Annotated in this window: 56 protein-coding genes (2 of these 56 cut by a window edge); 52 read left to right on the forward strand and 4 right to left on the reverse strand. The window is 44.6% G+C overall.

The window, feature by feature from the left end; genetic code table 11:
- The 3 genes in view from PO771_RS01455 to PO771_RS01465 are tightly spaced (at most 57 nt apart) and all read left to right on the forward strand, a layout consistent with a single transcriptional unit that may run on beyond the window.
- Nucleotides 1-708, forward strand: the 3' portion of a protein-coding gene (locus tag PO771_RS01455) for a sensor histidine kinase (protein WP_272561544.1). It extends 468 nt beyond the left edge of the window; the window shows 708 of its 1,176 coding nt (coding positions 469-1,176); its start codon lies off the left edge, out of view; the stop codon is at nt 706-708.
- Complete coding sequence (locus tag PO771_RS01460; protein ID WP_272561545.1) at nt 705-1,436, forward strand: response regulator; 732 nt, start codon at nt 705-707, stop codon at nt 1,434-1,436. The genes PO771_RS01455 and PO771_RS01460 overlap by 4 nt, the downstream gene beginning before the upstream one ends.
- 57 nt (nt 1,437-1,493) lie before the next feature.
- On the forward strand, nt 1,494-1,814 hold the full coding sequence (locus PO771_RS01465; RefSeq protein WP_272561546.1) for a hypothetical protein: 321 nt from the start codon (nt 1,494-1,496) through the stop codon (nt 1,812-1,814).
- Nucleotides 1,815-1,882: 68 nt separating this feature from the next.
- Here the strand turns inward: PO771_RS01465 and PO771_RS01470 are convergent, their stop codons facing one another.
- Nucleotides 1,883-2,332: a tetratricopeptide repeat protein gene (locus PO771_RS01470; RefSeq protein ID WP_272561547.1), complete on the reverse strand. Its 450-nt coding sequence runs from the start codon at nt 2,330-2,332 to the stop codon at nt 1,883-1,885.
- A gap of 186 nt (nt 2,333-2,518) precedes the next feature.
- Here PO771_RS01470 and PO771_RS01475 point away from each other — a divergent pair, with 186 nt between their 5' ends.
- From PO771_RS01475 to PO771_RS01560, 18 genes are all read left to right on the forward strand, one after another.
- Entirely contained in the window at nt 2,519-2,776 is a 258-nt protein-coding gene (locus PO771_RS01475) for a hypothetical protein (protein WP_272561548.1), read from the forward strand.
- On the forward strand, nt 2,758-4,296 hold the full coding sequence (locus PO771_RS01480) for an ATP-dependent helicase ComFA (RefSeq protein ID WP_272561549.1): 1,539 nt from the start codon (nt 2,758-2,760) through the stop codon (nt 4,294-4,296). Before PO771_RS01475 ends, PO771_RS01480 begins: the two co-directional genes overlap by 19 nt.
- Nucleotides 4,296-5,027, forward strand: a complete 732-nt coding sequence (locus tag PO771_RS01485) for a ComFC family protein (protein ID WP_272563080.1) — start codon at nt 4,296-4,298, stop codon at nt 5,025-5,027. Before PO771_RS01480 ends, PO771_RS01485 begins: the two co-directional genes overlap by 1 nt.
- Before the next feature lie 130 nt (nt 5,028-5,157).
- Nucleotides 5,158-5,676 carry a thiol peroxidase gene (gene tpx / locus PO771_RS01490; RefSeq protein WP_272561550.1) on the forward strand — a complete coding sequence of 173 codons (519 nt, stop codon included), beginning with the start codon at nt 5,158-5,160 and terminating at the stop codon, nt 5,674-5,676.
- A gap of 81 nt (nt 5,677-5,757) precedes the next feature.
- Nucleotides 5,758-6,195 carry a flagellar protein gene (locus PO771_RS01495; protein ID WP_272561551.1) on the forward strand — a complete coding sequence of 146 codons (438 nt, stop codon included), beginning with the start codon at nt 5,758-5,760 and terminating at the stop codon, nt 6,193-6,195.
- Between the two features lie 90 nt (nt 6,196-6,285).
- Entirely contained in the window at nt 6,286-6,543 is a 258-nt protein-coding gene (flgM, locus tag PO771_RS01500; protein WP_272561552.1) for a flagellar biosynthesis anti-sigma factor FlgM, read from the forward strand.
- A gap of 27 nt (nt 6,544-6,570) precedes the next feature.
- A complete protein-coding gene (locus tag PO771_RS01505; protein WP_272561553.1) occupies nt 6,571-7,065 on the forward strand; it encodes a flagellar protein FlgN in 495 nt (164 codons plus the stop codon).
- Nucleotides 7,066-7,098: 33 nt separating this feature from the next.
- Nucleotides 7,099-8,511: a flagellar hook-associated protein FlgK gene (flgK, locus tag PO771_RS01510; protein ID WP_272561554.1), complete on the forward strand. Its 1,413-nt coding sequence runs from the start codon at nt 7,099-7,101 to the stop codon at nt 8,509-8,511.
- 15 nt (nt 8,512-8,526) lie between these two features.
- A complete protein-coding gene (gene flgL / locus PO771_RS01515; RefSeq protein ID WP_272561555.1) occupies nt 8,527-9,423 on the forward strand; it encodes a flagellar hook-associated protein FlgL in 897 nt (298 codons plus the stop codon).
- A gap of 13 nt (nt 9,424-9,436) precedes the next feature.
- Complete coding sequence (locus PO771_RS01520) at nt 9,437-10,012, forward strand: DUF6470 family protein (RefSeq protein ID WP_272561556.1); 576 nt, start codon at nt 9,437-9,439, stop codon at nt 10,010-10,012.
- Nucleotides 10,013-10,033: 21 nt separating this feature from the next.
- A complete protein-coding gene (gene fliW / locus PO771_RS01525) occupies nt 10,034-10,492 on the forward strand; it encodes a flagellar assembly protein FliW (protein ID WP_272561557.1) in 459 nt (152 codons plus the stop codon).
- 1 nt (nt 10,493) lies between these two features.
- Nucleotides 10,494-10,748: a carbon storage regulator CsrA gene (gene csrA / locus PO771_RS01530; protein WP_272561558.1), complete on the forward strand. Its 255-nt coding sequence runs from the start codon at nt 10,494-10,496 to the stop codon at nt 10,746-10,748.
- 125 nt (nt 10,749-10,873) lie between these two features.
- Nucleotides 10,874-11,686 (forward strand): flagellin N-terminal helical domain-containing protein, encoded by an 813-nt coding sequence (locus PO771_RS01535; protein WP_272561559.1) that lies wholly within the window; start codon nt 10,874-10,876, stop codon nt 11,684-11,686.
- A gap of 81 nt (nt 11,687-11,767) precedes the next feature.
- Nucleotides 11,768-13,588, forward strand: a complete 1,821-nt coding sequence (locus tag PO771_RS01540) for a motility associated factor glycosyltransferase family protein (RefSeq protein ID WP_272561560.1) — start codon at nt 11,768-11,770, stop codon at nt 13,586-13,588.
- A gap of 2 nt (nt 13,589-13,590) precedes the next feature.
- Nucleotides 13,591-13,944, forward strand: a complete 354-nt coding sequence (locus PO771_RS01545; RefSeq protein WP_272561561.1) for a DUF8042 domain-containing protein — start codon at nt 13,591-13,593, stop codon at nt 13,942-13,944.
- Between the two features lie 7 nt (nt 13,945-13,951).
- Nucleotides 13,952-15,295, forward strand: coding sequence for a motility associated factor glycosyltransferase family protein (locus PO771_RS01550; RefSeq protein ID WP_272561562.1), 1,344 nt, complete (start codon nt 13,952-13,954; stop codon nt 15,293-15,295).
- A gap of 36 nt (nt 15,296-15,331) precedes the next feature.
- Nucleotides 15,332-16,345 (forward strand): UDP-N-acetylglucosamine 4,6-dehydratase family protein, encoded by a 1,014-nt coding sequence (locus PO771_RS01555; protein WP_272561563.1) that lies wholly within the window; start codon nt 15,332-15,334, stop codon nt 16,343-16,345.
- A 32-nt stretch (nt 16,346-16,377) separates the two neighbouring features.
- Entirely contained in the window at nt 16,378-17,103 is a 726-nt protein-coding gene (locus tag PO771_RS01560) for a glycosyltransferase family protein (protein WP_272561564.1), read from the forward strand.
- A gap of 82 nt (nt 17,104-17,185) precedes the next feature.
- On the opposite strand, the gene PO771_RS01565 is transcribed toward PO771_RS01560, so the two are convergent.
- Genes PO771_RS01565 through PO771_RS01575 form a run of 3 tightly spaced genes read right to left on the reverse strand, consistent with a single transcriptional unit; the run spans nt 17,186 to nt 19,664 of the window.
- Entirely contained in the window at nt 17,186-17,707 is a 522-nt protein-coding gene (locus PO771_RS01565; protein WP_272561565.1) for a GNAT family N-acetyltransferase, read from the reverse strand.
- Nucleotides 17,701-18,789, reverse strand: coding sequence for an N-acetylneuraminate synthase family protein (locus PO771_RS01570; protein ID WP_272561566.1), 1,089 nt, complete (start codon nt 18,787-18,789; stop codon nt 17,701-17,703). The genes PO771_RS01565 and PO771_RS01570 overlap by 7 nt, the downstream gene beginning before the upstream one ends.
- Nucleotides 18,789-19,664 (reverse strand): SDR family oxidoreductase, encoded by an 876-nt coding sequence (locus PO771_RS01575; protein ID WP_272561567.1) that lies wholly within the window; start codon nt 19,662-19,664, stop codon nt 18,789-18,791. Before PO771_RS01575 ends, PO771_RS01570 begins: the two co-directional genes overlap by 1 nt.
- 201 nt (nt 19,665-19,865) lie before the next feature.
- Between PO771_RS01575 and fliD the strand changes: the two genes are divergently transcribed.
- The 31 genes from fliD to PO771_RS01730 form a co-directional block, all read left to right on the forward strand.
- On the forward strand, nt 19,866-22,079 hold the full coding sequence (gene fliD, locus PO771_RS01580; RefSeq protein WP_272561568.1) for a flagellar filament capping protein FliD: 2,214 nt from the start codon (nt 19,866-19,868) through the stop codon (nt 22,077-22,079).
- A gap of 29 nt (nt 22,080-22,108) precedes the next feature.
- Entirely contained in the window at nt 22,109-22,492 is a 384-nt protein-coding gene (locus PO771_RS01585) for a flagellar protein FlaG (RefSeq protein ID WP_272561569.1), read from the forward strand.
- Nucleotides 22,493-22,516: 24 nt separating this feature from the next.
- On the forward strand, nt 22,517-22,891 hold the full coding sequence (fliS, locus tag PO771_RS01590) for a flagellar export chaperone FliS (protein WP_272561570.1): 375 nt from the start codon (nt 22,517-22,519) through the stop codon (nt 22,889-22,891).
- Nucleotide 22,892: 1 nt separating this feature from the next.
- Nucleotides 22,893-23,285, forward strand: a complete 393-nt coding sequence (locus tag PO771_RS01595) for a hypothetical protein (protein ID WP_272561571.1) — start codon at nt 22,893-22,895, stop codon at nt 23,283-23,285.
- 71 nt (nt 23,286-23,356) lie between these two features.
- Entirely contained in the window at nt 23,357-24,322 is a 966-nt protein-coding gene (locus tag PO771_RS01600; RefSeq protein ID WP_272561572.1) for a dTDP-glucose 4,6-dehydratase, read from the forward strand.
- A gap of 170 nt (nt 24,323-24,492) precedes the next feature.
- Nucleotides 24,493-30,132 carry a DUF6240 domain-containing protein gene (locus PO771_RS01605; protein WP_272561573.1) on the forward strand — a complete coding sequence of 1,880 codons (5,640 nt, stop codon included), beginning with the start codon at nt 24,493-24,495 and terminating at the stop codon, nt 30,130-30,132.
- Nucleotides 30,129-30,539: an EscU/YscU/HrcU family type III secretion system export apparatus switch protein gene (locus PO771_RS01610; RefSeq protein ID WP_336297946.1), complete on the forward strand. Its 411-nt coding sequence runs from the start codon at nt 30,129-30,131 to the stop codon at nt 30,537-30,539. Before PO771_RS01605 ends, PO771_RS01610 begins: the two co-directional genes overlap by 4 nt.
- A 115-nt stretch (nt 30,540-30,654) precedes the next feature.
- Complete coding sequence (gene fliS, locus PO771_RS01615; protein ID WP_272561574.1) at nt 30,655-31,143, forward strand: flagellar export chaperone FliS; 489 nt, start codon at nt 30,655-30,657, stop codon at nt 31,141-31,143.
- A 25-nt stretch (nt 31,144-31,168) separates the two neighbouring features.
- A complete protein-coding gene (locus PO771_RS01620) occupies nt 31,169-32,020 on the forward strand; it encodes a flagellin N-terminal helical domain-containing protein (RefSeq protein ID WP_272561575.1) in 852 nt (283 codons plus the stop codon).
- 332 nt (nt 32,021-32,352) lie between these two features.
- Nucleotides 32,353-34,557, forward strand: a complete 2,205-nt coding sequence (locus PO771_RS01625; RefSeq protein WP_272561576.1) for a glycosyltransferase family 4 protein — start codon at nt 32,353-32,355, stop codon at nt 34,555-34,557.
- Nucleotides 34,558-34,647: 90 nt separating this feature from the next.
- Nucleotides 34,648-35,343, forward strand: coding sequence for an LbetaH domain-containing protein (locus PO771_RS01630; RefSeq protein WP_272561577.1), 696 nt, complete (start codon nt 34,648-34,650; stop codon nt 35,341-35,343).
- A gap of 41 nt (nt 35,344-35,384) precedes the next feature.
- A complete protein-coding gene (locus PO771_RS01635) occupies nt 35,385-36,503 on the forward strand; it encodes a DegT/DnrJ/EryC1/StrS family aminotransferase (protein ID WP_272561578.1) in 1,119 nt (372 codons plus the stop codon).
- A 255-nt stretch (nt 36,504-36,758) separates the two neighbouring features.
- On the forward strand, nt 36,759-36,890 hold the full coding sequence (locus PO771_RS01640; protein WP_336297953.1) for a flagellin: 132 nt from the start codon (nt 36,759-36,761) through the stop codon (nt 36,888-36,890).
- 82 nt (nt 36,891-36,972) lie between these two features.
- Nucleotides 36,973-38,208: a flagellin lysine-N-methylase gene (gene fliB, locus PO771_RS01645; RefSeq protein WP_272561579.1), complete on the forward strand. Its 1,236-nt coding sequence runs from the start codon at nt 36,973-36,975 to the stop codon at nt 38,206-38,208.
- A gap of 182 nt (nt 38,209-38,390) precedes the next feature.
- Complete coding sequence (locus tag PO771_RS01650; protein ID WP_272563081.1) at nt 38,391-39,062, forward strand: amino acid ABC transporter permease; 672 nt, start codon at nt 38,391-38,393, stop codon at nt 39,060-39,062.
- Nucleotides 39,063-39,196: 134 nt separating this feature from the next.
- Nucleotides 39,197-39,397 carry a cold-shock protein gene (locus tag PO771_RS01655; protein ID WP_272563082.1) on the forward strand — a complete coding sequence of 67 codons (201 nt, stop codon included), beginning with the start codon at nt 39,197-39,199 and terminating at the stop codon, nt 39,395-39,397.
- Nucleotides 39,398-39,572: 175 nt separating this feature from the next.
- Nucleotides 39,573-40,133, forward strand: coding sequence for a ribosome hibernation-promoting factor, HPF/YfiA family (gene hpf, locus PO771_RS01660; protein WP_272561580.1), 561 nt, complete (start codon nt 39,573-39,575; stop codon nt 40,131-40,133).
- A 135-nt stretch (nt 40,134-40,268) separates the two neighbouring features.
- On the forward strand, nt 40,269-42,782 hold the full coding sequence (gene secA, locus PO771_RS01665; protein ID WP_272561581.1) for a preprotein translocase subunit SecA: 2,514 nt from the start codon (nt 40,269-40,271) through the stop codon (nt 42,780-42,782).
- 5 nt (nt 42,783-42,787) lie between these two features.
- Nucleotides 42,788-43,895 (forward strand): peptide chain release factor 2 gene (gene prfB, locus PO771_RS01670; RefSeq protein ID WP_272561582.1). Its coding sequence is split into 2 segments (ribosomal slippage): nt 42,788-42,859 and nt 42,861-43,895, totalling 1,107 coding nucleotides; the frame shifts between segments, so codons are not numbered across the junction.
- A gap of 19 nt (nt 43,896-43,914) precedes the next feature.
- Nucleotides 43,915-44,793, forward strand: coding sequence for a YitT family protein (locus PO771_RS01675; protein ID WP_272561583.1), 879 nt, complete (start codon nt 43,915-43,917; stop codon nt 44,791-44,793).
- Between the two features lie 24 nt (nt 44,794-44,817).
- Nucleotides 44,818-45,663, forward strand: coding sequence for a transketolase (locus tag PO771_RS01680; protein ID WP_272561584.1), 846 nt, complete (start codon nt 44,818-44,820; stop codon nt 45,661-45,663).
- The gene (locus PO771_RS01685) at nt 45,663-46,604 is read left to right on the forward strand and encodes a transketolase family protein (RefSeq protein ID WP_272561585.1); all 942 of its coding nucleotides are present in this window, start codon (nt 45,663-45,665) and stop codon (nt 46,602-46,604) included. The genes PO771_RS01680 and PO771_RS01685 overlap by 1 nt, the downstream gene beginning before the upstream one ends.
- Before the next feature lie 678 nt (nt 46,605-47,282).
- A complete protein-coding gene (locus tag PO771_RS01690; protein WP_272561586.1) occupies nt 47,283-47,672 on the forward strand; it encodes a c-type cytochrome in 390 nt (129 codons plus the stop codon).
- 123 nt (nt 47,673-47,795) lie between these two features.
- A complete protein-coding gene (gene argC, locus PO771_RS01695) occupies nt 47,796-48,830 on the forward strand; it encodes an N-acetyl-gamma-glutamyl-phosphate reductase (RefSeq protein ID WP_272561587.1) in 1,035 nt (344 codons plus the stop codon).
- Nucleotides 48,831-48,862: 32 nt separating this feature from the next.
- A complete protein-coding gene (argB, locus tag PO771_RS01700; protein ID WP_272561588.1) occupies nt 48,863-49,663 on the forward strand; it encodes an acetylglutamate kinase in 801 nt (266 codons plus the stop codon).
- Nucleotides 49,660-50,835, forward strand: a complete 1,176-nt coding sequence (locus PO771_RS01705; protein ID WP_272561589.1) for an acetylornithine transaminase — start codon at nt 49,660-49,662, stop codon at nt 50,833-50,835. Before argB ends, PO771_RS01705 begins: the two co-directional genes overlap by 4 nt.
- Nucleotides 50,836-50,867: 32 nt before the next feature.
- Nucleotides 50,868-51,944 carry a carbamoyl phosphate synthase small subunit gene (locus PO771_RS01710; RefSeq protein ID WP_272561590.1) on the forward strand — a complete coding sequence of 359 codons (1,077 nt, stop codon included), beginning with the start codon at nt 50,868-50,870 and terminating at the stop codon, nt 51,942-51,944.
- Nucleotides 51,937-55,179, forward strand: a complete 3,243-nt coding sequence (carB, locus tag PO771_RS01715) for a carbamoyl-phosphate synthase (glutamine-hydrolyzing) large subunit (RefSeq protein WP_272561591.1) — start codon at nt 51,937-51,939, stop codon at nt 55,177-55,179. Before PO771_RS01710 ends, carB begins: the two co-directional genes overlap by 8 nt.
- A gap of 1 nt (nt 55,180) precedes the next feature.
- Complete coding sequence (gene argF / locus PO771_RS01720) at nt 55,181-56,122, forward strand: ornithine carbamoyltransferase (RefSeq protein ID WP_272561592.1); 942 nt, start codon at nt 55,181-55,183, stop codon at nt 56,120-56,122.
- 111 nt (nt 56,123-56,233) lie between these two features.
- Nucleotides 56,234-56,590: a hypothetical protein gene (locus PO771_RS01725; protein ID WP_272561593.1), complete on the forward strand. Its 357-nt coding sequence runs from the start codon at nt 56,234-56,236 to the stop codon at nt 56,588-56,590.
- A gap of 505 nt (nt 56,591-57,095) precedes the next feature.
- Nucleotides 57,096-57,671, forward strand: the 5' end (the start) of a protein-coding gene (locus PO771_RS01730; protein ID WP_272561594.1) for a Lon protease family protein. Its footprint extends 1,899 nt past the window's final position; 576 of the gene's 2,475 nt are visible here — the first part of the coding sequence; the start codon lies at nt 57,096-57,098; the stop codon falls past the right edge of the window.

The following is a 57,671-nucleotide window of genomic DNA, read 5'->3' on the forward strand; positions in this document are numbered from 1 at the left end:
GGAGTTGCTCTCGAATCTGCCCATCACCATCAATTGCTGGGGATCCAGATTATTCAGGCGCAGGAAGAAGAACGCAAGCGTGTAGCGAGGGATATTCATGATGGTCCTGCCCAGTCGATGGCGAATGTGGCACTTCGTAGTGAAATCGTAGAAAAAATGTTAAATCAGAACCGGATTGATGAGGCAAAAGGAGAACTCCGGTTATTAAAAGAGCTTACAAGGGCAAGTCTGGTAGATGTACGCAAGATTATTTTTGATCTGCGACCAATGGCCTTAGATGACCTTGGTCTCACTCCTACCCTGAGAAAATACCTCGAAGAATATGAGAAGCGGCATCATATTGAAACTAAACTCACGCTCTTGAGTCCTGAGCGCCGTTTGCAAAGTTCCATTGAAGTGGCAGTGTTCCGGTTGATTCAGGAGTCGCTTAACAATACAGCCAAGCATGCAGATGCGAAGCGGGTAGAAGTAAAACTTGAGTTCAAGCCGAAAAAGGTGCTCTTTATGGTAGCGGATGATGGTATTGGATTTGAGAAGCAGGCCAAAGGAGAGCGTCCGCAATTTGGCATTATGGGTATGCAGGAGCGTGTGAAGTTACTGCAGGGAACGATGAAGATCGACTCGAAGCCAGGGGAAGGAACGGTGCTGTTTTTTGGGATCCCCCTTCGTATCGAAGAAAACATGACAGATGGAGGTAATGAACAATGACAGAGCAAAACATGACAGAGCAAAACATTTCAATTTTACTTGTAGATGACCATAAACTGTTTCGAGAAGGGGTAAAACGTATTCTCGAAATGGAAGAGCGCTTTGTGATTGTAGGAGAAGCATCTGATGGGGAAGAGGCGTGCCAGATGGCAGCCGACCTTCAGCCAGATGTTATTTTGATGGACATTAACATGCCGAAGATGACAGGAGTGCAGGCTACCCAGCGCATTAAGGAGCATGCGCCTGAATCTCGCATTATTATTTTATCGATTCATGACGATGAGAACTACGTGTACAAATCTCTTCGCTCCGGTGCTGCGGGCTATCTGTTGAAAGAGATGGATTCGGATGCGCTGATTGAAGCGATTAATGCGGTAGCGAATGGTGAATCATACGTGCACCCGAAAGTTACAGGTAAACTCATTACTGAATTCCGTCGCCTGAGCACGATTGAGCACAGCCACGAAGAAAATGTGCTGTTAAGCGATATTAGTGATCTTGGAAGCGGTGAGAAGGAAAGCAATATTCTTGCATTGACGCCTCGCGAGCGTGAAGTGCTGCAGCTTATGGCAGAAGGTAAGAGCAATCGCATGATTGGGGAAGAATTGTTTATTAGTGAGAAGACCGTTAAGAACCACGTAAGCAGCATCCTGCAGAAGCTGGACGTACAGGATCGTACGCAGGCGGTTGTCATGTCAATCAAAAACGGCTGGGTGAAGCTTTCCTAATATCTTTGCACGCCTCCCCTTGATTCCGCATACATATGGAATAAAGGGGGGAGTGCAATGGGGCCTGGAATGATACTGGTCGTTACGGCTGCTGTGTACCTCATTGTCACTTGGTTGCTGCGCTGGAGTGTGAACGGGCTTCTTAGCGGAGCGCCGGTGGAAGCTGTATATATGGCTGGGCCATACGCGGCATTCAAAATGTGTGCGCATATGGATCAGGTGGAATATGCGGCGCATTGTACAACATGGTACTCTCTGATAGAAGGGATTCCGGCTGTATTGTATGTGGCGCGGGGCCTTGCAGAAGAAGAAGCGGATCAACAGTTGCTTGAACATGCTCTTTACCGCTGGCCTCATTTACTCGTTATTCAGGAATAAGTTGATATACATGACAAAAAGCGAGGGGATGTATTCCCCTCGCTTTTTGTATGGAGGCGTATGTGTGCTTAGCGCAGCAGGGCACATACAACGAGTGTGAGCAGCGTATAGCCGAGCAGAACCGCACCTGTCATCTGTAGGAGAGATGGTTTTTTGCGTATGGGAGCAGGTGGATGCGTGCGTGTGAGAGCTTCTATACGCTCTTTTTGCTGCCTGCGTCGTGCAAGCAGAATCTTCGCGCCAACAGCAGGCTCGAAGCAGGGATCAGCCTGGGTAGCCCGCTCGTAGTAATCAGCTGCTTTACGAAAGAACCCTTGCTTTTCGCACTGGCGTCCGAGCTCATACAAGGCTCGTACATGGGTGCGGTTTGCTCGCAGTAGCTTCTCATAATAAGATGGATCACTTGTGTTAATGTATGTCGCATTCGCATGTCCGGGAAACAATCGCTTAGTTCGCTCGTGGAAGGTTTTCCGTGCGGGAGAAGGAAAAGAGCGCCTGCGAATCGTTTGTATAGTCATTGGAGTCACCTCTTTGCCCTCATTTTTACCAGAAACACCATCCGACAAACCTTTTCATGAAAAATAAGAAAAATGTAAAAAAAAACCAAAAATAAAAAGGAATACAGAAAATTCTGTCGAAATTAGTAAGGACAGAGTCGGGAGACAGCATCGGAAATATTTAGATGAGTATAAGGAGGGCTATGTATGTTAAAAAATTCACATGTTGAACAGGTACAGGAAGATGGAGGGGTTCAGCTGCCGATGGAAGTGATGGCAAGAACCGGGATTGGCCCTAACGATTCCATTGTCATGCTAGTAACGCAGGATGGGGAGATTGTGCTGCAGAAATATGTGAAGCAGGAGACTGACCAGGACGGGCTGGAGCAGGAGACAGAAGCAAGACCGATGATCGCAGAAGAAGACGAATCATACGGGATCGAAAAATGCCGAAAAGCCAAATAGAAGATTCTATGAAAGAAGCTTGTGTCTGGTTGGAGGGGAGAGCACTTCTGGAGGAGGAAGTAAGCTGGTTATTTCAAAGTAAGCTGCCGGGGTGGAACTGGGAGAGTGTCCTTGCTTTCATGGAGCAGCGAGGACTTCTACAAAAAGATAAAGGGATTGAGCAGATGGGGGCGGGAGAAGAGAAGATCTTCTCCTTTTTTTCTTCTCTTCGCCGCTGGATCGGATATAACTCTCCTGTTTCGTACCGCTGTCGTCGTTGTGGAGCAACAGGCACAGATATCGTGCTTGTATCGTGTGCACGGTGTGAGAAGGATGACTGTCCATACTGTCGCCGCTGTCTCGGGATGGGCCGCAGCCTGGGATGTACATCGTATTACATCATTCCCTCCTTTTTGTCGACCTCGGCATCAGAACAGCCTATTTCTGCGATTCAGCACATTCTCGATGGGTATCCGACGTTAACAACCGCACAGAGGACGGCGGCAGAGGCGATGCTGCGCTTTCGTAGAGAAGAGAAGGAGCCGGATGAGTTCCTTGTCTGGGCGGTGTGTGGAGCAGGTAAGACAGAGGTGATGTTTCCGCTTGTGTATGATGCAATCACTACCGGTTGTCATGTATTGTGGGCGACCCCGCGTCGGGATGTTGTGCTAGAGCTTGCGCCGCGGCTTGCAGCAGCTTTCCCGGATTTTCCGTTATCCGTTTTGCATGGAGCATCTTCGGAAAAGTGGAGCCTTGCACCACTTGTGCTGGCGACAACCCATCAGGCGCTTCGTTTCTATCGGCGATTTGACCTGGTCATCATCGACGAAGTAGATGCGTTCCCCTATCATGGTGATCCTATGCTTCCATTTGCTGTGCAGCGTGCCCGGCAATTGCCGGGCAAAACCGTATACTTAACTGCAACGCCCAGGGAAGAACATCGCAAAAGGCTTGTGAAACCGCACTATGACTCGGACTTTTTGCCACATGTGAAAATCCCCGTTCGTTATCATGGCCACCCGCTTCCGGTACCAGGCAATTGCCGGGTAAGCCAATTAAACGATCGTTTAAGACAAGAAAAGCCAATTCCTGAACTGCTTTCTTTTTTTAACCAGGTCGCAGAACGGGATGGACAAGCTTTTATCTTCGTCGCGTCTATTGCCCGACTGGCAGTGCTCCATCGTTACATCGAACAGCTTGCACCGGAATGGCAGGGAAAGGTGGAAACAGTACACGCAGCTGACCCGGAGCGGGAGACGAAAGTAAGAGCGATGCGAGCAGGAACCATTCGACTCCTGCTTACGACAACGATTATGGAGCGTGGCGTAACCATTGGCGGGGTGGATGTGCTCGTTGTACAGGCAGACGCCTCTCTGTTTGATGAAGCGGCTCTTGTTCAGATCGCCGGGCGTGCAGGGCGTTCGGCTGCTTGCCCAGATGGGACAGTTCTTTTTCTCGCAGAAGAAATTACGCCACATATGAAAGCAGCAGTTCGCCACATTCAGGAGATGAATAGACTTGCGGCAGGAGGTGGAGTGTGATGGTGTTATGGCAGATGGCCAGACGTTTATTACTGGATGCTCTATTTCCGCCATTTCCTCCTTGTTTGTATTGTGGACAGGAAGCAAACGAGAAATCGTTTGCGGCAGGTACATCATTTGTGTGTCAGGACTGCATGAATGGTTTGATTCGGATAAAGGGGTCGATCTGTGCGGTGTGCGGACGGCCCTGGGCACAGAATGAAATCTGCATGGACTGTGCGCGCCGGACGAATCGGGCGTTTTGTCAATCGCGCAGTGCGGTGGCGTATAACGAGACGGCCAAGGAATGGTTGGCCCGGTATAAATATCGTGGAGATCGGGTGCTTGCGCCAGTACTAGCAGCGCTCTTGTATGAGGTGTGGCAGCGAGAGTATGCCAAGCTATGTATAGATGTGATTACATATATGCCACTTCATGAAGAAAGGCTCGTTGAACGGACGTTTAATCAAGCGGAGGAGCTTGCGGGTCTGCTCGGAATGCGCACTGGGGTTCCGGTTTGTCGTTTGCTTACTCGGACACAGGCGACGGAGAAGCAAAGCATGAAAGGGCGGGCTGACCGATTGGCTGCGCTCCAAAATGTTTTTGCTCCGATACCCGCTGATCGTTCGTTCCAGCGTGTCCTGCTTGTAGATGACGTGTATACAACCGGAAGTACGATGGAGGCGGCAGCTTGTGCGATCCGACAGAAGTGGCGGCAGGCGGAGGTATATGGAATAACATGGGCGAGGTAAGCAGAGAATAAAAACGACAGTCTGCATACATCAATTTTTATATAAAAACTATCAATATATTGTAAAAAGAAAGACTGTCCGCTACAATAAAATAAGAAATCACAGTCTAACTATTATGGAGGGAAGTACAATGGCAGCAGAACGTCAAGGAGCAATCACATTTAAAGGAAACCCGGTTACCCTGCTCGGTCAAGAAATTAAAGCAGGAGATAAAGCACCTGATTTCACAGTGCTGGCTGCGGGTCTTAAACCATATTCACTGAATGATGGCACAGGCAAAGTTCGCCTGATCAGTGTTGTACCATCGATCGACACAGGCGTATGTGATGCACAGACGCGTCGCTTCAACGAAGAAGCAGCGAACCTAGCAAACGTAGAAGTACTTACTGTAAGTGTAGACCTTCCGTTTGCACAGGCACGCTGGTGCGGTGCGGCAGGCATTGAGAATGTAAAAATGCTGTCTGATCACCGCGACCTGTCTTTTGGTCAGGCATTCGGCGTAGCCATTAAAGAATTGCGCCTGCTTGCTCGTGCGATTTTTGTACTGGATGCTGAAAACAACGTTACATACGTAGAGTATGTGTCGGAAGCAACGAATCATCCAGACTATGAGAAAGCTATTGCAGCGGCAAAAGCAGCTACAAACTAAAAAATTAGGACTCACTTCCTCTGATTTTTGCAGTACAATAGATACAGTTATTTGTGCGCATATTAGGGGGAGGAAAGTCTTATGTCATTAAATGTTGAGAATTGTATTCGTTGTGGCAGTCTATTCCGAAAGGTTCGTCAGCCGGTTTGTCCGAACTGCCTGAAGAAAATCGATGAGGAATACGAGAAGTGCTACAAATTTATGCGTAAGAAAGAAAACCGGAATTGTAATGTTCATGAGTTAAGTAAAGAAACTGGTGTCTCGCTTCAGCAGATCACGATGTTTATTCTCGAAGGCAGGCTTTCGATTGAGAATAATCCTAACATCGAATATGCCTGCAAAAGCTGCGGCGGTCCGACACGTTCGGGTACTCTTTGTCCGAAGTGTATAGGTAACATCAAAAAAATGGCCGGATACATGCAGGAAGACAAGCAGAGGAACGAGGAGCTTGCTGAGGAAGAACGCCGCAGTAGATCCGGTTTTTATCAAGTTGGACGGGATGAACCAAGAAAAAGTTAAAACTTTGTGATAGAATTGCCGATTACTTTAGTAATAAGTAGTCGGTTTTCTTTTTTGGGAAAACTACGTATAAAGCAGAGGTGAAGAAACATGAGAATTGAACGCCCGAATTCCGTACAGCCGGTAAATCCATACCGCCAGCAGGAGCAGCGTCAGGAAGGAACACGTGCGTACGGAAAGCGTGATCAGCTTGAGATTTCAAGTGAAGCACTTGAAATGCAGCGTGATCAGGAGACAGAAGCGGAGCGTGCTGCACGCATTGAGGAGTTACGAGAACAAGTTCAGGCAGGTACGTATCAGGTGGATGCGAAGCGAGTAGCCGAAAAAATACTTCGTGACGGACTGTAAGAACAAGAAGATGGATGGTGAATCGATATGAGCGACATCTTGGATATTATTGAGATTTTGGAACGGTTGATTGTCGAGCATGACCGCATGATGAAGCTTGCTAATCATAAGAAAGAAGTACTGATTACGGGCAAGATTGATGAGCTAGCTCGCATTGTACAGTTTGAAAGCCGCTGTATCAGCACCATCCAATCTCTTGAACTGGAGCGGGAGAAACAAATCTCGCTCTATTTAATGCAGCGCGGGATTCGCAAGGAAACGTGTTATTTAAGCGATCTCATCGAGCTGGAGTCAAACCCGGATGTCAAGCTAGAGCTGGCGCGTTGTCAGATGCAGCTTGGCAATCTTGTAAAAGAGTTACAGGAGTTGAATCACCTGAATCAGCGGCTCATTGAGCAGTCGCTTGAGTTTGTCAACATGTCGCTGGAGGAGATGACAGCTCCTGCTGAAGAGCCTGTATATAAACCAACGCAGCAGCCGCAGGGCAGAGGCGTGACCCGTTTTTTTGATTCAAAAGCCTAGAAAGAAAACTTTAGGAAAGAGAGGAGAAATAGAATGGTTTCAACATTTTTCGGATTAGAGATCGCAAAAAGTGGGCTTTCTGCTCAGCAGACCGCTTTGAATACAACCGGACATAATATTGCAAATGCGAACACGCCAGGATACAGCAGGCAGCGTGTAAATATGGAGGCATCTCCTGCTTATACAGCGGCAAGTATCGTAACCTACATGGGACCGGCACAAATGGGTACAGGTGTAATGGCAAGTTCGATTGAACGCTTGCGTGAGGCTTTCCTGGATCTCCAGTATCAGGGAGAGAATAAAAATCTGGGTGAATATACGGCGACTACGGATACACTTGAAAAAATTGAAACGATTATGGGCGAACCTTCGGACACAGGGTTCCGTAGTGTTATGGATCAATTTTGGAATTCCTGGCAGAAAGTTTCGCAGCCTTCGTCGGGATATTCTACTCGCGAATTTGTTATTCAACAAGGTCATTCTTTGGCGGAAAACTTTAATTTTATCGATCGAGAACTGAAATCCCTGCAGCAGGATGTGGATTCACAGATTCAAACCAGGGCAGAGCAAATGAATACGATTGTTACACAGGTAGCTGACTTAAATCGCCAGATTATGGATGTTGTACCGCATGGATATGTGCCAAATGATTTGTATGACAAGCGCGATGTACTAATCGATCAATTATCTAACATGCTGGACATTGAAGTGACTCGTAATGATTATGTTGCCTCCGATGGGAAGAAGACGCCAGGTACAGTGGATATTAAGTTGAAGAATCCAAGTACGGATCTGGTTGTAGGGAATGACGCGGCAGATATTAAAGCTGGAGATTCGGGTACACTTGCGAACGGTGGAACAAGACATGGAATATTCGTTAATGGAACTGAAATAGAACCTGATGCAGGAGAAATCTATGGTCTACTGAAGTCGCGCGATACGACAATTACTAGTTATATGAACAAAATGAATGACCTAGCAAATGCGATCATAACACAGGTAAATAGTGCGCATGGGACCGACTTTTTTACAGGTGACTCGGCTGGAAATATGGGAGTGGCCATCACTGATCCGAATGATGTAGCTAAGTCTAGTACACCCGGAGATAATAGTATAGCACTCGCTGTTTATAATCTTAAAACAACGGCTCAGACGATTGGAACTGGGGCTGGAGCTGTTAGTGCTTCATTTGATGATTTTACACGTGGGATGATTACCACGCTTGGTATTGAAACAGAAAAAGCACAGCGGATGAAAGAAAATACGACCAATCTCTTGAAGGAAGTAGATAATCGTCGTCAATCTGTCTCAGGTGTTTCACTTGATGAAGAGATGAGTAACATGATTAAATTCCAGCATGGCTATAACGCAGCCGCCCGTACGATGACTGCAATGGATGAGATGCTAGATAAAATAATTAACAGCATGGGACTTGTAGGGAGATAAGGGGGATAAGTAACGATGCGTATTACACAAAACATGCTAAATAGCGACATGTTGTATAACCTGGATAGTAGTCTGCAGAGAATGGACCGCCTTCAGGAGATGCTTTCTACGGGTAAGAAGGTTTCCAAACCATCGCATGATCCGATTGTAGCGTCACGCAGCATGCTGTTCCGTACTAACATTTCTGAGAACGACCAATTTCGCTCCAATACAGATGAAGCGACGAACTGGCTTGATCAGGCTGAGTCTACTATTTCTCAGGGGAATACCATTCTTACACGTGTAAAAGAATTGGTAACCCAGGCTGCAAATGAAACAAATGGACCGGAAGAACGTCAAAAAATCGGAGCAGAAATTACACAGCTTCGTGATCAACTTGGCGTGTTGGCTAATACAACATTTGCAGGTAAATATATTTTTAGTGGAACCGAGATCGAAACCAAAGCTTTTGATGAAAGTGCTGTACCACCGGATTTAAGTGCAGCTATTAATAGTGATGCAATAAACATTGAGGTTTCAACAGGGATAAAAATCCCGATTAATGTACCGGCAGATGAGTTGTTTAAAGGTACTAATTCCGAGACAACTTTTGATATGTTGGATAAATTGATTACAGACTTGAACTCTCCTACTCTGCAAGATATGCAGGGGCATCTTGGTAAAATTCAGAATCATATTGAGAATTTCCTTAAGGTTCAAGCTTCTGTAGGTGCCCGGACAAACCGGATAGAGTTAACGCAAAATCGCCTTGACACGCAACGTGATGGGACAGAGAAAATGCTGTCAGATGGAGAAGATGCGGATCTGGCTAAAGTTATCATGGATTTGCAAAACAACGAGAATGTTCATCGCGCTGCACTATCAGCGGGCTCGCGCATCATTCAGCCCACCCTTCTAGACTTCTTACGCTAAGAGGTGGTAGAGAATGAATTTACCTCAAATTCAAATTGATCAGACGTTTTATAAGCTTGGCTGGGATGTTCAACGGCCAAGCTATTCGTTTGAGCCGGGAAAAACGGAACTGTCTATCGAACAAAAACCAGCGGAGATGATTTTGCATCGAACGCCTCCAAGTGTACAGATCGACCAGTCAGAATGCTGGGCCGATATGGACTTAAAACATATATTTCGCCGGACTAGAGAGTTTGCCCAGGATGGAAAAGACCAATGGTTGAAATATATCGAAAAAGTAACGCGTGATGGCGAGGCTATGGGGGCGATTGAAAATAGCGGAAATGTAATCCGTAGCCTGGCTAAAGAGAAAAAATTATTGCCTGTTCATGATTTTACATTTCGGAATATTCCAGGTAATCTATCGCTTCATATGCAAGGGATACCGGGAGAGTTGGGCATGGATTGGCAAGTTAACGGAACCACGATTGCTGTTAATCAAACACCTTTTCGACATTACTATGACAAAGGGAGTATTTCCTATTATACGCAGCAGAAGAACCAATTACATTTTCAGGTGCGTGGTGGTACAATTGATACAGTCAAATAGAGATAAAGGAGTGTACACTGTATGACACGTAGCCTGCAATCAAGCTTATATGGAGAATTGGAATATAACGATCAAGACGTATACCATTTTGAAGACGGGGTTCCGGGCTTCCCGCATCTGCGTGAATTCCTGCTTATAACAGTTGAAGAGAGTCCGTTTACAGTTATGCATGCTATAAACGAAGATACGTCTTTCTTTCTCATTAATCCATTTACCCGGTATGAAGGCTATGAGGTTCAGATTCCGAATGCGGCCAAAAAACAACTAAAGATTGAAAATCTCGAAGATGTAGCGCTCTATTCTATCGTAGTGCTTCGTGAACCATTAGAGGATTCAACGGCGAATCTTGCTGCACCTGTCATTTTAAATACGAAAGGAAAGCTAGGAGCTCAAGTGTCACTTGATGCCCCGCAGTTCTCCATCCGCACCCCTCTCTTTGAGAACATCCCTCAAGTGTCAGTGGGAAAGGAAGGAAAGTAGCATGCTTGTACTGCGTCGGAAAGTCGGCGAATCGATTATGATCGGCGAGGGGATCGAGATTAAGGTTATCGCAGTACAGGGTGATCAGGTCAAAATCGGCATTGAAGCGCCGCAAACCGTAAGTGTGTACCGCAAAGAGATTTACGAAGCGATCCAGACGGAGAACTTGCAGGCGAAAGAAGGAATGGAAAAAATCAATGTAGACCAGCTTAAGAAGCTAGGGCTTTCGATTGCGGCACAAAAAAATAAAAAATAATATAGAAAACTGTAAAGTCGTATTGATTCTTTCCGATATTAATAGTGAAGGGGCTACGGCACACTTCATAATCTATCATCTGCTGACAGGGACGTCGGCGGAGAACTTTCAAGGAGGAACTTATTATGATTATCAATCACAATCTTAACGCAATGAACGCTCAACGTCAGATGAGCATCAACATCGGTAGCGCGGGTAAAGACATCGAGAAACTGTCTTCCGGCTTACGCATCAACCGTGCTGGCGACGATGCTGCTGGTCTTTCCATCTCTGAAAAAATGCGCGCGCAAATCCGTGGTCTGAACCAAGCTTCCCGTAACTCTCAGGATGCGATCTCTCTTATCCAAACAGCTGAGGGTGCACTGAACGAGACACACAACATTCTGCAACGTATGCGTGAGCTGGCTGTTCAAGGTGCGAATGACACAAACGTAACGGCTGACCGCAGTGCGATCAAATCAGAGATTGATCAGCTTAATTCAGAAATCACACGTATTTCTCAAAAAACTCAATTCAACGAACAAAATCTTTTAACAGGCTCATTCGCTTCTAAAAATTTCCAAATTGGTCAAAACAAAGGTATTTCCATTACTTTGTCAATTGGAGATATGAGCGCTACGGCTTTGGGTGTAAATGCAGTAGCGGTAGATACTCACGCAAATGCAGCGGATGCAATTTCCACAATTAACAGTGCAATCAAGACAGTATCACAAGAGCGTTCTAAACTAGGTGCGAACCAAAATCGTCTTGAGCATACAATTTCGAACCTTGATAACGCATCAGAGAACCTCCAAGCTGCAGAATCTCGCGTTCGTGATACAGACATGGCAAAACAAATGATGTCATTCACGAAAAACAACGTGCTGACACAAGCGGCACAAGCGATGCTGGCACAAGCCAACCAAGCACCGCAAAACGTTCTTCAATTGTTACGTTAATCGACAACCCGATAGAAAGAAAAAGGTCGACAATAATGTCGGCCTTTTTTTATCGGATAAATAGAGGAAAGGGTGTAGTAAATGCTTGGCAAAAATCTAGAAATGTTGCAAAAACATTACCCTGATCTGCACCAGTCTGTAGTATCTTTCAAGAAAACGGGAAAGTGTGTAGAGGAAAAAAGTAAAAATGGTATGACCAATCTGCAGTATACAAGCGATGATGGAATAAAGATAATGCTTCATAGTCAGTATGACCCAGCTCGTGAAGCTAAGATGTGGGTGAATAACGTCATACTGGATAAAGAAGATTCCCTGGTGATTATCGGGTTAGGTTTAGGATACTATCTGCCTTATTTGCGAGAAAGATATTCAGAGAAGAAACTTATTATTATCGAACCGGATTTAGAAGTGTTTTACCATGCACTGAAGATTCAGGACCTATCTACTTATTTCGCAGATGATAATATCGTATTCTTAGTAGAGCATATTCCGTATATGATAGCTACGTCATTACAAGGATATGTACAATCACATAAAATTAAAGAATTTTACATAAGTGAATTGCCTATATATAGGCGAGTATACGGTGAGTATATAAAAAATGTATATAGAGACATTCAAGAGCAGATTCGTACCATAACGATTAATATGCATACAGAGATACTGTTTTCAAAACAATGGTTATCCAATCTATTTAAGAATCTCCCTTCCATGACCTCTTTCCCTTCCGTTAAGAAATTAGCAGGAAACTTCAAGGGAGTTCCTGCTGTTATTGTCGCTGCCGGACCATCGTTAGAAAAAAATATGCACATATTGAAGCAGATCTATGATAGAGCCCTTATTATTTCAGTAGGATCATCAGCGAATATTCTCGAAAGGAATGGGATTATACCTCATATTGTGATGGGGGTAGATGGTGGAGAAGGAGAAGCGAATATTTTTGAAAATTTGACCAATCATAGTCCGCTCTTTGTTTATGCAAATACGGTGCATCATCGAGCAATTGAATCATACAATGGGAAAAAAATGTGGCTGATTATGACGGTTGAGAAGGTAATGCCACAACTTGATAAACAACTAGATGGGGAAAATCCTGTCATACAGTCAGGACCATCAGTTGCGAACATAGCTCTTGCATTTGCAGACTATCTTCAATGCTCACCTATTATGTTAATTGGACAAGATTTAGCTTATACGAATACGAAGCTGTATGCTGATGGAGCTGTACATCAAGCAGATCCAGATCTTGTTGAAAAGTTCAAATCAAATTCTAGTTATGTAAAAATGAAGGGTATCAATGGAGAAGATATTTATACGAAGAAACCATTTCTTAGCATGAAAAAGTGGTTTGAAGATTATGTTACTATTTTTGAAAGAAATACGAATATCTATAATTGCACAGAAGGTGGATTGCCTATCAAAGGAATTCCAAATTATACATTTCAGCATTGCGTAGATGAATTTTGTACGAGGTTTTATCCAATCGAAGAAAAAATCAAGAAGGTATACGAAGAAGGGGAAGGTCTTAATAAAGAGAAAGTAAGTCATCTGATGGGGAGAATAAAAGAGGAGATCGAGGAGATTGTAATTCTCTCCGGGGAAAGACTAAAGAAACTCGAAAAAATAAAACCAGATGATCTGTGCTTTGACAAGGATTTTTCCGATATTATTAAAGTAGGCGAAAAAATAGAACAGACATTTACATATGACTCTATTATTGCACATTCAGTGAATTGGTATCTGAATTTCCAGACACGTCATGCATATGAACAGATGGAAAGAGAAAAGGCTCAATCCACGGAAGAAAAACGCAAATCACTTCTTGGAGATTTGTTAATACAGTATGCTTTTATTCATGACTATATCAAATTAGCGAAAGAAACTATAGAGGAGTGGGAGTAATCATGCAAGAACAACAAATAAATAAGATTGAAGTGTTGGAAACAGCACAAGAATATATGGTGAAGTTATGCCAAGGGATTGAAACAGCTGGGGAGTATCTAATGGCTGGCAATGAAGGAGAAGCGTTGAATTATGTGGTGCAAATTATTGAAGGATTACAATGGCTATTAGAGGTAATTGTACTAACCCAAGATGCACAAAAAGAGTCGATTGATATTACTGAAATGCTGGCATATTTCCACGAGGCAAGAGAAGCATTGGAAAATCAAGACTATATTCTGCTCTCAGACTTACTAAGCTATGAAGTGGCACCTATTCTTGAAGGTTGGCAGCAGAAAAATGCAATGAATTTGTGAGGGAAAGATGTTCTGGAAAAAAAACGTAACGCTTCTCAAAAGAAAGTCAGTAGCTTTATATCAGGAAGTTTGCCGTCATTCCATTGATGAAACAGTGTATCAAGTAATGGAAAGTAGCAACAAAGAGGCATATACCGTACAAATTAGGCAACAGAGATATGATCGAAAGCAGTATTTTTTTTTACATAGCAAATATCATCCATACAAAGAGGCTGTTGCATTTGCTGAGGGGAATTACAATGCACAGCCTGAAGAGCTAGTGCTTTATGGATTCGGCTTAGGATACCATGTAATAGAGGTCGGCAAGAGGCTACAAGGAAATCAACGATTATCTGTGTTTGACATCAATCTCGATATTTTTTGTCTGGCCATGCACTATGTGGATTTAGAATCAGTATTTATACATCCAAATATTATCTTATGTGTTTCGGAAGATGGACAAGAGGTGGCCGGCCAGTTACGTTCTGTACTGCATAATCAATCAAAGCTAATGTTACACATGCCTTCTGTGCGCGCGATGCCTGATCAATATGAAAAGTTACGCTTTGTCCTGGAAGATTGGAATATCCAGCAATCTGCCCGGTCCGATTATTTTGAGCTGATTCAGGCTAACTATCGGGAGAACCGAATGAATCAACACTCGAATGTGTCAAGTTTATTTGGTTCATTGCAGGGGAAGCCGATTGTGATCGTTTCAGCAGGACCATCACTAAATAAGAACGGTCATTTGTTGGCACAAGTCAAGGAGAAAGCATTTATATTTGCTGTCGGATCTGCTTTAAAACCTCTTTTACGTATGGGTGTGACTCCAGATATGTTCTGTATTATGGACCCGCAACAAATCACGTATAAACAAATAGAAGGCTATGAAAACCTAGATATTCCATTTGTTTATCTGGATAGTGTTCATCCATATACAGTAGAAAAATACCAAGGCCCTAAATATGTTGCATCTAGTGACATTTCCGATGTCCCTGATACACAGAAAGTCCAGTATGGCGGCTCGGTAGCGACGGCTGTTATGGATATGGCGATTCGATTTGGGGGCAATCCAATTGTATTTGTTGGGCAGGATTTGGCCTATACAAATAACGAACATCATGCGGATGGTAGCATGTATGGTGAAGAGAAATATATTGAGCCTGTTTCCACAATGAGGAAAGTGAAAGGGCAAAATGGAGAATGGCTTTATACGAGAATGGGATTGCTTAGTTTTAAACACTGGATTGAAAATAAAATTTCTGATCATCCTTCATTAACGTTTATTAATGCGACAGAAGGCGGGGCTCTTATTGAGGGGTGTGAGCATATCTCACTGCAAAATTTTATCTCATTATATTGTGATCGTTGATTCAGTAGAAAGAAGAGTAGGGAAGGATTGGGCATAGTGAACTCTTTTTTTACAGATAAAAAAGTACTGATTATCGGTGGGACGGGTACGATTGGGCAAAGTCTTTTGAAACGGCTTTTGCTGCAAAATCCGTCTGTTATACGAATTTTTAGCCGAGATGAGCATAAGCAGTTTGAATTGCAGCAGCAAATGAATGAGTTTCATAACATCCGTTATTTAATCGGAGATGTGCGTGATGCTGCTCGTCTAGAGCGTGCGATGCAGGGGATTGATTACGTATTTCATGTAGCAGCTATGAAGCATGTCCCTGCATGTGAATACAATCCATTTGAAGCGGTGCAGACGAATATTGTTGGTACGCAAAATGTCATTCAGGCTGCCCTAAACTCAGGAGTTAAAAGAGTTGTATTTACAAGCACAGATAAGGCGATCTCTCCTACTAATACATATGGTGCCTCTAAGCTTATGGCGGAGCGCCTTATTTCTTCAGCCCAGTATCACAGCGGTGCCAATGAAACAATATTTGCTGCTGTCCGTTTTGGAAATGTGATGGGCTCAAGAGGATCGGTTATTCCTTTGTTTAAATCACAAATTCGTACAAACAACGAAATTACTGTTACCGACATGAGTATGAGTCGTTTTATGATGACCGTGAATCAGGCAACTTCTTTAACGATGCGTGCGATGGAGCGAGCGCTAGGAGGAGAGGTATTTGTTTTGAAAATGCCGGTGATAAGCTTGGCTGATTTAGCCTCTGTTATTATTGAGGAAACTGCTGCAAAATTTGAGTTTGATCCAGCTACTATATCCATTCGGGAAATTGGGTTGCGTCCAGGGGAGAAAATGTATGAAGAGCTAATGACATATGAGGAAGCTACGGGTGCCCTGGAACTTCCGGATATGTTTGTTATTCCAAATGCATATGTAGGGCGGGAATATCGATACGAGGATGCAAAGCCAGCAGATAAGCAGAGTTATAGCTCATATGAAGTAGTTCCTTTAAGTAAACAAGACGTTAGAATACTATTGAGAGAAGAAGGATTACTTTAAAGATAATACTAGAAATACGAGGTAGCGCTATAATGAAAACGATTATTATTATTCAAGCCAGAATGGGATCTTCTCGTTTGCCAGGTAAGGTGTTGAAAGAGTTAGGAGATACAATAGTATTGGATTACGATGTTTCTCGCTGTCGAGAAATTCAGCCCATTCATGATGTGATTGTAGCCACCTCCCTATTAAGTCAGGATGATACGATAGAAGAGTGGTGTACTAAAAACGATGTGGCAGTATTTAGGGGTTCCGAACACGATGTTTTGTCAAGATATTATGAATGTGCAAAATTATACAATCCAGATCATGTGATTCGTGTAACATCAGATTGTCCATTTGTTGATTATAAATTTGCCAACTCTATTGTAAAACATATGCAACAGAACCCTGTTGATGTAGCGAGAATAGAAGGAGATTTACCACGTGGATTAGCTATTGAAATGCTGTCTTTTGATGCTTTGGAGTACATACATCGAAACGGTCATGAACCGAGACATCGAGAACACGTAACATATTACGCTTATGAATATGCAGATCAATTTACTTCTACATGGATTAGTGCACCAGTATCAATGCGACATCCACAACTTCGTATTACGCTTGATACTAAAGAGGACTATGCTCTTTGTCGGGCAATAGCTGAAAATTTTGTTGGTGATAAGTTAATATCTTCTCAGCAGGTGGTAGATTACTTGTTGGAAAATCCAGAGATAGCTAAATTAAATGCACATATTCAGCAAAAGCCGGTTATATAAAGACGTATGATAAAAGTGAAGTGTTTATAGAAAATCCCCTCACAGTTAGCAATGAGGGGATTAGTTTTTTATACAGCCCATGTTAATCGTTTACTAGGATACTATAGAATAAAGAGTCATGCCATTTTCCTTCTGACCAGTGTGTTTCCCGATGTTTTCCATCTTGAGTGAATCCTAACTGATCAAATAGCCTTTTCTTCGGTTCATCAAAGTCATAGATTTCAGCCCAGATTCTATGAAGGCCCAATTCTTCAAAACCGTACTTTACCAATAATTTTCCTGCATCAGGGGCAAAAAAATCATCAATATATATATTGTCTTTTCCAATATAAATTGAAAAATCTGCACTTTTGTTAACCCAGTCTATGTAACATAAACCACATGCACCGATTAATGAGTGTGTTTCCTGATCAATGATCGAAAACATCAAAGTATTTCGATCTTGCAGTACGACTCGCTCATACCACATGGTTTGATTTTCCATGCTTAACTCTCTGTACTCCCGAAAATAACGTCGATATTCAGGTTGGTTTCTCCACGTTAATAACTGTGGCAGATCTTCTTTTTCGATCGCCCGGAGGCAAACCTTTTCTGCTTTTAACATTTTTCCACCTCAAAGTCTGCAAGATACAATGCCTCGCCATGTTTTTTATTTGAACGTAGTTTCTTTCCGATTACACAATGTAGTTCGTAAGGCTCTAAAGCTCCTGATGGAGCTGGACGTAAGCATTCGATATCATCTTCGCTCAGTATTTCCCCTGCGTTCATGTCACGAGGTACACGTAAACAACGCCGTTGAAGTACAACCGTTTCTTCTTCATTTTTTTCTACTCGCTTTGTTCCATCCCCAAGTGAGAATTCAAGTTCGCGACTTCTATCTACCATTTCTCTCCACGTTTTTGGATTCATGGAAAAAGGATGGTCTGGGCCAATTCGATTGTTATCATCAGTAAAATGTTTTTCGATTACTCTTGCTCCTAATGCAATGGCTCCCAGTACAGTGGAATGTCCTGGTGTGTGATCGGAAAGTCCTAGTAATAATCCAGGGTATTTCTTCGTATATGTAAGTAACACATTAAGGTTTACATATTTGAAATTTTCCAGACTTCCTGTGTAATTTGTATTACATTGTAGTAAAATTAGCTGTTTATTAAGTCTGGTAACAGCTTCAATAGCTCGATCAACATCCTTCATAGTAGAAGCACCTGTTGCTAAAATAACAGGCTTCTCTCTTTGTGCCACTTGTTCGAGAAAATCTATCCAGGTAATGTCCCCGGAACCAATCTTATAAGCAGGTATATATTGATCTAATAGCGTCAGAGCCTCCGAGTCATATGGAGTTGTCATAAAGTCAATCTGGGCTTCCGCTGCCGTTTTTGCCAATTCTTCACTCCAAGACCGATTACATTCATATTGTTCAAATACTTCATACACACTTTTTTTCCAGGTAGCTTGGTGACTCCCATGCAAGCTAAGGCTTTTAAACCCGTAGTCGCTAACAATTTTTTCGGCCTTAAAATGTTGGAATTTTGCTGCATCAGCCCCGGCTTCTTTAGCAAGCCATATTAATTCCTTGGCGCGTTCAAGATCTCCATCATGGTTGGATGCAATATCAGCGATGAAATAAGAAGGAGAGTCAATGGATATTTTTCTTCCGTTAATATAAATAATATCTTGATACTTCATTAATAACGCCTCCTATACTCTGAAGCTAAGCTTTCGACTACTTGTGTTAAATTTGGGAGTGAGCGACCTAAAACTTTTTCGGTTTTTGATACCTCAAGCCCTAAACTCTCAGCGCGAACTACATTACATAGGGATGTTACACTCCCTATTGAAGTTCGATTTGTTAACGAAAAACCAAGTTGCTCGGCCAGTGCTGAAATAAACTGCTTTTTAGTTGACACTTCTTTGCTTGCAAGATTGATAGTACCCGTAATTTTTTTTGGTATTAAATCAAATAAGGCGGTAGAGAAGTGTGCAACATCAATGCTTGATGTGTAGAAGTCATCGAATAAAGTTAAATGTTCTCTTTCATCTTGGAATTTTTTAATTATTTCTTCCACAAAAGTAGGTTGATCTGGACGATCTCGAAAACCTACGATGTTAGTTCGTACTACTAGTGAATTTTGATAAGTTAAAGCAAAGAGTTCACCTACGTATTTAGTACGTGCGTATTCGTTTAATAATGAAATGGGGCTTGACTCATTATGCAAGAGGTTTTTATCTCCTGTATAATAATGATCGGTAGAAATTTGGATAAAATAAGCTCCTAATTTTTCCGCCTGTTTTGCTATAATACTAACTGCACGGCCATTTACTAGGTAAGCATAATCAGGTTTTTTTTCGCACAAGCTTAAATTAGTAATAGCTGCAGTGTTTATGATAACATCAGGGCGTACATACTCTATTTTTTCTTGTATATCAATATCGTTAGTAATCTCTATAGTAGTCTGTGATCCAGTTCTACTTGAGCCTATGCTTTCGATCCCTCTATAGGTTGCCTCTTTTATTAATGCCTGACCTAACATGCCTGTAGAGCCAATGATAAGTACCTTCATAACTCTTTTTCCTCCGAAATCTCATATGAGATGTATTATACATGCATTCTAGCTCTTTTTTATTTTGCCTGATTTTAAAATTTATCTCAATGATGAACCTCATTCATATAACGTAAAAATTAAGAATCTAATTCAATTTTGCTCTTGCACAACCGATAATAATTATAAATATAGTCATTGACAATATCGGAGGCGATTAAAATGCCAAATATGAGAATTACTGGAATGTCGGGGTTTGATACAGAAGGTACTGTGAAAAAGTTAATGGATGCTGAGCGTATTCCACTTAATAAAATGATGGGACAGCAGCAAGTTCTACGGTGGAAGCAGGATTTGTATCGTGACATTAACAAGAGTTTTGCTGCTCTAAACAGTGCTGTAGATAAGATGCGCTACGTATCAAGCTGGGGCTCATACAAAGTCTCATCTTCTAACAGTGGTGCAGTCTCGGTTACAAATGGAAGTGCAAATGGAGAAGCGACGCATTCAATAGAAGTAACACGTCTTGCGGAAACTGCTAAGAAGACAGGAACATCGCTTGCTACCCTTTCGACAAGTGATGTCATTCAAGGTAACATATATTTGGCTCCGCCTGCTACGTTGCCTGATTTTTCGTCACCTCGCTCTATGAGTGTAGCGTTTGGTGGAGTTACAAAAACGATCCAGATTACGAGCGCTGATAATGTAAAAGATACTGATACTTTACAATCAGCTTTACAAAGTAAACTGGATGCTGCTTTTGGAAGCGACGCTATCGCTGTTGATTTGAGTACAGGAAGTATTACCATGAAGCCGGGTGTAGCATTTGCTGCCTCTAAGCCAGGAATTAAAGTAATGAACTATGGAAGCGATGCGCTGGCAACTGAGCTCGGACTTGATGGTTTAACATCTAAAATTGAACTTACTACTAAAATTGAAGACCTTAGAAGTAAATTAGGTATTAGTAGCACTGTTGATATTGTTGGACAAAAGGATATTACGACTCTTGCTTCCAACTATTTTACATCTACATCCCCATCGCCGCGCCAGATGAATATAGAAATTAATAACATTTCGCACACAATCGATATCCCAAGTGACGGTAGTGTTACGAACGCAAATCTGGCAACATATTTGCAATCTCAGATTGAAAGTATACCTGGAGTTGGTGCGGGAAACGTAGCTGTTACGGAAGACCCATCTACTCATCAGCTTAAAATAAATACTGCGGGAGCACTGGCAGGCCAGAAGATCAAAATAGCGAACAGTGGAAAAGATACGCTAGCAGCAGACTTAGGACTGAATGGTCAGAGCAATTTTGATTTAACAGGAATTCAGATTAACGGGGCGAATATCCCTCGCGTATCCGCAGGACAATCCGTACAGTCGTTAATGAATGCCATTAGTGCTTCGAGCGCTGGTGTGCGACTTTCCTATGAAAATACAAATCAGACATTCTCGTTTACAAGCAAAGACTCCGGTGCTACGTCGATGGTTAATTTCTCTGGAAGTAATGGCGCAGGGCTCGATTTTCTAAACAAGATTGGAGTTTCACCAGCTACTTCCGTATATGGTCAGGATGCAGAAGTGAAAATCGATGGAATAACGATGACACGTAGCAGCAATACGTTTACACAGGATGGAGTTACGTATACACTTAACCAAGTTACAACGGGACCGGTTGGGGTGAATGTGCAGCAGGATACAGACGGGATATTTGAAAAAATCTCTGATTTTGTCACGAAGTATAATGATATGGTATCCCTTGTTTCTGGGAAACTTACAGAGAAAACAACATATCGTAAATATGCGCCTTTGAATGCTGACCAGAAGCAAGCGATGAAAGATACAGAGATTACGATATGGGAGGAGAAAGCAAAAGGCGGTCTGCTGCATAATGACTCGATGTTGAAGAGTGCTTTGGACGATTTGCGTTCTCGCGTGACAAGTCCAGTCTCGGGAACAAAGCCGGGAGATCCTAGCATGTTGTCACAGATCGGAATTGATACATCGAAAAATATGAGTGAAAGTGGAAAGCTAGTCATTGATGAAGAAAAGCTGCGTAAAGCTATCTCTGATAATCCTAGTGGTGTAATTGCTCTGTTTACAGCTAAATCATCTGTAAGTGACAAAAAATCTGAGCAATATAAGAGTGAAAGCGGGATTGCCGTTCGACTGTTTCAGAGAATCGACGTGTTTAATCATGGTATTATGGATGAAATCAATACTAAAATTGAGAACAAGTTGAATGCCTCAGACAGTTCAGCACTTGAAAAACAAATTCAGGATTTCCAACGTCGGATTGATGATATGAATACGAGTTTATCTCAAAAAGAAGATGCATATTACCGTAAATTCGCTGCGGTAGAAAAAGCGTTATCTAACGCTAATTCGCAGAGCAGTTGGCTGGCTTCACAATTAGGTGGAGGAAAATAAGCATAATAAGAAAATAGGAGGATTCAGTGATGAAAATTTCTGATCAAGCTTTTTCGTCGTCTTTTCCCCCTCCGCCCCAGGAACCAGCAGGTACACCTGCTCACGAATTAAAGAATGAGAAGGGGACAGAAGCAAAGCTCCCTACATCGATCGAACTTCGAAATAAGCCGGAGTATGATCTAAGTATCTCTGATGCTGCAATCAAAAAGCAGATGGAACGCATTGCTAAATTAATGGACGGAACAAAGGTGAATCTTGAGATCTCCTTCCACAAAGATGTGCACCAGATGATTGTAAAGGTGATTGATGCTGAAACAAGTAAGGTAATTAGAGAAATACCTCCAGAGAAGATTGTAGACATGGTTGCTCAATGGATGAAGCAGGCTGGGCTGATTATTGACAAGAAAATGTAATAAGATTGAAAGGAGAGTTTCTTGATGAGTGGCATTCTAGCCAAGCAAACCTATCAGCAAAACGCTGTGAAAACTGCTTCCCCAGGCTCATTAACATTGATGCTTTATAAGGGAGCTGTACGATTTATTAATGCAGCTATTCAAGACTTGCAGCAAGGTAAGTATGAAGATGCACATAAACATAATGTGCGAGCGCAGGATATTGTTAATGAACTCATGATTACCTTAAATAAGGATATTCCAATTTCTAAAGAACTTTTAAAGATGTATGACTACATTCATTATCGTTTGGTACAGGCGAACGTCTACAAAGATGTTGCTATGCTCGAAGAGGCCAAAGGATATATGGAAGAGTTCGTAGAAGTATGGGAACAGGTTATGAAGAAGGCCAAGGCGTAACATGGGCATGTACGTACAGGAAAAGCAACAATTGCTTTGTCTGTTTCAAGAACAGACAGAAGGATTACTGCAAAGTATTGAACAGGAGAATTATGATCAGGTTGAAGAATATTTTGAGTTGCGTGCCCAGATTATTAACCGGATTAACCAGCTAGATGCAGCATTTCCGCAAGAACTTGTTCAGAGTCGTGGTACGTTGCAGGCTCTTCTGGTAGAAATCAGCTTGAACGATCAGAAATTGCAGGACGTCCTGAAGCAGCAGCATAAGAACGTAAGTGAGCAGTTAAAGAAATTACACATGGCTCGTCAGACAAATCGCTCTTATGCTCAGAGTGCATATAGCACAGAAGGATATTTTGTAGATGAGACAATCAGACCTGGATGGAAAACATAGTTAAGGCTCTGTCCTTAGCTATGTTTCTTTGTTTTTAAAAGAAACCAAGTATTACAAAAGGAGCCGGGACTATGAATATACTTGTAACAGGTGGAGCAGGATTTATCGGGCGCTGGGTCGTCCAGCGTCTGCTGAATGATAAACATAACGTGTGGATTCTTGATGATCTTTCGAATGGTCGGAAGCAAAATGTTGATGAATTTTTTGGTCAAGATGGCTTGAAAGAATTTATCGTCGGTGACATTAAAAATGAAGCTCTTCTGGATGAATTGTTCAAACGTGGACAGTTTGATGTGTGCTATCATCTTGGTGCGTCGATTAACGTACAAGATTCCATCGACGATCCACGCACGACATTTAACAATGATACAATTGGGACTTTCAATATTATGGAGCAATGTCGTGTCCATAACGTCAAGGTTGTATTTATGAGCACATGCATGGTATATGATCGCTGTGCAGATGAGACAGGCATCACGGAGCAGCATCCAACGAAGCCGGCGTCTCCGTATGCCGGGGCAAAAATTGCTGCAGAGAATATGGTGCTTTCATACTTTTACGCATATGGGCTTCCTGTTGTGGTGGTTCGTCCGTTCAATACATATGGTCCGTTCCAGAAAACAGGTGGCGAAGGCGGTGTTGTGGCGATTTTCGTTCGTAACCAGCTGAAAGGACTGCCGATTCATATTTATGGGGAAGGAACACAGACACGTGATTTACTATATGTAGAAGATTGTGCCCGTTTTGTTGTCGAAGCGGGGTATTCAGATGCAGTAAATGGTGAGATCGTAAATGCTGGTCTGGGGCGCGACATTACAATCAATGACCTGGCAGAACTGATCGCAGCAGGTAATGAGCATAATCCCGAGCAAGTAGAAATTGCGCATGTTCCTCATATTCACCCGCAGAGTGAGATTCAGAAATTGCTTTGTAATTATGATAAGGCATTCCGCCTGCTTAGCTGGAAGCCGAATGTTTCGCTTGATGAAGGCATTAAGCGGACGCGCGAGTGGATACGTACAAGTGATCTGATGTAGTGGAAGATGAAAAAAGATCCAGCGGACTGAGAAGTTCTATTATCAAAAATAACCATATCACCGAGCCTTTTTCGTTTATTTTAACGGGAAAGGCTTTTTTGTTTGTAAAGAGCCCATGTTTCTTCCGATATTCACTTATAGAACAGTACGTACGGAAGGGGTATGAAAGCATGCGAGTTTCAGACTTTATGCGCGGCATTGGTAATATGGCTGCGCGGACAACGGAAGAGCGTCTGCCTCAGGTAGAAGCGACAATTAAACAGCGTATTTCTGCCAGCGAAGCAGTTGTACAAATAGAAGGACGTGAAGTGCGAGCTACATTTGAGAAAGGGGTTCCATCCCAATCGCGTGTAACCGTTCAGATCACAGGCGAGACAGATACAACGATTGAGGTACGTACCGTATCAGGAGGACGTACCACAGGAACATCCAGTGAATCTGCTGAAGCGGCAGCCGAGAAACTATTGCGTGATGCCGGAGCGAAACCGACCTCAGAAATGAAAGAAGCTGTGCGCATCCTGACATCAAATAAAGCTCCGGTGACAAAGGAAACAGTTGCCACCGTACAGCAAATCATGAGCAAAGGCGAAGGTACAGTCCAGCAGAAGCTAGACGTGCTGACTGCCATGGCACAAAAAAATATTGATGTGACACCAAAAAGTTTTGAAGCGGTGTTTCGTACAATGCATGGCCCTACGCTCGGGGCACTGATGGAAGAACTGGCAAACGAACTGCCGGAGCTTGCGCCGTCTGCAAAACAGGCGGTAGCAAATGAAGTACAGACAGCAGCTAACAATCGTATAGTTGGAGCCTCTTCTACAGATGCAGCTCGGCTTGTTCAGCAGATGCAATCCGTCGCCTCTGCCATCGAACAAGCCGCACGTGCAGGTGGTTCATTAAATAAAGACGAGCTGCAGAAAGCTGTAAAAGTGATGGAACAGCAGCTAGAACGTCTGGAACACCAGCCGGGAGCAGTTAGTGAGGAAACGACCCAAAAAGTAAAACAGGTAGTCGATGGTATTAAGCAAGCGATACAGGAAACACCTGCGACTGAACAAAAAGTAGCGGCAGAACGTGTGCTAAAGCACGTATCTGCGCGTGATGTAGAACTGGCGGCCAAACAGGTAGCGCAGGAAGTCAAAACAAACGCTGTAAGAAGCGCTGAGCAGGTTCGTTCCGTGCCGCAGCAAGCATCAGACAACAAGCTGTCGCGACAGCTTGAGACGATTGCACAGGTAATTAGCGATGGGAAACCGATCGACAAAGCTGCCCTTCAGGCACTTGTGCGGCAGATGAAGACCAGTCAGGAACTCGTAAAGCTTCCGCTCGATACGCAACAGAAAGTGCAGGAAGTCATTCGGAATGTGGAGCAAGCTATTCGCCGGACGCCTGTGGCTGAACGTACGGTAGGGCCGGAACGCTTGGCACAGCAAGTACCGGCACGTCAAATCACGGAAGTGGCGAAGCAGGTAGAGGCTGTTACGCCAAAAGAGGAACCGTCTGCTCAGCCTGAAGTGGCCAAAAGATCAACGACCACAGTTGCTTCTTCTGTATCCGCTGTATCATCTACCCGTGCCGAGACAAGTAAACTAGCGCAACAGCTTAGTGTGCTTGCGGAAGCAATGGAAAGCCGCCAGCCATTGAATAAAGAAGCGATCCAGCGACTGATGCAGCAAATCAAGATGAATCCAGAGCTGCCTACCCTTAGCCGGGATGTGCAGCAGCAAGTACGTGCCATTGCAGAAAAAGTAGGGCAAGCCGTGAAAGAAACACCGCCATTGGAACCGGCTGTTTCGCCGGAAAGAATGGCGCGTTACGTACAAAGCCGGGATGTGCAGGAAATAGCGCGACGTGCAACGGACGAATTGACCCGTTCAGCCGAGACGAAATCTGCTGGAACGTCCCAGACGTCATCATCGGCTCAGTCATCAGCACCTGCTTCGCAAAGTGGGACACTGTCGCGACAGCTTGAGACGATTGCACAGGCAATTAGCGATGGGAAACCGATCGATAAAGCAGCACTTCAGGCGCTTGTGCGGCAGATGAAGACCAGTCAGGAACTGATAAAGCTTCCGCCTGATACGCAACAGAAAGTGCAGGACATCATTCGGAATGTGGAGCAAGCCGTTCATCGGACGCCTGCGGCTGAACGTACGGTAGCGCCGGAAAGGTTGGCCCAGCAGGTACCGGCACGCCAGATTGTGGAAGTGGCCAAGCAAGTAGAGGCTGTTACGCCAAAAGAGGAGTCATCTGCTCAACCTGAAGTAGCAACAAGACCGACAACCACAGTTACTTCTTCTGTATCCACTGCATCGTCTACTCGTGCCGAGACAAGTAAACTGGCGCAACAGCTTAGTGTGCTTGCGGAAGCGATGGAAAGCCGTCAGCCGTTGAATAAAGAAGCGATCCAGCGGCTGATGCAACAAATTAAGACGAACCCAGAGCTGCCAAAAGCGGAACCTGCTATTCAGCAGCAAGTGCAGCGCATTGTGCAAGGTATGGAAGCTGCGATCCAGCAGACACCATCTAAGGAGACGGTGATTCCGTCGGATCGTCTTGCGGCACATGTCTCAGCAACGGAGGTTAAGCAGGCAGCGGAAGCGGTTCGAATTTCAGAAAATCGTCAGTCGACAGAGTCAATCATTCGTACGGGAGCCTCAACACAAGTAGCAGGTACACGTACTGTGGCACTGCAGGGCGAGCAGGCTGTTCATCCAGAAAGTACAGTAACAAAACAACTGGATATACTGGCACAGGCGATTTCGCGTCAGCAACCACTAAACAAAGATATTCTGCAAAAACTGGCGCAGCAGATTCTGCGGAATCCAGAGCTGCCTACCTTTAGCCGGGATGTGCAGCAGCAAGTGCGTGTTATTGCAGAAAAAGTCGAGCAAGCTGTGAAAGAAACATCGGCATCCGAACCAGCCGTTACGCCTGAAAGACTGGCACATTATGTCCAAAATCGGGATGTGCAGGAAGTGGCACGGCGTGCAACGGACGAATTGACCCGTTTGGCCGACGAAAAACCTGCTGGAACGTCACAGACGTCATCTTCGGCACAAAAAGAAGTCTCGTCGTTTGCATCTGTTCCGCAAAATAGAGAGCTGACTCGTCAGCTTGAGATACTGAACCAGGCTGTTTCCAGTCGGCAACCGCTGGATAAAGAAGCGCTTCGTCAGTTGACAGAGCAGATTAAGCAAAATCCAGGACTTTCGATGGTAAGTCGTGCGGCAGCACAGCAGATTCACCAAGTTGCTGAGCAGGTTGAGAGAGCCATTCAGGAAACACCGGCAGAGGAACGAACTGTATCGCCAGATCGTCTTGCTCGTTATATTACCCCGCGCGATATCTCTATGGCGGCAGGAAGAATCACGAAAGAGCCACAGAGTGTACTTGCTGACCAGTCTGATACTAGGCAGGTACGGCAGACTCAGCCTTCTGATACTCCGCAAAAGGAGAAAGTGGAGCAAGCGGCTCGCCAATTGGAAATGATCGCAGCGAGAACAGCCAGTGGTAAACCCATCCCGCGTGAAATGCTTGAACAGGCAGTACATCAAATACGGGAGACTACGAGCGAGATACAATCCAATCGTGATGCCACTGCGCAATTACGAAATACCGCAGACAAGCTTGAGCAGGTTCTCCGACAGCTACCACAGACTGTACGCGAAGTGCCGACTGAGCAGATTGAACGCCGAGTTTCGGCGCAGGACATGAAGCGTGCGGCAGAAGTCGCCTTACAGCAAGTAAAAGAAACTGAAGTGAGGTCAACGGAGCCAACTGTATCATCTGAGCGCCGTCGCCTCGCCGAGATGGTGCTTGATATACGCACAACAGGAAAAGTTACACGCCCGCAGATCGAAGCCATCCAGCAGGCGGTCGAACAAGTTGTAACAGAAGCAGGCGGGAGTGAGAAGCTACGCCAGAGCACAAGTGAATTCATGGATCGACTAGGACGGGATCTCCGCATGTCGATGAGCTATGAGGCTGTCGGTCGCTCCGCTGAAGCGAAAGCGATGGTCCAGCGCTCGGTTGATCAGCTTGTTCAGCTATTCAAGCTCCCGGTGGCAGAAGCAGCGCGTACATCATCCGTAGCGCCAACAGGGGAGATGACGTCTGAAGCATCGCCACGCATGCTGGAAACGATGGGTCAGATGTACGATCGCTTAAGCGGAATTGTGGCAGCCGCCCGCGCTGAGATGAAGAGCGCACAGGGGGTAACTGCAGCTCAACTGTTAGGTGGTATAAGTGACACGCCAGATGTTGCTGATTTGCTGCAAGCACGCACACCGCAGCAGATTATGCAGGATGTAGCACAGACTTTGCTTAATACAGCCGAAGCAGAAGGAATTCCTTCGGAGATGAAGCAGAAGATCAGTGGCATACTTGAGCAGATGGGGCAGGCTGTTAACGGGGAAGAAGAGTATCTTTCTAGCGAAAGTAAAGTGGAAACTCCAACGGCATCAAAGGTTGATGTAGATGTTCAGATGCAGCAACTTCAACAATTGTTTGACGAAGAAGCAGGACGCATGGCAGCTTATGCAAATGTACAAACAGCTAATTTCGAACGTGTTTCCCATTATATTCCTGATCACCTACGTGAGACTGCTGCGCAATTCAAGCAAGTGAAAAAGGAGATTGGAAACAACGTTGATCGGATGATGCAGTTTCTGGATAAAAACGTCCCACAGGCATCCTCTTATATTAAGAAGATTATTGAACCGACAATTGAAATGGTAGATCGCTTAGTTTCCAAAGGAGAATTTGCGCTTTTTGCCGATATGGAGTTCGAACATGATGTACTTACGTTATCAAGTCGGCTTCAAGAAATTAAAGGAATGCTTTCTAAAGGACAAAATAGCGAGGCATTGACGGCATTCCGTGATGTGCGTCAGCAGCTGGATAAGTTGAATTGGCAACCGTCTTATATGAAAGTAGAACGATTTTTCTCCAAGCAAGTAGGAGAAGGAGCGATGCAAAATCCTTTGGAACTGTATACACGAGACTGGCGAAATGAGCAGTTGACTGGGCGAGGGATACAGGAATGGATGCGTGGTATGGGAATGAACCACGAACGGGAGGCGATTGACTGGATGATGCAGCGAGCAGCAGACAATCGTGACCTAAACGGAGGCATGAACAACTTTAGTTCGCAGCAAAGCCAGGTATCTAGCCGCAGTGTGCATGTAGGTGCAGGTGGAGCATTTGATCATGGAGACTCACAATCTTCTGGGCAGGGGCAGCCGCATTCGATGAAGTCTTTCCTTATGGAACAGATCGAAAACAACACGGTTTCTCCGCGTGCCAAAGAAATGATGGAACAAGCACTATCAAATGTAACCGGTCAACAGCTGTTATCACGGCAAGATCCAGGCGTACCGATGCAATCTATGTATGTACAGCTCCCGCTTCCATGGGAAGAGGGAATGAAAACCGTCCATGTTCAAATTAATTCTCGCAATAACGGCGAGCAGATGGACTGGGAGAACTGTAGCTTGTTCTTCTTCTTAGATACGCCGAAGTACGGGGATACAGGGATTGGGGTAACCGTAGTGGATCGAGAAATGACCATCCGCGTTCAGAACAACTATCCGAATACAGAACAAGTATTCGCTCCGTACATTCCGCAACTTAAAAATGAACTGCAGGGACTTGGCTATCGTGTGCAGGCAGTATCGTTTGGGGCGTTTGCTCCAACAGAAGAAACGAAGCACGATCTGCCATCGGGACCGGCTGTCGATGTGCAAGCAGCACGCGCTGATGTAGCCAAGCAGCTATCTGGTAGGGAAGGAGTCGACTTCTCAGTATGATTTATAAGCATTTTGGTCGTCCGGACCCGAAGGAGAAGAAAAAATCGACCCGTGCAGCTGTTATTCGTTATGACAAAGATAACGATAAAGCACCTGTTGTTGTAGCGCAAGGACGCGGGGAAGTTGCACGCAAAATTATTGAAAAGGCGAAAGAGCATAACATTGCCATGCAGGAAGATGCATTGCTGTTGGATAATTTGCTTTCGCTTGATTTGGGGAGTAGTGTGCCTCCTCAGATGTACCAGGTAGTGGCGGAAATGATGCTGTTTGTGCGGCGTGCAAATGAAGGTGCGCCGCCCTCACCTATACGTACCCCTGCTCTTCATCAGACGTCATATTGGGAGGACGAGGAGCAGGATGAAGAGGTAAGTATTGATGATTTACTTTCTGCTATTAAAAAAATGTAGGCAATAAAGCATAATTTTTGCTGTAAAATCTCAACTCATGCTTTTTTACGCCGATATAATAGATAGTTGCAATAAGAAAAGGCACATTGAATTAAAGAAAGCAGGGTGGCAGGAGATGGAACGTGTAGTCACACTTGAAAATGTCGAGATCAGTGACATTCATGATCGCCCGGAGTTAATTACTTCTTTGTTGTATAAGAAGCTTTTACAAAAAATAGATGAAGCTATTGTTTGTATTCCTAAAAAAGATTTTGCTAAGGCTAACAGTGCCCTGCAGTTAAGCTGCGACATAATAGAACGCCTTGGTGCTGGCATCAAGTATGAAGCAGGAACGCTTGCTGACCATTTGGAAATGCTATATCAATATTGCTTCGATCGTGTTGTAAAAGCTAATTTTACAAAAGATATTTCTATTTTGCAGGAAGTAAAAGACATGATCAATCAGTTGGATGAAGCCTGGACGACTGCAATGGAGCAGGAGAAAGACAATCCTCAAGCAGGGGCTGTCCAACTTAAGAAACCAGCTGCGCTTAATCCTTATTTGAAAAAGGAAATCGAGCAGGAAGTATTTGAAAGAGCACAGGAAAATCCAAAAAGTTTGTAAAAACCATAATTAGGGGGAAAATAGCATGAGAATCAATCATAATCTACCAGCATTAAACTCGTATCGTAATCTTACGCAAAACCAGCAGGGCATGGGTAAAGTTCTAGAGAAGCTTTCTTCTGGATATCGTATCAACCGTGCGTCTGACGATGCGGCAGGGCTTGCTATTTCTGAAAAAATGCGCGGACAAATTCGTGGTCTTGAGCAAGGTCAGCGCAATACACAGGATGGAATTTCACTGATTCAAACAGCAGAAGGTGCGCTTCAGGAAGTTCATTCTATGCTGCAGCGTATGCGTGAGCTGGCTGTACAGGCAGCGAATGATACGTATAATACGGATGATAAAAATGCATCTCAGCAAGAAGTAGCCCAACTGACAGAACAAATTAAAAATATTGCGGAAACAACGGAGTTTAATGGTATTCCATTGATTGGTGAGGGGGCTAAAACGTTAGAAGATGTGCAAATTCAGTACGGTCCTAATGAAGGAGATAGTTTGTTATTAGAATTGACAGCTAAACCAACTTCTGCGGGATCAACAAAAGTTGATCCGACATCTTTAAAAATTGACAGTGTCAAAATTGATACTACTGCTGATGCATCAAAGGCTATCACAACCTTCCAAGATGCAATTAAACAGGTGTCGGAGATTCGTTCTTATCTGGGTGCGATTCAGAACCGACTGGAACATGCGGTTAATAACCTTTCTAACTACACAGAGAACCTGACAGCAGCAGAATCTCGTATTCGCGATGCTGATATGGCGAAAGAAATGACAGAATATACTCGTTTCAACATCATCAATCAGTCTGCTACTGCGATGCTGGCTCAGGCGAATCAGCTTCCACAAGGTGTGCTTCAATTGTTAAAAGGATAGTAAAGAATTCTATAAAGCCTCAAGCATAATCAACGCTTGAGGCTTTTGTGTATCAATGTAAGTAAGGTATTTGAAATCAAAATAATAAACATGAGAAAGTGCTTGAGATTATTTGACGACAAGTATCCATAATTGAAAAATCTAAGTTTTCTGGATTGGGGCGATAGCTTCAATAAAAACGGTTAAAATATTCATCGTTCTCCTACGTCAGACGGATTGAAAAAAGTACGGCGCATAAAGAAGAAAACGTGTGAAATTGTCATGTCCTGAGCAGTTACCAGACCTGATCTTAGGCGATACAATTAAGATAAGGGAAAAGAGAGGGGATTTTAATGAGGATAGCTATAGGTGTAACTTTTGGTCTAGAGATAGAAAAAAGAATGGAAAGTGTATTAGGCTTATTTGAAGAAGATGGATTTACAGTAGAAGTATTTCCTATCGAGTCAAATAACATTAATATAACTTCACTTCCGCTTATTGTTAATCTAATAAAAGAGAAGTATGGGACAAATTTAGAAGAGGTCATCGTTGTTTCAAATGTAGAAGAGTTAATTTTTAGTTGGTATCGTTGCTATAATTATATAGTAGATCATTTTGTATATATTCCATCTGCTTATACATATAAAGGAGAATATAACGAAGAAGTTAGAGGAATTATTGATGTACTTATAAGTTTTATAGGAGCTGAAAGTGAAAATTTACAAGGAAGAATATATATTGATTTATCACCAGATACATATAATCTAGTAGTTGGAAAGTTTTTGGGAAATTATTCGTTTAGTTATTTTGAGCTTTTAAATGAATTTAAAAATAGAAACAAGTTAGTTAAAAAAATTTCACATAAAAAATATTTGTATAAGGAGCTTGAATTTAGTCTTGAAGATATATCAGATGGATCTTCTTCAATTGTAAAACTTACGCCAGAAAATATAGATATACAAAAACTCTTAAAACAATTAGAGTTATGTCCGAATTTTATTCCGTATGTAGTTTTTGATTTGTTTTATAGTAGGAGTTTTATTCCTAAAGCCGAACAGTTATTTTTATATATAATGAGAAACATTCGTAAAGCAAAACAAGAGCTTATTAATGAGGCTTGTGAAGTGATTATTTCTATTATGAAACTCAGTACTTTTTCTTTCAGTGAACAATTATATATAATTTCTTTGCTTGTTGAAATGCAACCAAAATATCCAGGTATCATTAAAATGTTTATAAGTTTGTTATTGGAAGACCAAAGACATATTAGGTATCATCATAATGTTTTAGTACAGACTGGGGGGTATATTGCTTATGCTGGTGCGCTAAAATATGATGGATATGAAGCAGATAAACGAAAAATACTTGAAAGTATTGGCGATTATCTTATTGATAATTATGAGATTCAAATGAACATACCACAGGAAAGAAACAAGAACATCGTAATTCTGACTGATCAACTTCTATCACTGCTACATTCACCAACAAAAATTACGTTAGAATATGCGATTTTTATAAAGAAATTATATCCAGACTATAGAATTGTAATTTTTGCTGAAGATAATTATATAGATATTGGAGTAAAAGAATCTATTGTTGGAGGGTACGGTGCGGTTTCATCTTATAGGTGCAGGGAAGAGCATGCAGCTTTTTTGGAAGGAACGGATATTGAGATTGTATATGCTAATGATAATGAAGAATTTTTAATAAGAGGTAAGAAAAATATAGAAAAGATCCAAATTTTAAATCCACATTTTATTTTTACAAATGCAGAAATTTCTATAGTGCAACAGGTGTTGTTCAAAATGTATCCAGTAGTGTATCTTTCATTTGGGTCGGTAGTTCCAGGGGGGCCGGCAGATGTGTACATGTTTAAAGATAAGAGAGAAGCCGTTGCTTTAAATGAAAAATTGAATACCATCCCCGAAAAGCAAATTCAACAGTATACATGTGCATTTAATATGCCGGATTCACAGAAAATTATAAGGCGTGAAGATTATGGATTTTTAGAAAGTGATTTTGTTTTGGTAACAGTAGGGAACCGTTTAAACGGGGAGATGGATGAAGGGTTTATTAATATGGTATTTAACTTTCTTCGTCAGCATTCAGACGCTAAATGGTTGATAGTAGGCCCTCAAAAGATTCCGTATATTCATGAAGTATGGAAAGAAGATGAAAAGCAGGTTGTTTTTGTGGATTATGAAAAAGATTTAGTAGCATTATACGGTATATGTGATGCTTTCCTTAATCCGATTCGACATGGAGGAGGGTATAGTGTTGTGGCTGCTATGGCAGCAGGACTTCCGATAATCATTTCCTCCATGCCATCAGATGGACTTGTGTTTGTTGGTGAAAAACATGGGTGTGGGCTAGAATATGAAGATTTTTATCAAGAGATGGAAAAATTATATCAAAATAAGATGTACAGAAAGCAGAAGGGAGAAATGATGAAGGAAAGACTTTCTAAGTTTAGTTATGAGCAGTTAGAAAAAGAATTTCGTCAGTATTTTATTATGGCAGAGGAGGAATATCAAAAAAGAGTGGTGTTGCTAACATGATTCATGTAACCAAAAGCTATCGTAACAGGCTGAACAGTTACCCAATATTAAAGCCATAAATTCAAAAACGATTTTGAAAGGAAGACTTAAATGACAAAATCATGGAGAGGACTGCCTATCGTTATTTTGGGGATTGGTGGTTTTGCTAAAGAAGTAAGGTGGTTAATACATGATATAAATTTAGCATCTAACACACCTGTTTTTGACTTAATTGGATATATATCCCATAGTGATGAAGACATTGGTATTGATATAGAAGGTGTGAAAGTAGTAGCATCTAATAACAATTTTAAAGGTTTTAGTGAACAGTTTGGAGTATTAGGAGTTACTATCGCTTTGGGAAATCCTAAATGGAAAGAAGCTATTGAAACGGAAATTTTAGAGGGATGTGCAAATCTTGTATATCCTAATCTTATTCACCCTAAAGCGAACATACTTGCATCAAATTTAAATGATTTTGGTGTAGGTAGTATTATATGCGCTGGAGTAAGCATAACTACCAATGTTAAATTTGGTAGGTTTGTGATTGCTAATATTAATTGTACAATAGGCCATGATACGGTAATTGGGGATTATTGTACGATAAATCCTTTGGCAGCTGTTTCAGGTAATATAAATATAGAGAAGTTATCCTTAATAGGAGCAGGGGCTTCGATTATAGAGAAAACTACTATTAGTGAAAATAGTATTGTGGGGCTTGGGGCTATTATAGTTAAAGATATAGAAAAAAATAGTGTAATGATTTGTAAGGCAGCTCACAAACTAGAAAAGAAATTAGAGAATTAGGAGATCCTCTAATTCCCTAATTCGCAAAGGATTGATATATTGTGGAGTGTTTCGAAAAACCAATAATGGTTACAAAATCTTTTTTACCCCCCATGGAGGAATATACTGAAAAAATAGGAGAAATATGGGCGAGTGCTTGGTTAACCAACAATGGGAAATTTCACAATGAATTTGAAAAAGGCTTAAAAAAACGTCTGGGTGTTAATGAGGCTTCTTTATTTGTTAATGGACATTTAGCTTTAGAGACAGCCATTAAAACTTTGAAGATAAAAGGGGAGATTATTACAACTCCCTTTACATTTGCATCAACTACACATGCTATTATTAATCGCGGATTAGAGCCTGTATTTTGTGATATAGAGGAAGGGACGTTTAATATTGACCCAGAAAAAATAGAGAATCTTATTACAGAGAAAACAAGTGCGATTTTACCTGTTCATGTTTTTGGGAATCCTTGTAACGTTAAAAAGATCCAGGAGATCGCAAAAAGGTATAATCTTAAAGTTATATATGATGCTGCTCATGCTTTTGGTGTAAAAGTAAATGATGTTGGCATTGGAAAATTTGGGGATATCTCTATGTTTAGTATGCATGCAACCAAAGTATTTCATTCAATCGAAGGAGGGGTTTTAACTTACAGTAATGATAAATATAAGAGTGAAATCGAACTCCTGAAGAACTTTGGTATAAGCGGCCCTGAAAGTGTAGAATTAACAGGTATTAATGCAAAAATGAACGAGTTTCAAGCTGCAATGGGAATAGTGAATTTAAACTATATTGATGAACAGATTGACAAAAGAAAATTAATAACTAATAAATATAGAAGTTTGCTAAGTAAGATAAAAGGAATTAAATATTTAGAGGATATGGAAGGAGTTCAGCATAACTATTCGTATTTTCCGGTCCTTATTGATAAAGAAGAGTATGGTTTAGATAGAGATGAGCTTCATGAAAAATTAAAGGAATACAACGTTTTTACAAGGAAATATTTTTATCCTCTTTGTACAGATTTTAAATGCTATCGTAATTATAATGATCTATATAAATTACCAGTTGCTCGATATGTTGCGGATAGAGTTTTGACGTTACCTATTTACTCTGATTTAGAATTAAAAGATGTAGAGCATATATGTGAGATTATTATGTGTGCAAAGGTATGATAACTCACATTCCGCACCCCCTAGCTCTCTGAAAATGGGCGGAACGTCAAGATTTAGACAAGTTAATACGAGAAGGAATACAAGCGTCCTAGTTCAATGATGATGCCATCGGCCGTCACATAGATCGAATCGAAGAAGCCGATGTCCATAAAGTAGTCTCAGAATGGCTCTAATAAAGGCGATAACCTCACGTTAAACTTAATATCGCAGCCTACTCCACCAGGGAATACAAAAGCTGACCCTATATCTTTAAAAATTGCTACTGCTGATATGGCACAAGAAATAACAGAGTATACTCGTTTTCACATTATTAATCAGTCTGCTACTGCGATGCTAGCTCAGGCGAATCAGCTTCTACAAGGTGTACTACAGTTATTGAAAGGATAACATTTCTGCAAAAATACGAAGCCTTGATTAAGCGTGTAGCTTGTTCGAGGCTTTTCTATATCAATCACAGGAGGAAAGTGACATGACGAAGACTCACATTGGACTACAGCCTCAGTATATGGGTGAATTTTCTTGTATTGGAGCAGAGTGTGAAGATACATGCTGCCAGGCATGGACGATAACAATTGATAAAGAAACATATAAGAAGTATAAAAATCTTCCAGAAAGCCCGTTGAAAAAGAAGATTATAAAAAGTATGGGCAGAATTCGTAAGGATGCAAACGATTATAACTATGCGAAAATGAAATTGGATGATCAGGCCAGATGCCCTTTGATGACGGAGCAGAAGCTATGTGGTATTCAGCTTGAACTGGGGGAGCGTTACTTATCACATACTTGTACTGTATATCCAAGGCAAACGAATATGGTAGATGGGAGGATAGAGTTGTCAGCTGCTGTATCCTGTCCGGAAGTTGCTCGTTTAGCCTTGCTGAATCCAGCAGGAATAGACTTTGATGAGTTAGAGATTGAAATCGAAGCGAAGACACCCATCTTTTCTATACTAAATACAAAAGCACATGGAAGAGATGAATTAGCTTTTTACTTTTGGGACTTACGCTTTTTTACTATTAAATTGCTGCAGAATCGTATGTATTCAGTAGCCGATCGACTTGTTCTATTAGGTATTTTCTTCGATAAATTAGAAAATATCGTTCAGAATAAAAAGATAAGACAGTTACCGGCCTTGATTCAGGAGTTTGAGGCACGCGTCGAGGCAGGTAAATTTTTGAAAGATTTATCACTTTTAAAGATCCCATCCATTGTACAACTTACAATTACTAAAGGAATTGCGAGTATGATGAAAGGAGTTAATAAAAACAATAGACGATATATGGAATGCCTTCATGAGATGCTGGAGGGACTCGGATATAACGAAGATATAGATGAGGAAGCAAGAGTTCAAAGATACACATCAGCTTACGAAAAATATTATCAACCGTTTATGGAACAGCATGATTATATCTATGAAAACTATATGGTTAATTACGTATACAGAAGTATGTTTCCAATGAAGAATACCACTCATCCTTTTGAAAATTTTATTACGCTTACTGTGCATTTTGCGCTTATCAAGCTTCATCTTGTCGGTATAGCGGCTTTCCATAAAGAACTTACGCCTTCATCAGTGATCCGAGTTATCCAGATTTTGTCCCGAACAGTGGAGCATAATCATATTTATATTAAGGAAATACATAAGGTGCTAGAATCTCATCAATTTGATAATTTAGCCTATTTGTCGGTTTTAATAAAAAATTAGGATGGTGCAAACGATAAGCTAGCAGACAAAATTTTTGGGAATGAAGAAATAACTTTGCAAACGAATTTTTATTCGTTATACTAAATATGTTATGCACAAAGAGGTGCGCTATGGACAAGGTCCGGCGCACCTTTCGTCCCGTTACGGCGCAAGTATGCTATTTCGGAAAGGTTGGTAATGATATGGATTGGGGAGTCGTGTATGAATACCGTGAATTGTTCATTCGTGGTTTCGGATACACTATATTGTTTACATCGGTTGGCGTAGGAGTTGGAACAATCCTTGGCCTGCTGCTTGGGCTTGGTCGGTTGTCCAATAATTTTTTGCTTCGTGGGTTTTCGATTGGATACATTACATTGTTCCGTGGTACGCCGTTGTTCGTGCAAATTTTAATTATCCACTTTGCGGTCATCCCAGATGTTTGGGGGGCCTTGGTAGGAGGAGAACCACCAGGACCGGTGTTCTCCGGGTTTGTTGCGCTGTCACTAAATGCCGGGGCTTATATTGCTGAGATCTTCCGTGGAGGAATTCAGTCCATTGACAAAGGGCAGATGGAAGCAGCTCGTTCACTTGGAATGAATCATGGACAAGCGATGCGCTCGGTAATTTTGCCTCAGGCGTTCAAGCGGATGATTCCACCGCTTGGAAATGAATTTATTGCGTTATTAAAGGATTCATCTATCCTTTCCATTATCGCAGCACCTGAGTTTGCTTATGCAGGACAAGCGACAGCTAAATCGACATTCGAACGCTGGCCACCTTATTTAACACTTGCTGCAGGGTATCTAATCCTGACAATTGTGATCGCACGTGTGGTTAGTTATATGGAGAAACGCCTTCGTACAGACAGATAAACCTGCGTAAAAACTTGTCGAATCAGGGCTTGTTTCGTCGACTAAATTCATTTGACGCTGTATATTCCTAGGTGGTATATTCAAGATGTGGGGACCCACTCGTTCCCATATTTTATCGACGGAAAGGGATGTATCTGATGCAAGGTAAAGTAAAATGGTTTAATGCTGAAAAAGGTTATGGCTTTATCGAACGTGAAGATGGTGGAGATGTATTCGTACATTTTTCTGCGATCCAATCTGAAGGTTTCAAATCGCTGGAAGAAGGACAAAGCGTTGAATTCGAAATCGTTGAAGGCGCTCGTGGACCGCAAGCAGCGAACGTTATTAAGTTGTAATCAGCATCACCTTTCCATACTATAGGAAATAAGGTAGAGCTACATATACAACACACGATGCCCTCGGGATTTCCTGAGGGTTTTTTATTTTTGTCATAAAAAAATGTCGTCCCATGGAGGATTTTGCGTTCCGAAGGGGAATATATAAAGCATAGACGAAAGGAGGAGTATCTATATGCAATACAACACCCGTGGTGAGAATATTGAAGTCACTCCTGCACTTCGAGACTATGTAGAGAAGAAAATCGGGCGCTTAGAGCGCTACTTCGAAGAAACAACAGCATTTAGCTGCAACGTCACCATGCGCGTTCAGCGCGGGGAACATACCGTGGAAGTAACCATTCCGATGCCGGGGGTCATTCTTCGGGCGGAAGATACGAACAACGATATGTATGCGGCCATTGATCTGGTCGTCGAGAAGTTAGAACGCCAGATTCGTAAGCATAAAACAAAAGTAAACCGCAGAAACCGTCAGACTGGAACCGGGGCTGTATTCCTGGATGTAGAGCCGGTATTTGCGGCACAGGAAGACGATCATGAGGAAGAAGAGGCTGTCCAGATCGTCCGCACCAAGCGCTTTAACTTAAAGCCGATGGATGCGGAAGAAGCGGTTCTTCAGATGGAAATGATTGGTCACAACTTCTTCGTATTCCAGAATGGGGAAACGGATGATGTGAACGTGGTGTACCGCCGCAAAGATGGACGCTACGGTCTGATCGAACCAGAAAGTGTATAATTGTATAATAATGAAGAAAAAGGCGCCCCTTGCGCCTTTTTCTTTTTGTTTGTTTTTGCTACAATTAAATTTTAGAACAGGACTTCTTGCTCGCTAAGGAAGAACAGTGATGACTTGGAAGGGGACAGATACCCGATGCTAGGAATACTTAAGAAAATTATTGGCGATTCCAACGAACGGGATGTCAAGAAATTGTACAAGCGCGTGGAGAAAATTAATGCGCTTGAACCCGAGATACAGGCTTTAAGTGATGAAGAATTGCGTAATAAAACGGTTGAATTTAAGGAGCGTCTAGCGAAAGGTGAAACGTTAGATGACATTTTATACGAAGCCTTTGCGGTTTGTCGGGAAGCGGGCCGCCGTGTGCTTGGCATGCGTCATTATGACGTACAGCTAATCGGTGGTATGGTGCTTCATGAAGGCAAAATCGCCGAGATGCGCACCGGGGAAGGGAAAACCCTCGTGGCGACCCTGCCAACGTATTTGAATGCGTTAGCGGGCAAAGGCGTACACGTGATTACGGTCAATGAATACCTGGCAGCACGTGACGCAGAGGAAATGGGGCAAATCTATAACTTCCTCGGCCTAACTTGTGCCGTCAACTTAAACGGCATGTCACCGGATGAGAAGCGTGCAGTGTATGCGGCTGATATCACATACGGTACGAATAATGAATTCGGGTTTGATTACTTGCGCGATAACATGGTGCTGTATAAAGAACAGATGGTACAGCGTCCGCTGTATTATTGTCTGGTCGATGAGGTGGACAGCATCCTCATCGATGAAGCACGGACTCCGCTCATTATTTCTGGAGAAGCGGAGAAATCGACGGAATTGTATAAAGTGGCGGCGCGATTTGCGCAGCGTTTGCAGGAAGAGAAGCATTACACGATTGACATTAAAGCAAATTCAGTTGCCCTAACGGAAGCAGGCGTGGCCGAAGTAGAGCGTGCGTTTAACATTGATAACTTGTATGACAATGACCATATTTTGTTGAATCACCATGTAAATATTGCGCTGAAGGCACGTGCGCTGATGAAGCGGGATATTGATTATGTCGTCGATAACGGTGAGATTGTCATTGTTGATGAATTCACTGGTCGTCTGATGCAGGGTCGTCGCTACAGCGATGGTTTGCACCAAGCGATTGAGGCGAAGGAAGGTCTGGTTGTGCAGAACGAAAGCATGACCTTGGCTACCATTACGTTACAGAACTACTTCCGGATGTATAAAAAGCTGGGCGGTATGACTGGTACAGCGAAGACAGAGGAAGAAGAGTTCCAGAAAATTTATGGTTTATATGTTGTGGTTGTTCCAACGAACAAGCCGGTCATTCGGGAAGATAAGCCGGATGCGATCTATAAGTCTGAGCAGGGAAAATACCGTGCCGTGGTTGAAGATGTAGAGAAACACTACAAGCTGGGCCGTCCGGTGCTTGTCGGAACGACATCGATTGAGAAATCAGAGTTGATTGCAAGCTTGCTGAAGCGCAAAGGGATTCCGCATGAGGTACTGAATGCGAAGCAGCATGCACGTGAAGCCGAAATCGTCTCGATGGCCGGACGCAAAGGTGCGGTTACGATTGCAACGAATATGGCGGGTCGTGGTACTGATATTAAGCTTGGCGAAGGTGTGGCAGAAGCGGGTGGTCTTCATATTATAGGTACGGAGCGTCACGAAAGCCGCCGCATTGATAATCAGCTGCGCGGTCGTGCTGGACGTCAGGGAGACCCTGGTTCTTCTCAATTCTTCATCTCGCTTCAGGATGAGCTGATGCGTAAGTTCGGTGCGGAGAACATCATGGGCATGATGGATCGTCTGGGCATGGAAGAAGATATGCCGATTGAGAGTCGAATGGTATCGCGTGCCATCGAGGCTTCCCAGAAGCGTGTAGAGGGTGCAAACTTTGATATGCGCCGTAACGTCCTTCAGTATGACGACGTGATGAATCAGCAGCGTACAGTCATTTACAAACAGCGTCATGATGTACTGGAAGCTGAGACACTGCGTGATGTCGTCATCGGTATGATTATGTCACATGTAGAACGTCTGGTTGATATACACTGCCCGGATGAAGTGGTCGAGGAAGAATGGGAACTGGATGCGCTTCTTGCACATTGCAACGGATCGTTCCTGCACGAAGGACAACTCGATAAGAAAGACATCTGGGGCAAAGACCGGGAAGAAATTATGGAAGTGTTCCGCGAGCTGGTTGAGCAGCTTTATACAGAGCGCGAATCGCTCATGGATGAAGCTGAATTCCGTGAGTTCGAGAAAGTTGTTGTACTGCGTGCCGTTGATAGTAAATGGATGGATCATATCGATGCGATGGATCAATTCCGTCAGGGTATCCACCTGCGTGCATACGGTCAGACTGACCCACTGCGTGAATATCAGATGGAAGGCTTCGAGATGTTCAATGAGATGATTGCTACGATTGAAGAAGAAGTAGCTACCTATATTATGAAAGCAAACGTCGGCAATAACCTGGAGCGCCAGGAAGTAGCCAAAGGGCAAGCGGTTATCTCATCGGATGAACCAGCACCGAAAAAGCCGCAGCGTCGACAGGAACCAAAAGTTGGACGCAATGATCCGTGCTACTGCGGTAGCGGCAAAAAGTACAAAAACTGCTGCGGGCAGGAGGACTAAATAGTATGCCGTTAACGGAAGCAAAACAGCAGATGTCAGCCATCGGCAAACGTCTGTCGGAAATCAGGGGGTCTCTTTGACCTCCCTGGCAAACAAAAGCAAATCGCCGCGCTAGAAGAAAAAATGGCGCTTCCGAACTTCTGGGATGATAATGATATGGCTCAGAAAGTTATCGGGGAAGTGAATGTGCTTAAAGATGCGGTGACATCGATTGAGGGCATGGAAACCGAGTCTGAAGATATTCAGGTCATGATGGATCTTGTCGCGGAAGAGAACGATGAGTCCTTGATTCCGGATATTATTGAGTCGGTGGAAGGGCTGCAAAAGCGACTGGAAGACTATGAACTTCAATTGCTCTTAAGCCAGCCGTATGATAAGCGAAATGCGATTCTGGAACTTCACCCCGGTGCAGGTGGTACCGAGTCGCAGGATTGGGCAGAGATGCTGTTGCGCATGTATACGCGCTGGGCGGATAAGCAAGGCTATAAAGTGGAGACACTTGATTACCTGCCAGGTGATGAAGCCGGGGTCAAGAGTGTTACGCTGCTGATTAAAGGTCATAATGCATACGGCTATTTAAAAGCGGAAAAAGGTGTGCATCGTCTTGTCCGCATTTCCCCGTTTGATTCATCAGGCCGTCGTCATACGTCATTCGTATCGTGTGATGTCATGCCGGAGATTGATGATGATATTACGATTGAGGTGCGTCCGGATGAGATCAAAGTTGACACATATCGGGCAAGCGGTGCAGGTGGTCAGCACATTAATACGACCGATTCTGCCGTACGGATTACGCATGTGCCAACCGGAGTTGTTGTAACGTGTCAGAATGAACGTTCCCAGATTAAAAACCGGGAGCGTGCGATGCAAATGCTGAAATCGAAGCTGTATGAACGCGAAATTCAGCGGCAGGAAGAAGAGGCGGCACAGCTGCGCGGCGAGCAGAAGGAAATCGGCTGGGGCAGCCAGATTCGTTCCTATGTATTCCATCCGTACAGCATGGTGAAAGACCATCGTACGAATAAGGAAAGTGGGAATGTGCAGGCGGTCATGGATGGCGATGTGACGCCGTTTATTGACGCTTATTTGCGCCAGCAGTTACATCACGAGTAATCATAAAGGCAGGATATACATGCAGGCGACAGGAGCAAAGCGGCCAAACCGGGCCGCACCTGCTGCATGGGCGGTGGTGCTGCGCGAATATGTGCTGTTGACGATTGGTGCGTTTCTCGTCGCCGTGGCGTTTAATCTGTTTTTGAATGCATTTCAGATTGCGTCCGGTGGCGTGAGCGGCATCAGTATTATCATCAATTATTTGTTCGGGATTAAGCCCGCCTATACGCAGTGGGTATTTAATTTTTTGTTTATTATTTTGGGCTTTTTTACATTGGGCCGCCAGTTTGGCGTCAAAGCGATATATGGTACGTTTATTTTGCCACTGTTCGTTTTGATGACAGAAGGCTGGCAGACGATTACACATGAGCCGCTGCTTGCTGCCTTATATGGCGGTGTCGGTGTTGGTGTGGGAATCGGTCTTGTGTTTCGGGCGAATGCGTCCACAGGTGGCACAGATTTAATTGCCCAGATTGTACATAAATATATGGGCATCAGCTTGGGAGTAGCAGTTCTCGCCATTGACGGCTTTGTGGTATTGACAGCGGCATTTGTATTCGGACCGGAAAAGGCACTGTATGCACTGATTACGCTGTTTGTAACGGGTCGGACGGTGGATGCGGTCCAGATGGGCCTTGGCTACGCCAAAATGGCGTTTATTATTTCAGAAAAGCGTGATGAAATTCGGGATGCGATTTTGTATGAGATGGATCGCGGTGTCACGCGCCTGTCCGCGCACGGTGGGTATACAGATGAAGAACGTCCGGTCCTGATGTGTGTAGTGAATCAAAATCAGCTGGGACGTTTGAAAGCGATCGTTCGGCAGCATGACCCTAATGCCTTCGTCATCGTAAGCGAGACGCATGAAGTGCTTGGGGAAGGCTTCCGGCGAAATTGATTGTAATAGATGGAGGAGAGGCAAGTGAGTATACTTACGCAAGAGCAAACAACGCAGCTGGCACAGCATGCGGGTAACATCCGCCAGGAAATCGTTAAGATGGTAGCAGCGGCTAATTCTGGTCATCCAGGCGGTTCTTTATCAGCAGCCGATATTTTGACTGTGCTGTATTTCCATGAGATGAATGTTGATCCAAATCAATTGGATAACCCGGATCGTGACCGTTTTATCCTTAGTAAAGGACATGCAAGCCCGGTTCTGTATGCGACACTGGCTGAAAAAGGATACCTGCCAAAAGATGAACTCAAAACATTCCGCAAGCTGAACTCTCGTCTGCAAGGTCACCCGAGCAAAAAGTTGCTTCCAGGTGTTGAGCAAAGTACAGGCTCGCTCGGTCAGGGATTGTCATCTGCAAACGGGATGGCACTGGCTGCCCGACTGGATAAGCGTGATTCTCGCGTTTACGTTGTGATGGGTGACGGCGAAATTCAAGAAGGTATGGTGTGGGAAGCAGCGATGGCGGCTGGTCATTACAAGCTGGATAACCTGGTAGCGTTTGTGGACTACAACCACCTGCAGATTGACGGAAATGTAGAAGATATTATGAATGTGCATCCAGTCGATGAGAAATTCCGTGCGTTTAACTGGCATGTGATTACGATTGATGGTCACGATTTTGAGCAGATTGCAGCTGCTCTTGCAGAAGCGCGTACTGTAAAAGGCAAGCCGACTTGTATCGTAGCGAACACGGTAAAAGGTAAAGGTGTTTCGTATATGGAAAATAACTGCGGCTGGCATGGCACAGCACCAAATGATGAACAGCTGGCGCAGGCGCTTGCTGAACTGTGCGGCCAAGGAGGGGACAAGTAATGAGTAACGAGACAGCAAAGAAAATTGCAACCCGCGACGCATATGGTCAGGCGCTTGTTGAGCTTGGACATGCGAATAAAGATATCGTTGTTCTTGATGCCGATCTGGCGAAATCAACGAAAACAGCAGATTTTGCAAAAGCATTCCCAGAGCGATTCTTTGATGTAGGGATTGCAGAAGCGAATATGATCGGGATGGCTGCAGGTTTGGCAGCATCGGGGAAAATTCCGTTTGCTAGCACGTTTGCGCTGTTTGGCTCTCTGCGTGTAGCGGATATGGTTCGCAACTCGGTATGTTACCCGAATCTGAACGTGAAAATTGCCGTGACTCATCAAGGTCTGACACTTGGCGAAGACGGTGCTTCTCACCAGGCTGTTGAGGACGTAGCACTTATGCGTGCGATTCCGAACATGACAGTTATTATGCCAGCAGATGCAACGGAAACGAAAAAAGCAATTCATGCGGCAGCGAATACATATGGCCCGATGTACATTCGGATGGGCCGTCCGGGCGTTCCGGTGTTGTTCGATGACAGCTATGAGTTTGAAATCGGTAAAGGTGTACAAATTCGCGAAGGAAACGATGTGGCGATCATCGCAACAGGCGTGATGGTTCATATCGCAGTTAAAGCAGCGGAACAGCTTGCTAAAGAAGGCATTCAGGCACGCGTGATCAATATGGCAACGATCAAGCCGATTGATGCAGATATTATCGTGAAAGCGGCGCGTGAAACGAAAGGGATCGTAACAGCTGAAGAGTGCAACATTTACGGTGGCCTTGGTGCTGCGGTAGCAGAAGTGCTGTGTGAACAGCATCCAGCTAAACTTCGCCGTGTTGGTGTGGAAGATACATTCGGTGAATCTGGTACACCGGACGAACTGCTTCAGAAGTACGGTCTGACAGCGGAGAATATTGTGGCGAAAGCGAAAGAGTTGCTTTAGTACAAGGGTGGTAAATCAGCAGGGGGTGTGGTGGCGGGAAGCGGAGCAGGGAAACGTGCGTCGCTGTTTGATGCGTGATGGGGGTATGACTGTCCGCTCCAGGCGTTCAGCAGACTCGCCTGCAAAGCGCTTCCGAAGTGATGGCCAGGGGAGTAGATTGCAGGCAAAGGCCCGTCTGCTACACGCCTTCCGCTAGGTGGCGCATCAAAAGGCTTCCTTACTTTTCCCTGCTCCGCTCCCGACACGCTTTGCTGATTTCCACTTGTACTTAAATCTCTGTTGTAATTAAGTATAGAAAGCATTCTGATTGCGCAATCAGGATGCTTTTTTTATTTAGCTACGAAGGGCTTGCTTCATCTGTTTTATATGCACGTAACTTTGGAGAAGAGCGTGGGGGAGACACAGATAAACGTTTGCTTTTCCCTGTGGAGCTTTGTGAACATAGGGCGAATAAGACTGACCATTGTCTCCCTCATCGAATTACCCAGATGTTTGGTCAGTCCGCCCGGCGCGAACAAAGCGGCCGTCTCCGCTTCCCTGCAGAAAAAGCAGCCGTGCATCAGTGTCTCCCCTACGCTCTTCCCACTAAACTTACGAGCATACATAAAACCGGATGAACAACCATTCCTCCGAACATACTAGGTGTGTAATCGTTATGATTTGGAGGAGGAATTTTGTATGAAGAAGTCCATGATGATAGCAAGTTTTCTTCTCGTTATCGCACTAGCTGTGGGCTGTGGCGTTGCGAAGAGCGACAATCAAGGAAATAAGCCGACTGCACAGGCTCCAGCAGGCAAGCCAAGTGGCGGGGCAGCAGGGAAGACAGGAAGTACTGCGGGTGGTGCTCATGTTGAGGAGCAGAAAATATATCAGACCAGATGTACAGCCTGCCATGGTCAGGATATGAAGGGTGGAGCGGGTCCGGATTTGACAAAGGTCGGAAGTCGTTACAAAAATACAAATGAAATCAAAACGATCTTGCTGAAAGGTAAAGATGGCATGCCGGGCGGGCTTGTGACAGAAGAGGAGGCGAAGAAACTGTCAGACTGGCTGATGACGATGAAGTAAGGGCAAAGGATGCTTTTTCTCAAAATGGGGAGAAAGCATCTTTTTTTATTGTTGAATTTTTATTCCTATGAACGTATAATAATTCATAACTTATGCAGACAGGACAAATAGGGGGAACGAGACGTGAACATTTCGATTATCGGAGCAAGCGGCTATAGTGGAGCTGAGCTCATTCGCCTGCTTCTTCAGCACCCGGAAGCGAACATTACTGCGATTTACTCCAACTCACAGGCGGGTAAAGCAATCCAGGAAGTGTACCCGCACTTGAATCATATTTTCACCGAGCAACTCGAGACAATTGATTGTGCCAAAATTCAGGCAGAAGCAGACGTTGTATTTATCGCCACACCATCTGGTGTCAGCAGCAAGCTGACACCTGCGCTTATGAACGGGAAATTACGCATTATTGATGTTTCTGGAGATTTACGATTGGAAGCACCGGAACTTTATAAAGAGTGGTACGGCAAAGAGCCGATCACACAGGATTATCTTGATCAGGCAGTATACGGATTGTCCGAATGGAGTGCGGCGGCTATCGCGGATGCGAAGTTGCTTGCAAACCCAGGATGCTATCCGACAGCAACCCTGCTGAGCTTATTGCCGCTTCTAAACGAAGGATTGATTGATGGGAAATCTATCATTGTGGATGCGAAATCTGGCGTGACAGGTGCTGGACGTGGGGCATCACTTGGCACCCATTTCTGTGAAGTGAATGAAAGCATCTCTGCGTACAAGGTAGGGAAGCATCAGCATACACCAGAGATCGAACAGACACTCCGTAAGCTGACAGGCCGGGATGCGATTATTTCCTTTACCCCACATCTGGTGCCGATGAACAGGGGGATTCTCGCGACATCATATGCAACGCTTGCAGACGGTGTAGGTGCCGAGCAGGTCGCAGTGGCATTTAGTAAGGCGTATGAAGGTAAATCGTTTGTACGGTTACGTCCAGGTGCGTATCCGAAAACAAAAGAAGTAACCGGCTCGAACTACTGCGACATCGCCTGGCATATTGACGAGCGGGTAGGACGCATCGTGTTGCTGTCCGTCATTGATAACGTCGTGAAAGGCGCGGCCGGTCAGGCGGTGCAAAATATGAATATCATGTTTGGACTTCCGGAAACAACCGGGCTTGCATTTACGCCGGTTTATCCATAAGCGGGTAACGTGAGCAGAGGAGAGAAACGAATATGGGAAATCAGCTCGTAATTAAATGCGGCGGCAGCACGTTAGAACAGCTGCCTGCCTCTTTTTATGAAGATCTAACAGCCCTTCAGCAGGGTGAGACGAACGTGGTGATCGTACATGGTGGTGGCCCAGCCATTTCCAATACATTAAAGCAAATGGGGATTGAGCCGCACTTTATTGACGGACTGCGTGTAACTGACGCGCCGACGTTAAAGGTTGCAAAAATGGTGCTCATTGGAGATACAAATAAGCAAGTTGTGACTAGCATCCAGCAGGCGGGTGGACGTGCAGCAGGCATTAGCGGCATTGACGGTAAGACAATTCAGGTAACACAAGGGCCGGAACACCTCGGGTTTGTCGGTGAGATTCAGCGCGTAGAACCAACGCTGATCGAAGCGTTGAGCGGAGCAGGGATGATCCCGGTCATTGCACCGCTTGGTGTAGATGAAACAGGACAGGTATATAACATTAATGCGGATACCGCAGCGGGTGCAGTTGCTGGAGCGCTTGGCGTAGGGCAGCTCGTGATGGTAACGGATGTACCAGGCGTGATGCAGGAGATTGACGGTGTGAAGCAAGTACTTCCACAGTTGGATCGGATACAGATTGAAGCATTAATTGCGGATGGTGTGATTTATGGCGGCATGATTCCGAAGGTGCGGGCAGCACTCGATGCGCTCGGCCAGCAGGTAGAAGAAGTGCTGATTATTAATGGCTATGAACCAGGGATTTTACGGAGAGTGGCAGCCGGGGATGCTGTCGGAACGAAAATTGTAGCGGAAGGCAAGGTGGAACACGCATGAGCAGCTTATTTCCAAACTATGGACGTTGGCCGATCCAGATTGTAAAAGGGGAAGGGAATTATTTATGGGATGCGGAAGGTAACAAGTATCTTGATCTTGTTGCAGGTATTGCCGTTACATCGCTTGGCAATGTTCCACCGAAAGTAAAGGCAAAAGTACAGGAGCAGCTTGATACGCTGTGGCATTGCTCGAACTTGTTCGAAATTCCGGTGCAGGAGAAGCTAGCTGATAAGCTTGTATCGCTCACATGTGGCAGCCGGGCATTTTTCTGCAACAGTGGCGCGGAAGCGAACGAAGCGGCGATTAAGCTGGCTCGTCGTTACATGCAAAAAATCAAAGGTGAAAACCGTTATGAAGTGATCACCTTCACCCAGTCGTTCCACGGACGTACATTGGCAACACTGACAGCGACCGGACAGGATAAAGTAAAAGATGGATTTGCTCCACTGCCGGAAGGATTTGTGACCGTACCTTACAATGACCTTGAAGCTCTTAAAGCAGCGATTACCGATCAAACATGCGCGATCATGCTGGAGATGATTCAAGGTGAGGGCGGAGTTCATCCGGCTGACCCGGAATTTGCAAAAGGCATTAAACAATTGTGTGAGCAACACGATTTGCTGCTCATTGTCGATGAAGTGCAGACTGGCATTGGACGTACAGGCAAATGGTTTGCCCACCAGCATTATGGGCTTGAACCGGATATTATTACAGTGGCAAAAGGACTAGGCAGCGGCTTCCCGATTGGGGCGATTGTCGGCAAGGAAAAACTGGCCGATGCATTTAGCGCCGGTAGTCACGGCACAACATTCGGTGGCAATCCGCTCGCAAGTGCAGCCGGTCTTGCTACACTGGAAACGATTGAAGAAGACAACTACCTAGACCGTGTAACAGAGATTGGTGCATTTTTTGCCGAAGAATTGCAGAAGTTGGCTGTCAAGCATCAGGAAGTCATCACCGTTCGTGGCAAAGGTCTGATGATGGGTGTGGAGCTTTCGATAGAGGCAGCACCGATCGTAAATGCGATGCGTGAACAGCACCATATCTTGCTGCTAATGGCAGGTCCAAAGGTATTGCGCCTGCTGCCACCGTTTACGATTACAAAAGAGGAAATTGCGCATGCGGTGAATGTACTTGATGACGTATTAACCGCTGTAAAGGCGAACGTATAGCACCATGCTGGAACAATAAAGGAGTGGAAGCGATGAAAGGATACCTCGTATTAAGTACGGGTGAAATTTTTGAAGGAGAATGGTTTGGCAGTGCTGCGGATTGCACCGGTGAGGTCGTATTTAATACAGGTATGACAGGCTACCAGGAAGTACTGTCCGACCCTTCGTATGCCGGACAGATTATTACGTTCACGTATCCGTTGATCGGAAACTATGGAATTAATGACCGCGATTATGAAAGCTTGAAGCCAGCCTGCAAGGGATTGATCGTAGGTGACTTATGCGAGTTGCCGAGTCATTATGAAGCCGGTCACTCGCTTGCAGAGATTGCGGCGCACTATGGAATTGGGGTTCTGTCTGGTATTGATACCCGTGCGATTACCCACATTGTGCGGACGGAAGGTGAAGTGTACGGTTTGATGACGGCTGACCCGGCGAAGCTTGATTCGTTCAAGCCACAGCCAGTTGGCAATGTTGTGCCGGGTGTGTCGGTCAAAGAAGCACAAACGTACAGCGAAGATGCAGAAGGTCCACATGTAGCGCTGATTGACTTTGGCTACAAAAAATCCATTTTAACCAATCTACTAAACGGTGGCTGTAAGGTAACCGTGATGCCGTACAGCGTGACATATAACGAAATTGTAGCACTCAATCCTGACGGTGTATTTCTGTCGAACGGACCAGGGGACCCGAAAGATCTTACACCGCAGCTTGGAGAGTTGAAGCAGATCGTGGAAAACTATCCGACGATGGGTATTTGCTTGGGACATCAGCTTATCTCATTGATGTTTGGCTGCGACACCGAGCGCCTGCCGTACGGACATCGCGGTAGCAACCATCCAGTGAAGAACGTCATCACAGGTAAAGTGTATCTGACCTCACAAAATCACGGCTACGTTGTGAAGCCGGAGTCACTTGCGGTATCACCACTTGAATTGACATTTGTGAACGTAAACGATAAATCAGTCGAAGGTGTTCGTCATAAGACATTGCCGATCTCGTCTGTGCAGTTCCATCCGGAAGCACATGCGGGCCCGGATGATACGAATCATTTGTTCGCGGACTTTATCCGCCAATGCCAGGCTACAGGAGAGAAGAGTTATGCCTAAATTACCCGACATCAAAAAAGTTCTCGTTTTAGGCTCCGGTCCGATTGTTATCGGGCAGGCGGCTGAATTTGACTATGCCGGTGCGCAGGCGTGTCTGGCACTGCGTGAAGAGGGCGTAGAAGTTATTCTCGTCAACAATAACCCGGCGACGATCATGACCGATGATGAAGTCGCAGATCGGATCTATATGGAGCCGCTCACGGTTGAAGCGGTGGAAAAGATTATCGCCAAAGAACGCCCGGATGGCGTGCTGCCAACGCTTGGCGGGCAAACAGGTCTAAACCTGGCGGTAGAATTGTCGAAGGCAGGTGTGCTGGAGAAGTATGATGTGCAGCTGCTTGGCACACCGCTTGACACGATTATTCGCGGGGAAGACCGCGAAGAATTCAAGCAGATGATGAAAGACATTGGGGAGCCGGTTCCAGAAAGTGAAACGGTGCAAACGGTCGAAGATGCGGTTACGTTTGCGAACAGCATCGGGTATCCGGTTATTGTACGTCCGGCGTACACGCTTGGCGGTGCAGGCGGCGGTTTTGCCAATGATGAGGTGGAACTTCGCGTGGTAGCAAAGCGTGGTCTGAATGCAAGTCCGATTCAGCAAGTATTGATCGAGCGTAGTATTAAAGGCTGGAAAGAAATTGAGTACGAAGTTATGCGTGATGCGAACGATACGTGCATCATCGTCTGCAACATGGAGAACTTCGATCCGGTGGGCGTGCATACCGGGGACTCGATCGTATTCGCACCGTCCCAAACATTAACAGATCGCCAGTATCAGATGCTGCGCTCGGTAGCATGTAAAGTCATTCGTGCACTTGGTGTTGTAGGGGGCTGCAACATTCAGTATGCGCTCGACCCGAATAGTGATGATTATTATCTTATCGAAGTTAACCCACGGGTAAGTCGCTCGTCTGCGCTTGCTTCGAAAGCAACTGGTTATCCGATTGCCCGTACAGCTGCGAAGCTCGCACTTGGCTATCATCTTGATGAAGTCGTGAACCCGATTACAGGCTACACGTATGCAAGTTTTGAACCAGCGATTGATTATGTCGTGGCGAAAATTCCGCGCTGGCCGTTTGATAAGTTTCCACATGCCGACCGTACGCTTGGCACGCAGATGAAGGCAACGGGTGAAGTCATGTCGATTGACCGTACACTCGAAGGTGCCTTACTGAAAGGCATCCGCTCGCTTGAGATTGGCATTCAGCACGTAGAGCTTAGCTATGTGAAAGAAGCAAGCGACGATGAGCTGATTGAACAGATGGTGACGGCAACCGACGAGCGTATTTTCTACATCACAGAAGCACTTCGCCGTGGCATGAGTGTGGACATCATTCATGAGAAAACCCAGGTGGATCATTTCTTCCTGAACGCGCTTGCTCGGATCGTAAAACTGGAGAAAACCATGGCGGATGTGCGCTGGAGCGGCATGAAGCCGGAACTGCTGAAAGAAGCAAAGCTGCGTGGTTTTGCAGACAGTACGATTGCCCGCCTGTGTGGCGCGAGTTTTGAGGAAGTGCGTACGGCCTTAAAAGAGTGGGGAATCCGCCCAGCTTACAAGCTTGTCGATACATGTGCGGCTGAATTCGTGGCAGCCACACCGTACTACTATTCAACGTGGCAGGGGCGCGACGAAGTTCCGGTTACGAAAGATGGCAAAAAAGTGCTGGTCTTAGGTTCTGGTCCGATCCGTATCGGTCAGGGTATCGAGTTTGACTATTGCTCAGTACATGCGGCGAAATCGCTTCGTAAGCACGGCATTCAGGCGGTTGTCATTAACAACAACCCGGAAACCGTATCGACCGATTACAACACAGCCGATCAGCTGTATTTTGAACCGCTTGCGCTTGAAGACGTATTAAACGTGATTGAAAAAGAACAGGTAGATGGCGTTATGGTACAGTTCGGCGGCCAGACGGCGATCAACCTGGCAGAGAAACTGCAAAAAGCAGGGGTGCATGTATATGGTACGTCTGTAGAAGCGATTGATATGGTAGAAGATCGGGAACTGTTCTACGCGATGCTGCGTAAGCTCGACATTCCGCACATCCCGGGTCAAGGTGTGAACAGCCAGCAGGGGGCACACCTTGTCGCAGAAGAAATCGGCTACCCGGTGCTTATCCGTCCATCGTACGTTATTGGTGGACGTGGTATGGCCGTGCTGCACAATTCGGAAGAGCTGGATCAGTATTTTGCCGACTGGAATCGCTACACATCATCCGGTGCGCTGTTCCCGCTGTTGATTGATAAATATGTGTCCGGTATGGAAGTCGAGATTGATGCGATTTGCGATGGAGATAATATTCTCATCCCGGGCATCTTCCAGCATATCGAACGTGCTGGGGTTCACTCCGGTGATAGTATGGCAATCTTCCCGTCTCCGCATCTTACAGATGCACAGCGTGAAGAGATTGGGCGCTATGCTGCGTTGATTGCAAAAGAAATGAACGCAAGCGGCTTGATTAACTTGCAGCTTGTGATTGATGATAAAGGTACAATCTATGTACTGGAAGTAAACCCACGTGCGTCCCGCACCGTGCCAATCGTGAGCAAAGTAACCGGCGTACCGATGGTGGCACTTGCTACGCGAGCTCAAATGGGTGAGAAACTCGCTGATATGGGATATGGCACAGGCATGATGCCGCGCATTCCGTTCTATGCGGTGAAAGGTCCGGTATTCTCCACTATTAAGCTGAACGGTGTTGATCCGGCGCTTGGACCGGAGATGAAATCAACCGGGGAAGTAATCGGACTTAGCTACTCCGTAGAGGAAGCGATTGGCAAGGCGATTGCCTGGAAAGAAGGTATCTGCGATTGGTTGGTGAATGGCGATATGATTCTGCTATCGCTGTCGGAACAGGATAAAGCAGCATTCGTGCCACACATTGCGATGCTGAAAAAACTGGGCGTACAGGTGATTGCAACACCGGGTACAGCAGCTCTTCTGAACGAGCATGACTTGCAAGTGGCAGAAGTTGTGGAGACGGTAGAGCGTGTAAAAGCCATTTGTGCGGATCGTCCGGTAAAAGCGTTCGTGAATACACCGACGCTTGGAAACAAACGGGGGCGTTTCGGATTTGAACTGCGTCAGCTGGCCCTTGCGCTGAACATCCCGTGCTTTACATTCCTTGATACGTTTGCGTCGTATCTGGACGTACATGGACATGGTGCAGGTGAAGCGATTGACCTCGGCTCGTATTTAAACGGGGCAAAACGAAAGGAGTCTGTGAAATAAGATGACAGTAGCTGAACAAGTAAAGGGCAGAGATTTCCTCTGCCTCTCCGATTATACAAAAGACGAAATCCTGTATTTGCTCGATCTGGCGGCAAAGCTGAAGGATGAGCAGAAAAAAGGCATTCCGCATCCACATCTTGCGGGCAAAACGCTGGGTATGATTTTTGAGAAGTCTTCCACACGTACCCGTGTATCATTTGAAGTAGGGATGTATCAGCTTGGTGGAATGGCAATGTTTTTGAGCAGCCGTGACCTGCAAATCGGTCGTGGAGAACCGATCTCGGATACAGCGCAAGTACTGTCTCGCTATATTGATGGCATCATGATTCGGACGTTTTCGGATGATATGGTTCGCGAGCTGGCGGAATTCGCATCAATTCCGATTATCAACGGGCTGACTGATATGCAGCACCCGTGTCAGGTGATGGCGGACTTCCAGACAATCATTGAGCAGAAAGGCAAGCTGGAAGGATTGAAACTGGCGTACGTAGGGGATGGCAATAACATGGTGCATTCCCTCATGATTGGGGCCGCGAAAGTTGGTATGCACGTATCGGTTGCTTCTCCAGCAGGTTATGAGCCAGATGCGGGTGTAACCGAGATGACCAAGCAATTCGCTCAGGAAACAGGCGTGAATGTTGTGGTTACGCATGATCCGATGGAGGCAGTAAAAGATGCTGACGTGATCTACACAGACGTGTGGGCAAGCATGGGCCAGGAAGCAGAACAGCAGGAACGGATTGAGAAGTTTAAAGGCTTCGAAGTGAACGGTGAGATGATGCAACAAGCGAAGCCGGATGCGATCTTCCTGCATTGTCTGCCAGCGCACCGTGGAGAAGAAGTGGCAGCAGAAGTGATCGATGGTCCACAATCTCACGTGTTTGATCAGGCAGAAAATCGTCTGCACGCGCAAAAAGCGATTCTTGTAGCATTAATGGGATAAAGAAAAAGAAGGATGTAGGGGTTCAATCCACCTGCATCCTTCTTTTTGTATAAAATTCCTCCTTCCGGTTACCCTACTACGTGACCAATTATGCCAGAAGGAGGAAAAATAATGATGAAGAAAATCTGGAGATCGACGGTGCTGGCAGCAGCCCTAATGCTGATGATGGCTCCAGCGCAGGTATTTGCCCATCCAGGAAGTGAAGCTATATCCCCGGAACTCAAGCAAATTCATGCGCAGATCAAAGAAATTAAGGATCAGAATCATGAGTTGATGCGTAAGATCCACGATAAATTTCGGACGCAGATAGAAGCACTTAAGAAAGCAAAAGAGAGCCGGGATACAGCAGCAGAGCGTGAAGCGATTAGCAAGCTGCGTGAGATGGAGCAGCAGATTGTTCAACTGAAAAAAGAGCGGTTACGCTTTGAGCAAAATACAAATGAGCAGTTGAAAAAGTTGGCACAGTAATAGAAAACTACAAGAGGCTATCTCAAAAGCTGTAACACGGCGACTGAGGCAGCCTCTTCTTTCTTAGGATGAGGTTTCCGCCAAAGTGTGGAGGAGGAGCGGGACCGGGCGGGGCCTGTTTTTTGTAAAACAAAACGTTGTGCGGGGAGTGGGAGAAGGAAGGAGCAAGAGAGCACTTGTACGCGCCTACTCAGCGGAGGGAGATCGGCGAACGAGCCTTTGCCCGCAATCCTCCAGTGAATCAACATCTCAGGCTGTTCTTTGCGGGCACGTTCGGTGGGCTCCCGGAGCGGACAGTTCCAACTTCCCTGCAAGCGTACCGAAGCGAACGGCTCTTTCCTTTTCCCACTCCCTTCCACCACACGTTGTCGATTCTACAAACAAAGCCGCCCCGCCGGCCATATTCCAGCTTTTGTTCTTTTTTGTCTGGAAAACGATGTTTTTTAAGAGAAGTGCTACTATAATGAAAAGTAAGACAGGTTCGATACAGAAAAGAGGTTCAGCTATGTGGAAAACTGTAGACAAGAATGTGTTAGATAAACGAAAAGTACCGGCAACCCGCCTACGAGCTCGGATTGATCCAACTGTATTTCCATTTGAAACAACCGCCGAAGCAGAACCGCTGCATGACGGAATCATCGGGCAAGAACGAGCGGTTCGGGCCATGGAGTTCGGACTGCAAGTTCGGCAGGCCGGATACAATCTTTTTGTCATGGGGCAGCCTGGGACTGGAAAGACGACATACGCCCGGACAAAAGTCGCACAGCTTGCCGTAAACAAGCCAACACCTGCTGACTGGTGTTACGTATATAACTTCTCGCGTCCGGATTACCCGCTTGCGCTATCGTTTCCAGCGGGAGAAGGCCGTGTTTTTAAAGCATATATAGATGAGTTGTTCCAGGGAATCGAGCGTGCAATCCGGTCTACCTTCACCGGAGAGGAATATGAAAAGCAGCGTCAGTATACGGTACAGAACTTCAATAATCGCGCACAAGAATTATGGGACAAGCTAGCGGATAAAGCAGAAGAAGTAGGCTTTGCGCTAGAGCGTACTCCTGAAGGGATTGCGACCATTCCGCTT

Origin of the sequence: Aneurinibacillus uraniidurans, assembly GCF_028471905.1 — a bacterium.
Lineage (GTDB): Bacteria > Bacillota > Bacilli > Aneurinibacillales > Aneurinibacillaceae > Aneurinibacillus > Aneurinibacillus uraniidurans.

Excerpts from the sequence above, each read along its gene's own strand:
- PO771_RS01460 (WP_272561545.1), top strand. The coding sequence starts at position 705 with ATGACAGAGCAAAACATGACAGAGCAAAACATTTCAATTTTACTTGTA.
- PO771_RS01545 (WP_272561561.1), top strand. The coding sequence starts at position 13,591 with ATGCAAGAACAACAAATAAATAAGATTGAAGTGTTGGAAACAGCACAA.
- PO771_RS01725 (WP_272561593.1), top strand. The coding sequence starts at position 56,234 with ATGATGAAGAAAATCTGGAGATCGACGGTGCTGGCAGCAGCCCTAATG.
- PO771_RS01540 (WP_272561560.1), top strand. The coding sequence starts at position 11,768 with ATGCTTGGCAAAAATCTAGAAATGTTGCAAAAACATTACCCTGATCTG.
- fliW (WP_272561557.1), top strand. The coding sequence starts at position 10,034 with ATGACACGTAGCCTGCAATCAAGCTTATATGGAGAATTGGAATATAAC.
- PO771_RS01650 (WP_272563081.1), top strand. The coding sequence starts at position 38,391 with ATGGATTGGGGAGTCGTGTATGAATACCGTGAATTGTTCATTCGTGGT.
- PO771_RS01685 (WP_272561585.1), top strand. The coding sequence starts at position 45,663 with ATGAGTAACGAGACAGCAAAGAAAATTGCAACCCGCGACGCATATGGT.
- flgM (WP_272561552.1), top strand. The coding sequence starts at position 6,286 with ATGAGAATTGAACGCCCGAATTCCGTACAGCCGGTAAATCCATACCGC.
- argB (WP_272561588.1), top strand. The coding sequence starts at position 48,863 with ATGGGAAATCAGCTCGTAATTAAATGCGGCGGCAGCACGTTAGAACAG.
- fliS (WP_272561570.1), top strand. The coding sequence starts at position 22,517 with ATGAGTGGCATTCTAGCCAAGCAAACCTATCAGCAAAACGCTGTGAAA.
- PO771_RS01575 (WP_272561567.1), bottom strand. The coding sequence starts at position 19,664 with ATGAAGGTACTTATCATTGGCTCTACAGGCATGTTAGGTCAGGCATTA.
- PO771_RS01705 (WP_272561589.1), top strand. The coding sequence starts at position 49,660 with ATGAGCAGCTTATTTCCAAACTATGGACGTTGGCCGATCCAGATTGTA.
- PO771_RS01495 (WP_272561551.1), top strand. The coding sequence starts at position 5,758 with ATGTCATTAAATGTTGAGAATTGTATTCGTTGTGGCAGTCTATTCCGA.
- PO771_RS01560 (WP_272561564.1), top strand. The coding sequence starts at position 16,378 with ATGAAAACGATTATTATTATTCAAGCCAGAATGGGATCTTCTCGTTTG.
- PO771_RS01470 (WP_272561547.1), bottom strand. The coding sequence starts at position 2,332 with ATGACTATACAAACGATTCGCAGGCGCTCTTTTCCTTCTCCCGCACGG.
- PO771_RS01690 (WP_272561586.1), top strand. The coding sequence starts at position 47,283 with ATGAAGAAGTCCATGATGATAGCAAGTTTTCTTCTCGTTATCGCACTA.
- PO771_RS01710 (WP_272561590.1), top strand. The coding sequence starts at position 50,868 with ATGAAAGGATACCTCGTATTAAGTACGGGTGAAATTTTTGAAGGAGAA.
- PO771_RS01610 (WP_336297946.1), top strand. The coding sequence starts at position 30,129 with ATGATTTATAAGCATTTTGGTCGTCCGGACCCGAAGGAGAAGAAAAAA.
- PO771_RS01475 (WP_272561548.1), top strand. The coding sequence starts at position 2,519 with ATGTTAAAAAATTCACATGTTGAACAGGTACAGGAAGATGGAGGGGTT.
- tpx (WP_272561550.1), top strand. The coding sequence starts at position 5,158 with ATGGCAGCAGAACGTCAAGGAGCAATCACATTTAAAGGAAACCCGGTT.
- PO771_RS01565 (WP_272561565.1), bottom strand. The coding sequence starts at position 17,707 with ATGTTAAAAGCAGAAAAGGTTTGCCTCCGGGCGATCGAAAAAGAAGAT.
- carB (WP_272561591.1), top strand. The coding sequence starts at position 51,937 with ATGCCTAAATTACCCGACATCAAAAAAGTTCTCGTTTTAGGCTCCGGT.
- PO771_RS01505 (WP_272561553.1), top strand. The coding sequence starts at position 6,571 with ATGAGCGACATCTTGGATATTATTGAGATTTTGGAACGGTTGATTGTC.
- PO771_RS01570 (WP_272561566.1), bottom strand. The coding sequence starts at position 18,789 with ATGAAGTATCAAGATATTATTTATATTAACGGAAGAAAAATATCCATT.
- PO771_RS01585 (WP_272561569.1), top strand. The coding sequence starts at position 22,109 with ATGAAAATTTCTGATCAAGCTTTTTCGTCGTCTTTTCCCCCTCCGCCC.
- PO771_RS01535 (WP_272561559.1), top strand. The coding sequence starts at position 10,874 with ATGATTATCAATCACAATCTTAACGCAATGAACGCTCAACGTCAGATG.
- fliB (WP_272561579.1), top strand. The coding sequence starts at position 36,973 with ATGACGAAGACTCACATTGGACTACAGCCTCAGTATATGGGTGAATTT.
- PO771_RS01630 (WP_272561577.1), top strand. The coding sequence starts at position 34,648 with ATGACAAAATCATGGAGAGGACTGCCTATCGTTATTTTGGGGATTGGT.
- PO771_RS01465 (WP_272561546.1), top strand. The coding sequence starts at position 1,494 with ATGGGGCCTGGAATGATACTGGTCGTTACGGCTGCTGTGTACCTCATT.
- PO771_RS01485 (WP_272563080.1), top strand. The coding sequence starts at position 4,296 with ATGGTGTTATGGCAGATGGCCAGACGTTTATTACTGGATGCTCTATTT.
- flgK (WP_272561554.1), top strand. The coding sequence starts at position 7,099 with ATGGTTTCAACATTTTTCGGATTAGAGATCGCAAAAAGTGGGCTTTCT.
- flgL (WP_272561555.1), top strand. The coding sequence starts at position 8,527 with ATGCGTATTACACAAAACATGCTAAATAGCGACATGTTGTATAACCTG.
- secA (WP_272561581.1), top strand. The coding sequence starts at position 40,269 with ATGCTAGGAATACTTAAGAAAATTATTGGCGATTCCAACGAACGGGAT.
- PO771_RS01595 (WP_272561571.1), top strand. The coding sequence starts at position 22,893 with ATGGGCATGTACGTACAGGAAAAGCAACAATTGCTTTGTCTGTTTCAA.
- PO771_RS01480 (WP_272561549.1), top strand. The coding sequence starts at position 2,758 with ATGCCGAAAAGCCAAATAGAAGATTCTATGAAAGAAGCTTGTGTCTGG.
- PO771_RS01625 (WP_272561576.1), top strand. The coding sequence starts at position 32,353 with ATGAGGATAGCTATAGGTGTAACTTTTGGTCTAGAGATAGAAAAAAGA.
- fliD (WP_272561568.1), top strand. The coding sequence starts at position 19,866 with ATGCCAAATATGAGAATTACTGGAATGTCGGGGTTTGATACAGAAGGT.
- argF (WP_272561592.1), top strand. The coding sequence starts at position 55,181 with ATGACAGTAGCTGAACAAGTAAAGGGCAGAGATTTCCTCTGCCTCTCC.
- PO771_RS01550 (WP_272561562.1), top strand. The coding sequence starts at position 13,952 with ATGTTCTGGAAAAAAAACGTAACGCTTCTCAAAAGAAAGTCAGTAGCT.
- PO771_RS01675 (WP_272561583.1), top strand. The coding sequence starts at position 43,915 with ATGCAGGCGACAGGAGCAAAGCGGCCAAACCGGGCCGCACCTGCTGCA.
- PO771_RS01520 (WP_272561556.1), top strand. The coding sequence starts at position 9,437 with ATGAATTTACCTCAAATTCAAATTGATCAGACGTTTTATAAGCTTGGC.
- fliS (WP_272561574.1), top strand. The coding sequence starts at position 30,655 with ATGGAACGTGTAGTCACACTTGAAAATGTCGAGATCAGTGACATTCAT.
- hpf (WP_272561580.1), top strand. The coding sequence starts at position 39,573 with ATGCAATACAACACCCGTGGTGAGAATATTGAAGTCACTCCTGCACTT.
- csrA (WP_272561558.1), top strand. The coding sequence starts at position 10,494 with ATGCTTGTACTGCGTCGGAAAGTCGGCGAATCGATTATGATCGGCGAG.
- PO771_RS01600 (WP_272561572.1), top strand. The coding sequence starts at position 23,357 with ATGAATATACTTGTAACAGGTGGAGCAGGATTTATCGGGCGCTGGGTC.
- PO771_RS01620 (WP_272561575.1), top strand. The coding sequence starts at position 31,169 with ATGAGAATCAATCATAATCTACCAGCATTAAACTCGTATCGTAATCTT.
- PO771_RS01605 (WP_272561573.1), top strand. The coding sequence starts at position 24,493 with ATGCGAGTTTCAGACTTTATGCGCGGCATTGGTAATATGGCTGCGCGG.